At 71.4% G+C, this 57,245-nt stretch carries 52 protein-coding genes (1 of these 52 running past the window's edge); 25 read left to right on the top strand and 27 right to left on the bottom strand.

The genetic code is table 11. The features are described 5' to 3' along the window. Positions 1-62: 62 nt before the first annotated feature. Positions 63-3,173 (top strand): S8 family serine peptidase, encoded by a 3,111-nt coding sequence (locus ACFWW9_RS10945; protein WP_390374495.1) that lies wholly within the window; start codon positions 63-65, stop codon positions 3,171-3,173. Here ACFWW9_RS10945 and ACFWW9_RS10950 read toward each other — a convergent pair. Continuing rightward, the gene (locus ACFWW9_RS10950; RefSeq protein ID WP_390374497.1) at positions 3,148-4,317 is read right to left on the bottom strand and encodes an FAD-dependent monooxygenase; all 1,170 of its coding nucleotides are present in this window, start codon (positions 4,315-4,317) and stop codon (positions 3,148-3,150) included. The genes ACFWW9_RS10945 and ACFWW9_RS10950 overlap by 26 nt on opposite strands. An 86-nt stretch (positions 4,318-4,403) precedes the next feature. Here ACFWW9_RS10950 and dop point away from each other — a divergent pair, with 86 nt between their 5' ends. The 4 genes from dop to prcA all read left to right on the top strand — a co-directional run bounded on the left by dop (position 4,404) and on the right by prcA (position 7,934). Next, positions 4,404-5,909: a depupylase/deamidase Dop gene (gene dop / locus ACFWW9_RS10955; protein WP_390374499.1), complete on the top strand. Its 1,506-nt coding sequence runs from the start codon at positions 4,404-4,406 to the stop codon at positions 5,907-5,909. A 92-nt stretch (positions 5,910-6,001) separates the two neighbouring features. Then, on the top strand, positions 6,002-6,196 hold the full coding sequence (locus ACFWW9_RS10960; RefSeq protein WP_106191430.1) for a ubiquitin-like protein Pup: 195 nt from the start codon (positions 6,002-6,004) through the stop codon (positions 6,194-6,196). A gap of 51 nt (positions 6,197-6,247) precedes the next feature. Further along, entirely contained in the window at positions 6,248-7,087 is an 840-nt protein-coding gene (gene prcB / locus ACFWW9_RS10965) for a proteasome subunit beta (RefSeq protein WP_390374502.1), read from the top strand. Positions 7,088-7,127: 40 nt separating this feature from the next. Continuing rightward, positions 7,128-7,934: a proteasome subunit alpha gene (prcA, locus tag ACFWW9_RS10970; protein ID WP_390374504.1), complete on the top strand. Its 807-nt coding sequence runs from the start codon at positions 7,128-7,130 to the stop codon at positions 7,932-7,934. Between the two features lie 59 nt (positions 7,935-7,993). Here the strand turns inward: prcA and ACFWW9_RS10975 are convergent, their stop codons facing one another. Further along, positions 7,994-11,059, bottom strand: a complete 3,066-nt coding sequence (locus tag ACFWW9_RS10975) for an NACHT domain-containing protein (protein ID WP_390374687.1) — start codon at positions 11,057-11,059, stop codon at positions 7,994-7,996. 36 nt (positions 11,060-11,095) lie between these two features. After that, the gene (locus tag ACFWW9_RS10980) at positions 11,096-11,686 is read right to left on the bottom strand and encodes a hypothetical protein (RefSeq protein WP_390374506.1); all 591 of its coding nucleotides are present in this window, start codon (positions 11,684-11,686) and stop codon (positions 11,096-11,098) included. A 148-nt stretch (positions 11,687-11,834) separates the two neighbouring features. Between ACFWW9_RS10980 and ACFWW9_RS10985 the strand changes: the two genes are divergently transcribed. Continuing rightward, the gene (locus ACFWW9_RS10985; RefSeq protein WP_390374508.1) at positions 11,835-12,254 is read left to right on the top strand and encodes a hypothetical protein; all 420 of its coding nucleotides are present in this window, start codon (positions 11,835-11,837) and stop codon (positions 12,252-12,254) included. After that, entirely contained in the window at positions 12,254-12,907 is a 654-nt protein-coding gene (locus ACFWW9_RS10990; protein ID WP_390374510.1) for a DUF4386 domain-containing protein, read from the top strand. Before ACFWW9_RS10985 ends, ACFWW9_RS10990 begins: the two co-directional genes overlap by 1 nt. On the opposite strand, the gene ACFWW9_RS10995 is transcribed toward ACFWW9_RS10990, so the two are convergent. Beyond that, positions 12,895-14,304, bottom strand: coding sequence for an FAD-dependent oxidoreductase (locus tag ACFWW9_RS10995; protein WP_390374512.1), 1,410 nt, complete (start codon positions 14,302-14,304; stop codon positions 12,895-12,897). The genes ACFWW9_RS10990 and ACFWW9_RS10995 overlap by 13 nt on opposite strands. A gap of 74 nt (positions 14,305-14,378) precedes the next feature. Between ACFWW9_RS10995 and ACFWW9_RS11000 the strand changes: the two genes are divergently transcribed. Then, on the top strand, positions 14,379-15,023 hold the full coding sequence (locus tag ACFWW9_RS11000) for a TetR/AcrR family transcriptional regulator (RefSeq protein WP_390374514.1): 645 nt from the start codon (positions 14,379-14,381) through the stop codon (positions 15,021-15,023). Here the strand turns inward: ACFWW9_RS11000 and ACFWW9_RS11005 are convergent. From ACFWW9_RS11005 to ACFWW9_RS11055, 11 genes are read right to left on the bottom strand one after another with little or no spacing between them, the layout of a single operon-like run. Further along, the gene (locus tag ACFWW9_RS11005; RefSeq protein WP_390374516.1) at positions 14,994-15,731 is read right to left on the bottom strand and encodes an ABC transporter permease; all 738 of its coding nucleotides are present in this window, start codon (positions 15,729-15,731) and stop codon (positions 14,994-14,996) included. The two genes, ACFWW9_RS11000 and ACFWW9_RS11005, sit on opposite strands and share 30 nt — an antisense overlap. 10 nt (positions 15,732-15,741) lie before the next feature. Next, on the bottom strand, positions 15,742-16,680 hold the full coding sequence (locus ACFWW9_RS11010) for an ATP-binding cassette domain-containing protein (RefSeq protein WP_390374689.1): 939 nt from the start codon (positions 16,678-16,680) through the stop codon (positions 15,742-15,744). Further along, positions 16,680-17,048, bottom strand: coding sequence for a holo-ACP synthase (locus ACFWW9_RS11015; protein ID WP_390374518.1), 369 nt, complete (start codon positions 17,046-17,048; stop codon positions 16,680-16,682). The genes ACFWW9_RS11010 and ACFWW9_RS11015 overlap by 1 nt, the downstream gene beginning before the upstream one ends. Further along, on the bottom strand, positions 17,032-18,234 hold the full coding sequence (locus tag ACFWW9_RS11020; RefSeq protein WP_390374520.1) for an acyl-CoA dehydrogenase family protein: 1,203 nt from the start codon (positions 18,232-18,234) through the stop codon (positions 17,032-17,034). The genes ACFWW9_RS11015 and ACFWW9_RS11020 overlap by 17 nt, the downstream gene beginning before the upstream one ends. Next, the gene (locus tag ACFWW9_RS11025) at positions 18,231-18,758 is read right to left on the bottom strand and encodes an acyl-CoA dehydrogenase family protein (protein ID WP_390374522.1); all 528 of its coding nucleotides are present in this window, start codon (positions 18,756-18,758) and stop codon (positions 18,231-18,233) included. The genes ACFWW9_RS11020 and ACFWW9_RS11025 overlap by 4 nt, the downstream gene beginning before the upstream one ends. Continuing rightward, positions 18,755-19,567 (bottom strand): hypothetical protein, encoded by an 813-nt coding sequence (locus ACFWW9_RS11030; protein ID WP_390374524.1) that lies wholly within the window; start codon positions 19,565-19,567, stop codon positions 18,755-18,757. The genes ACFWW9_RS11025 and ACFWW9_RS11030 overlap by 4 nt, the downstream gene beginning before the upstream one ends. A 1-nt stretch (position 19,568) precedes the next feature. Continuing rightward, positions 19,569-19,826, bottom strand: a complete 258-nt coding sequence (locus ACFWW9_RS11035) for an acyl carrier protein (RefSeq protein WP_390374526.1) — start codon at positions 19,824-19,826, stop codon at positions 19,569-19,571. Between the two features lie 15 nt (positions 19,827-19,841). Further along, positions 19,842-21,101 carry a diaminopimelate decarboxylase gene (locus tag ACFWW9_RS11040; protein WP_390374528.1) on the bottom strand — a complete coding sequence of 420 codons (1,260 nt, stop codon included), beginning with the start codon at positions 21,099-21,101 and terminating at the stop codon, positions 19,842-19,844. Continuing rightward, a complete protein-coding gene (locus tag ACFWW9_RS11045; RefSeq protein WP_390374530.1) occupies positions 21,098-22,447 on the bottom strand; it encodes a hypothetical protein in 1,350 nt (449 codons plus the stop codon). The genes ACFWW9_RS11040 and ACFWW9_RS11045 overlap by 4 nt, the downstream gene beginning before the upstream one ends. Further along, a complete protein-coding gene (locus tag ACFWW9_RS11050) occupies positions 22,444-23,409 on the bottom strand; it encodes a 3-oxoacyl-[acyl-carrier-protein] synthase III C-terminal domain-containing protein (RefSeq protein WP_390374532.1) in 966 nt (321 codons plus the stop codon). Before ACFWW9_RS11050 ends, ACFWW9_RS11045 begins: the two co-directional genes overlap by 4 nt. Positions 23,410-23,457: 48 nt before the next feature. After that, entirely contained in the window at positions 23,458-24,015 is a 558-nt protein-coding gene (locus ACFWW9_RS11055; protein ID WP_390374534.1) for a GNAT family N-acetyltransferase, read from the bottom strand. Between the two features lie 139 nt (positions 24,016-24,154). On the opposite strand from ACFWW9_RS11055, the gene ACFWW9_RS11060 reads away from it, so the two are divergent. Then, entirely contained in the window at positions 24,155-25,801 is a 1,647-nt protein-coding gene (locus tag ACFWW9_RS11060) for a hypothetical protein (protein WP_390374536.1), read from the top strand. 248 nt (positions 25,802-26,049) lie between these two features. Beyond that, on the top strand, positions 26,050-27,432 hold the full coding sequence (locus ACFWW9_RS11065) for an MFS transporter (RefSeq protein WP_390374538.1): 1,383 nt from the start codon (positions 26,050-26,052) through the stop codon (positions 27,430-27,432). Here ACFWW9_RS11065 and ACFWW9_RS11070 read toward each other — a convergent pair. The 4 genes from ACFWW9_RS11070 to ACFWW9_RS11085 all read right to left on the bottom strand — a co-directional run bounded on the left by ACFWW9_RS11070 (position 27,429) and on the right by ACFWW9_RS11085 (position 33,664). Next, entirely contained in the window at positions 27,429-30,251 is a 2,823-nt protein-coding gene (locus ACFWW9_RS11070; RefSeq protein WP_390374540.1) for an ATP-binding protein, read from the bottom strand. The two genes, ACFWW9_RS11065 and ACFWW9_RS11070, sit on opposite strands and share 4 nt — an antisense overlap. Before the next feature lie 103 nt (positions 30,252-30,354). Then, positions 30,355-31,266, bottom strand: coding sequence for a GNAT family N-acetyltransferase (locus tag ACFWW9_RS11075; RefSeq protein ID WP_390374542.1), 912 nt, complete (start codon positions 31,264-31,266; stop codon positions 30,355-30,357). A 136-nt stretch (positions 31,267-31,402) separates the two neighbouring features. Next, positions 31,403-32,173: a MerR family transcriptional regulator gene (locus tag ACFWW9_RS11080; protein WP_390374544.1), complete on the bottom strand. Its 771-nt coding sequence runs from the start codon at positions 32,171-32,173 to the stop codon at positions 31,403-31,405. A gap of 42 nt (positions 32,174-32,215) precedes the next feature. Further along, entirely contained in the window at positions 32,216-33,664 is a 1,449-nt protein-coding gene (locus tag ACFWW9_RS11085) for a bifunctional phosphatase PAP2/diacylglycerol kinase family protein (protein WP_390374546.1), read from the bottom strand. Between the two features lie 79 nt (positions 33,665-33,743). Here ACFWW9_RS11085 and pafA point away from each other — a divergent pair, with 79 nt between their 5' ends. The 11 genes from pafA (at position 33,744) to ACFWW9_RS11140 (ending at position 43,816) form a co-directional block, all read left to right on the top strand. Then, positions 33,744-35,102 (top strand): Pup--protein ligase, encoded by a 1,359-nt coding sequence (pafA, locus tag ACFWW9_RS11090; RefSeq protein ID WP_390374548.1) that lies wholly within the window; start codon positions 33,744-33,746, stop codon positions 35,100-35,102. Positions 35,103-35,170: 68 nt separating this feature from the next. Continuing rightward, positions 35,171-36,229, top strand: coding sequence for a WD40/YVTN/BNR-like repeat-containing protein (locus ACFWW9_RS11095; protein WP_390374550.1), 1,059 nt, complete (start codon positions 35,171-35,173; stop codon positions 36,227-36,229). Positions 36,230-36,249: 20 nt separating this feature from the next. Continuing rightward, a complete protein-coding gene (locus ACFWW9_RS11100) occupies positions 36,250-36,702 on the top strand; it encodes a VOC family protein (protein WP_390374552.1) in 453 nt (150 codons plus the stop codon). A 487-nt stretch (positions 36,703-37,189) separates the two neighbouring features. Then, complete coding sequence (locus tag ACFWW9_RS11105) at positions 37,190-38,182, top strand: helix-turn-helix transcriptional regulator (protein ID WP_390374554.1); 993 nt, start codon at positions 37,190-37,192, stop codon at positions 38,180-38,182. Then, a complete protein-coding gene (locus ACFWW9_RS11110; protein ID WP_390374556.1) occupies positions 38,179-39,150 on the top strand; it encodes a helix-turn-helix transcriptional regulator in 972 nt (323 codons plus the stop codon). Before ACFWW9_RS11105 ends, ACFWW9_RS11110 begins: the two co-directional genes overlap by 4 nt. A gap of 18 nt (positions 39,151-39,168) precedes the next feature. Further along, positions 39,169-39,420 (top strand): bacteriophage holin, encoded by a 252-nt coding sequence (locus ACFWW9_RS11115; RefSeq protein WP_390374558.1) that lies wholly within the window; start codon positions 39,169-39,171, stop codon positions 39,418-39,420. Next, positions 39,413-39,730 (top strand): Sec-independent protein translocase subunit TatA, encoded by a 318-nt coding sequence (gene tatA, locus ACFWW9_RS11120; protein WP_390374560.1) that lies wholly within the window; start codon positions 39,413-39,415, stop codon positions 39,728-39,730. Before ACFWW9_RS11115 ends, tatA begins: the two co-directional genes overlap by 8 nt. A 104-nt stretch (positions 39,731-39,834) precedes the next feature. Beyond that, entirely contained in the window at positions 39,835-40,728 is an 894-nt protein-coding gene (gene tatC, locus ACFWW9_RS11125) for a twin-arginine translocase subunit TatC (protein ID WP_390374562.1), read from the top strand. Positions 40,729-40,857: 129 nt separating this feature from the next. After that, positions 40,858-41,730 (top strand): diacylglycerol/lipid kinase family protein, encoded by an 873-nt coding sequence (locus tag ACFWW9_RS11130; protein ID WP_390374564.1) that lies wholly within the window; start codon positions 40,858-40,860, stop codon positions 41,728-41,730. A gap of 82 nt (positions 41,731-41,812) precedes the next feature. Beyond that, complete coding sequence (locus ACFWW9_RS11135; protein WP_390374566.1) at positions 41,813-42,958, top strand: cellulose-binding domain-containing protein; 1,146 nt, start codon at positions 41,813-41,815, stop codon at positions 42,956-42,958. Positions 42,959-43,009: 51 nt separating this feature from the next. Continuing rightward, positions 43,010-43,816 (top strand): hypothetical protein, encoded by an 807-nt coding sequence (locus ACFWW9_RS11140; protein WP_390374568.1) that lies wholly within the window; start codon positions 43,010-43,012, stop codon positions 43,814-43,816. Here ACFWW9_RS11140 and ACFWW9_RS11145 read toward each other — a convergent pair. Further along, positions 43,794-44,357: a TetR/AcrR family transcriptional regulator gene (locus ACFWW9_RS11145; RefSeq protein WP_390374570.1), complete on the bottom strand. Its 564-nt coding sequence runs from the start codon at positions 44,355-44,357 to the stop codon at positions 43,794-43,796. The genes ACFWW9_RS11140 and ACFWW9_RS11145 overlap by 23 nt on opposite strands. A 77-nt stretch (positions 44,358-44,434) precedes the next feature. Between ACFWW9_RS11145 and ACFWW9_RS11150 the strand changes: the two genes are divergently transcribed. Then, positions 44,435-45,136 (top strand): alpha/beta fold hydrolase, encoded by a 702-nt coding sequence (locus tag ACFWW9_RS11150; RefSeq protein WP_390374572.1) that lies wholly within the window; start codon positions 44,435-44,437, stop codon positions 45,134-45,136. Positions 45,137-45,264: 128 nt separating this feature from the next. On the opposite strand, the gene ACFWW9_RS11155 is transcribed toward ACFWW9_RS11150, so the two are convergent. From ACFWW9_RS11155 to ACFWW9_RS11175, 5 genes are all read right to left on the bottom strand, one after another. After that, complete coding sequence (locus ACFWW9_RS11155; protein WP_390374574.1) at positions 45,265-46,716, bottom strand: glutamate synthase subunit beta; 1,452 nt, start codon at positions 46,714-46,716, stop codon at positions 45,265-45,267. After that, a complete protein-coding gene (gene gltB, locus ACFWW9_RS11160) occupies positions 46,709-51,247 on the bottom strand; it encodes a glutamate synthase large subunit (protein WP_390374576.1) in 4,539 nt (1,512 codons plus the stop codon). Before gltB ends, ACFWW9_RS11155 begins: the two co-directional genes overlap by 8 nt. A gap of 405 nt (positions 51,248-51,652) precedes the next feature. Continuing rightward, positions 51,653-52,405, bottom strand: a complete 753-nt coding sequence (gene cobF / locus ACFWW9_RS11165) for a precorrin-6A synthase (deacetylating) (RefSeq protein WP_390374578.1) — start codon at positions 52,403-52,405, stop codon at positions 51,653-51,655. 32 nt (positions 52,406-52,437) lie between these two features. Then, entirely contained in the window at positions 52,438-52,575 is a 138-nt protein-coding gene (locus tag ACFWW9_RS11170) for a hypothetical protein (protein ID WP_390374580.1), read from the bottom strand. A gap of 182 nt (positions 52,576-52,757) precedes the next feature. After that, positions 52,758-53,933: an AI-2E family transporter gene (locus tag ACFWW9_RS11175; RefSeq protein ID WP_390374582.1), complete on the bottom strand. Its 1,176-nt coding sequence runs from the start codon at positions 53,931-53,933 to the stop codon at positions 52,758-52,760. An 86-nt stretch (positions 53,934-54,019) separates the two neighbouring features. Between ACFWW9_RS11175 and ACFWW9_RS11180 the strand changes: the two genes are divergently transcribed. The 3 genes from ACFWW9_RS11180 to ACFWW9_RS11190 are packed head-to-tail and all read left to right on the top strand — an operon-like array spanning position 54,020 to position 56,016. After that, positions 54,020-54,805 carry an intradiol ring-cleavage dioxygenase gene (locus ACFWW9_RS11180; RefSeq protein WP_390374584.1) on the top strand — a complete coding sequence of 262 codons (786 nt, stop codon included), beginning with the start codon at positions 54,020-54,022 and terminating at the stop codon, positions 54,803-54,805. Between the two features lie 37 nt (positions 54,806-54,842). Continuing rightward, entirely contained in the window at positions 54,843-55,547 is a 705-nt protein-coding gene (locus ACFWW9_RS11185; RefSeq protein WP_390374586.1) for a VIT family protein, read from the top strand. 13 nt (positions 55,548-55,560) lie between these two features. Next, positions 55,561-56,016 carry an SRPBCC family protein gene (locus ACFWW9_RS11190; protein ID WP_390374588.1) on the top strand — a complete coding sequence of 152 codons (456 nt, stop codon included), beginning with the start codon at positions 55,561-55,563 and terminating at the stop codon, positions 56,014-56,016. Here the strand turns inward: ACFWW9_RS11190 and ACFWW9_RS11195 are convergent. Together ACFWW9_RS11195 and ACFWW9_RS11200 are read right to left on the bottom strand one after the other, a co-directional pair. Continuing rightward, complete coding sequence (locus tag ACFWW9_RS11195) at positions 56,013-56,717, bottom strand: class I SAM-dependent methyltransferase (protein ID WP_390374590.1); 705 nt, start codon at positions 56,715-56,717, stop codon at positions 56,013-56,015. The two genes, ACFWW9_RS11190 and ACFWW9_RS11195, sit on opposite strands and share 4 nt — an antisense overlap. A 23-nt stretch (positions 56,718-56,740) precedes the next feature. Next, on the bottom strand, positions 56,741-57,245 hold the 3' portion of the coding sequence (locus ACFWW9_RS11200; RefSeq protein ID WP_390374592.1) for a hypothetical protein. It continues 47 nt past the right edge of the window; only the last 505 of its 552 coding nucleotides appear in the window; its start codon lies beyond the right edge, outside the window; the stop codon is at positions 56,741-56,743.

Genomic DNA, 57,245 nt, shown 5'->3' on the forward strand with positions numbered 1-57,245 from the left:
GTTGGCCTCATTGACGGTGGCCGCCCCCCCTTGTCCTCACCTTTCTGGAGCAGGTGTCGCGTGTGCGGACGGTGGGGGGACGGGTAGTTGCCGTCGTGGTGGCGCTGGCGGTGGTGCTGGTCGCCGGGGCGCGCGCGGACCCGTTGGGGGACAAGGGGCTCACGCTGCTCACGGGCGACCGCGTGGTCGTCGGCGACGCGGGCGCGGTGAGCGCGGTGGAGCCGGGGGCTGGGCGGGAGGCGCTGGTGTTCTCCACCTACCAGCGCGGCGGGCACCGGTACGTGGTGCCGGAGGACGCGCTCGCGCCGATCCGGGAGGGGCGGGTGGACGAGCGGATCTTCGACGTCACCGCCCTGCGGGAGGCGGGGTACGGGACGGACGGGCGGCCGGTGCCGCTGATCGTGGGCTATCCGCCGGGGTCGGTGCGGGCGACGGAGTTCGCGGGCATCGGCGCGAGCGCGCTCACGGCGGCGGCGGACGGGTCGACGTGGCGGTCGCTGCTCGCCGGGGACGCGCGGAAGGTGTGGCTGGACGGGCAGGTGAAGGCGTCGCTGGACCGGAGCACGCGGCAGATCGGCGCGCCCGCGGCGTGGGAGGCGGGGCTCACCGGCGAGGGCGTGACGGTCGCGGTGCTGGACACCGGCGTCGACCAGACGCACCCGGACCTGGTGGGGCAGGAGGTGGCCGAGCGGAACTTCAGCACGGCCGCCGACAACGTTGACAGGTACGGCCACGGTACCCACGTGGCCTCGACCATCGCGAGCAAGGGGACCAAGTACCGGGGTGTCGCGCCGGGCGCGCGGCTGCTCGACGGCAAGGTGCTCAACGACGCGGGCGGCGGGTCGGAGTCCGATGTCCTGCGGGGCATGCAGTGGGCCGCGGAGCAGGGCGCGCGGGTGATCAACATGAGCCTGGGCACCGCCGACTCGTCCACGACGGACCCGGTCGAGGAAGCCGTGAACACGTTGTCCGCCCGGTACGGGACGCTGTTCGTCGTCGCGGCGGGCAACGAAGGGCCGCGCTCCACGACGGTCGGCTCGCCCGGCAGCGCGGACGCGGCGCTCACCGTCGGCGCGGTGGACCGCGACGACGCGTTGGCCCCGTTCTCCAGCCGTGGACCGCGGGTCGGCGACGGGGAGATCAAGCCCGACATCACCGCGCCGGGCGTGGGGATCGTCGCGGCCAAGGCGGCGTTCGGCCGGATCGGCACGCCGGTCGAACCCGGTTACGTGTCCGCGTCCGGCACCTCGATGGCCACCCCGCACGTCGCCGGGGCGGCGGCGATCCTGGCCGGGCAGCACCCGGACTGGACCGGCGCGCAGCTCAAGTCGGCGCTCACCGCGTCCGCGAGGCCGACGCCGGGGCTGACGCCGTTCGAGCAGGGCTCGGGCCGGGTCGACGTGGCCCACGTGATCACCCAGTCGGTCGGGTCGGTGCCGTCGTCGGTGTCGCTCGGCACGCACGTCTACCCGCACGACGACGACCAGCCGGTCACGAAGTCCTTCTCCTACCGCAACTCCGGGACGTCGGAGGTCGTGCTCGACCTCGCCGTGGACGCCACCGCGCCCGCGGGCATGTTCACCCTCACGCCCGCGAGGCTCACCGTGCCCGCCGGGGGTGAGGCGACCGCGTCGATCACCGGGTTCACCGGAATGGACACCGCCGACGGGACCTACCACGGCGCGGTCGTCGCGACCGGCGGCGGCACGACCGTGCGCACGCCGATCGCGATCGTCCGCGAGGCCGAGAGCTACGACCTGACCCTCAACCACGTCCAACGGCCCGGCGCGCCGTCGGCCAACTACAGCACCACCGTGACCAGCTACGCGACCGGCGAGGCGATCCAGCCGTACGAGCCGGACGGCAGCGTCACGGTCCGGCTGCCGAAGGGCCGGTACCTGATCGACAGCACGGCGGGCGGGATCACGTTCGACTGGCTCGTCCAGCCGTCTCTGGTGCTGGAGAAGGACACCGTCGTCGACCTGGACTTCCGCACCGCCCAGCCGATCAAGATCACCGCGCCCGACCCGACGGCGTTCGTGCGCGGGGCGGCCGTCTTCTACGACCACCGGCTCGGCGACGGCCGCGTGGTCGGCAAGGGCTCGATGTCCGGCGGCGACGCCAGCCTGAACCGGATGCGGGTGGCGAGCGTCGGCCCGCCCGCGCCCGCCGAGGAGGCGTTCCGGTCGTTGATCAGCACGCAGTGGGCCGGGGAGAGCGGGTCCTTCTACGGGCTCGCGTGGCACGGGACCGGGTCGTGGCCGACCGGGTTCACCCGCGCGCCCGCCAAGGCGGAGCTGGCGCACGTGCGGGCCGAGGTGTCGTCGGGCAGGCGGCTGGTGAAGCCGTACCCGAGGACCGGGGGCCCGGTGGCCGACCACGGGCTGCCCCTGCCGGTCGACGGGCCACGCGACGAGTACCTGAGCGTCGAGGGCACGTCGTGGCGGATCGACGGCCGCGAGATCGCCGAGGACGGCTTCACCACGACGTTCGAGCAGCGCGGGCAGGTCAAGGACTACCGCGCGGGGCGGACGTACGTGGAGCGGCCCGGTCGCGGGGTGCTCGGTCCGGCGTTCCCGCCCGCCCGTGACCCGTGGGTCGCCCGGACCGGGGACGCGCTGCGGGTGGACGTGCCGCTGTTCGGCGACGAGGAGGGCAACGCGGGCTTCTCCGCCGTGGACCCGAGGACCACGGCGGTCTACCGGGACGGCCAGAAGATCGGCGAGGTGTCGAGCACCGGCCCGGCCGACTTCACCCTGCCCGCGACGCCGGGGACCTACCGGCTCACGTCGTCCGCGACCCGGACGGGCGCGACCACCAGCACGTCCGTGTCGGCGGCGTGGACGTTCCGGTCGCGGCACGCCGAGAAGGCGACCCCGCTGCCGTTGTCTGCGGTCCGGTTCAGCCCGAACCCGGCCGACGCCAAGGCCGGGCGGACGGTCGTGGTGCCGGTGTCGGTGACGTCCCAGACCGGGGTCGCGCCGACGTCGTTGACCGTCGCGGTGTCCTACGACAGCGGCAAGACCTGGTCGCCCACGCTGGTGCTGGGGCGGTCCCTGGTCGTGCTGCACCACCCCCGGAACGCCACCTCGGTGTCGTTCAAGGCAAAGTCGACCGACCGCGCGGGCGACACCGTCGAGCAGACCGTCATCGACGCCTACCGCCTGGGCTGACCCCGTACAGCCAGTCCAGCTCCGAGTAGTCGTCGTCGGCCCGCAAGGCGAACATCCGGTCGCGCACGGCCACGGTCAGCGGGTCGGCCGTGTGCCACAGGTCGCCCCACGGCCGCGCCGACGTCTGGCAGCGGACCGCCTTCGGGTGGCGGGCGCGCTGGAAGGCCTCCAGCGCGCCCGCCTCGTCGTCGGCGAGCCGGCCGCCCAGTTCCACCGCGTCCTCCAACGCCTGGCAGGCGCCCTGGCCGAGGTACTGGAGCATCGGGTGCGCCGCGTCGCCGACGAGCACGAGCCTGCCGCGCACCCACGTGTCGAGCGGCTCGCGGTCGTGTATCGCCCAGTGCCGGTCGCGACCCACCAGCGCCACGGCGTCCCGCACCGGCCCGCACGTCCCGGCGAACGCCGCGTCCAGCTCGTCCACCCCGCCCCACTCGGCCTCGCCCGCGTGGAAGCGCGGGCTGCGGAACACCGCGACCTGGTTGACCAGCGCGCCCGCCCGCACCGGGTAGCGGACCAGGTGCAGGCCGGGGCCGATCCACAGCACCACGTCGTCGGAGGCGTCGTCGGCGCGCGGCGCGGTGCCGCGGTAGGCGGCGTACCCGCTGCACACGGGCTCGTCGTCGCTCAGGTGCCGTCGCAGCCCGGACCGCAGGCCGTCGGCGGCGACCAGGGTCCGCGTCCGGTAGGTCGTGCCGTCGGTGCACCGGACGTCCGCGCGGTCGTCGCCCACCTCGGACGACACGACGTCGCGGCCCGCTTCGAGCGTGATCAGGTCGTTGGCCTCGCAGTGCTTCAGCAGCACGTCGAGCAGGTCGCTCCGGTGCATGACCAGGTACGGGTAGCCGAACCGCCCGCGGAACGCCGGACCGAGGTCGAGCCGGGTCAGCCGACGTCCGCTCAGCGCGTCCCGGAGGACGGCCGCACCCGGTCGGACGGCCAGCGGGAGGACGTCGTCGAGCACGCCCAACGCGTCCAGCGCTCGGCTCGCGTTCGGCCCCATCTGGAGGCCCGCGCCGATCTCGCCGAACTCGGGCGACCGCTCCAGCACGTGGACGGGGAGGCCGTGGCGGGCGGCGGACAGGGCGGTGGCGAGCCCGCCGATCCCGCCTCCGACGACGAGCAGCGGCACCTCGACAGGGCTCAACGCGGGTCCTTTCGTCCGTGGCGAAACGCAGAGTATTGGCAACGCCATATAGCCCCGAGCAGGGGCGGACGCCGTAGGCTGCTCGTATGAGGCGGATCATGGGAACCGAAGTCGAGTACGGCATCTCGGTGCCGGGGGATGCGACGGCGAACCCGGTGCTGACCTCGACACAAGTGGTGCTGGCCTACGCGGCGGCGGCCGACATCCCGCGTGCGCGGCGGGCCCGGTGGGACTACGAGGTGGAATCGCCGCTGCGCGACGCGCGCGGGTTCGACCTCGGCGTGCCGGGCAACCACCCGATCGACACCGACGTCGAGGACCTCGGCGCGGCCAACGTCATCCTCACCAACGGCGCCCGGCTCTACGTCGACCACGCGCACCCCGAGTACTCCGCGCCCGAGGTCACCAACGCGCGCGACGCGGTGATCTGGGACAAGGCGGGCGAGCGGATCATGGAGCAGGCGGCGATCAAGGCCGCCAGCGTGCCCGGCCAGCCGCGGTTGCAGCTGTACAAGAACAACGTCGACGGCAAGGGCGCCAGCTACGGCACCCACGAGAACTACCTGATGGCCCGCAGCACGCCGTTCACCGCCGTGATCGCGGGCCTCACGCCGTTCTTCGCGTCGCGCCAGGTCGTGACCGGGTCCGGCCGGGTCGGCATCGGCCCCACCGGCGACGAGGAGGGCTTCCAGCTCTCGCAGCGGTCGGACTACATCGAGGTCGAGGTCGGCCTGGAGACGACGCTCAAGCGCGGCATCATCAACACCCGCGACGAGCCGCACGCCGACGCGGACAAGTACCGCAGGCTGCACTGCATCATCGGCGACGCGAACCTCGCCGAGTACTCCACGTTCCTCAAGGTCGGCACCACGTCCGTCGTGCTGGACATGATCGAGGCCGGTCGCCGGTTCGACGACCTGCGGCTGCTCGACCCGGTCCGCGCGGTGCACCAGATCAGCCACGACCCGACGCTCAAGGTGAAGGTCGAGCTGTCCGGCGGGCGCAAGCTGACCGGCCTGGAGATCCAGTACGCCTACCACGAGCGCGCGGTGAGGTTCGTCGAGGAGGACACCGCGGGCGACCACGCCGCCGACCGCGACGTGCTGCGCATCTGGGGCGAGGTGCTGGACGCGCTGTCCCGCGACCCGCAGGAGTGCGCGGACCGCCTGGACTGGGTCGCCAAGCTGCGGCTGCTGGAGGGCTACCGGTCCCGCGACAACCTGGCCTGGGGCGCGCCCCGGCTCAAGCTCGTCGACCTCCAGTACTCCGACGTGCGGCTGGACAAGGGCCTCTACAACCGGCTGGTCGCGCGCGGCTCGATGAAGCGCCTGGTCAGCGAGGACGAGGTGCTCGCGGCCATCAAGTCGCCGCCGGAGGACACCCGCGCTTACTTCCGCGGCCGGTGCCTGGAGCGGTACCCGCAGTCCGTCGCCGCCGCGTCGTGGGACTCGGTGATCTTCGACCTCGGTCGGGAATCGCTCGTCCGGATCCCCACCCTCGAGCCACTGCGGGGGACGAAAGCCCACGTCGGAGCCCTCCTGGAGGCCGCGGAGACGGCCGAGCAACTGGTGGACGCCCTGACGCGGGGCTGATCATCAACCCGTGTGGCAGGCGCTAATTGTCGGTGCCGCTGGGTAATGTTGGTGGTAGACCCCTTCTACTCGGGTCGACGCGGGAGGCTGAGATGGCACAGGAACAGGTTCAGCGCCAAGGCGGCGGTGACGGCGACGGCGATGGCGGCGACGCCGCGGCCGCCGGTCAGGAACGACGCGAGAAGCTCGGCGAGGACGTCGACGCGATCCTGGACGAGATCGACGACGTTCTCGAGGAGAACGCCGAAGACTTCGTGCGGGCCTACGTGCAAAAGGGCGGCGAGTAGGCGGTAACCACCGCCCACCAGCCGACTCGGGGACAGGAGACGAAGCCACACATGGAAAACAGCTCGTCCGGGCGGTACCCGTCCGCGTCGTTGCCCCCGGCGTACATGACGCCGGGGTCATCGTCGTTCACCGACTTCCTCCGCGCCCAGGCGCCCGAGTTGCTGCCGTCCGGGCGCAGGCTGCCCGAGGGCAGTCACGTCCAGGCCCCGCACGGGACCACGATCGTCGCCGTCACCTTCAAGGGCGGCGTGCTGATCGCGGGCGACCGGCGGGCGACGATGGGCAACGTGATCGCCCAGCGCGACATGAAGAAGGTGTTCGTCACCGACGACTACTCCGCCGTCGGCATCGCGGGCACCGCGGGCATCGCGATCGAGATCGTGCGCCTCTTCGCGGTCGAGCTCCGCCACTACGAGAAGATCGAGGGCGTCTCGCTCTCGATCGACGGCAAGGCCAACCGCCTGGCCGCCATGATCAGGGGCAACCTCGACGCCGCCATGGCCGGTCTCGCCGTGGTGCCGCTGTTCGCGGGCTTCGACACCGAGGCCCCGGACCCCGACCGCGCCGGTCGGATCGTCTCCTACGACGTCACCGGCGGCCGGTACGAGGAGAACCAGGGCTACCAGGCCGTCGGTTCCGGCTCGCTGTTCGCGAAGTCGGCGCTGAAGAAGCTCCACGACCCCGACGCGGACGCCGAGGGCGCCGCCCGCGCCGCCGTCGAGTCGCTCTACGACGCGGCCGACGACGACACGGCCACCGGCGGTCCGGACACCGTGCGGCGCATCTACCCGGTGATCGTCACGATCACCGCGGCCGAGGGCGCCGTGACGCTGTCCGACGAGCGGACGGCCGCCATCGCCGAGGCCGTCGTCGAAGGCCGGCGGGTCTAACCGTGTCCACCACCATCCGCCGAGGTCAGGAGCCGCGCCAGTGACGATGCCGTTGTACGCCTCCCCCGAGCAGATCCTGCGCGACCGCTCGGAGTACGCCAGGAAGGGCATCGCCCGCGGCCGCAGCGTCGTCGTGCTCAGGTACGCCGACGGGATCCTGTTCGTCGCCGAGAACCCGTCGAGCACGCTGCACAAGGTCTCGGAGATCTACGACCGCATCGGCTTCGCGGCCGTCGGCCGGTACAGCGAGTTCGAGAACCTGCGCCAGGCGGGGATCCGCTTCGCCGACATCCGCGGGTACCAGAACGATCCTCGGGACGTGACCGGGCGGTCGTTGGCGAACGTGTACGCGCAGACGTTGGGGTCGATCTTCACGGAGCAGATCAAGCCCCTCGAGGTGGAGATCTGCGTGGCCGAGGTCGGGCACCTGCCCGAGCAGGACACGATGTACCGGTTGACCTACGACGGGTCGATCGTGGACGAGCCGCAGTACGTGGTGATGGGTGGTCAGGCCGAGGCCACGACCACCGCCCTGAAGGACCTGTTCAGCGACGGGCTGTCGCTGGCGGACGCCGTCGGGGTGGCGGTGCGGGGGCTGAGCGCGGGCTCCACCTCCACGGGCAACGGCAAGCCGGACCTGCTGGACCGCGCGAAGCTGGAAGTCGCCGTCCTCGAACGGGACCGCCCGCGCCGGGCGTTCCGGCGGATCGTCGGGGCGGCGCTGGACGCGATGCTGCCAGGGGAGGCTTCTGAGGAAGTGGTCTCCGAGGCTCCTACGTCGGAGAAGGGTGGGCCTGCCACGCCTGCTCGGGACGTGAACCTGCCGCCCAACGACGACAAGGCCTAGGGTTCGGGCTCGTGTGGGGCATCTTCTGGTGGAAGGTGCCCCACACGGCTGTCCGGGGTCTAGCAGAACCGGACCTCGCCCTTCAGGTCCTCGACGCCTAGGTAGGTCTGTTCGGCGTCCAGTTCGACGTACCTGAGGTTCAGGTCCGACAACGGCCTGAGGTCGTAGTCGAACCGCACGTTGTTCGAAATCTTTAACTCCCGCAGGCCGGTCATCCGCGTGAGTGGGGTGATGTCATCGAATTCCGTGTCGGTAAGCCACAGTTGCTCCACCGTGCCCATGAGCGCTAGCGACGCCAGGTCTATTTTGCTAAAGCCGGTCAGGACTAGATACTTTGCGGCCGAGAACGCTCTAACAGCGCATTTCAGGCTGACGTCTTCGGCCGGGTTGAAGAGGTGTACGTGTGGAACCTGGGGTAAGGTTGAGAGAGTAGTCAGTGCGCTATCTCGATAATCCCCCAGAAATAGGCCTATAAGCGCCGGGAGATCTGCGAGCGGTGACAGGTCAACTGGGGTCTGAAGTCCGTTTAGTATCAGAAGCCTTAAGTTTTTGTGCTCGCCAAGTGGGCGGAGGTCTTGCGGAGTGGCTTCGTCAAGTCGTGTGTCGAGAATTTCGAGGCCAGGTAATCCCGCAAATAACTCAAGCCCTTCGACGATCTCGTGCCTTGGCAAATTTATGTTTAGGTTCGTTACATTGGGTATGTGTCGAATGTGGGGTATGTGCTCGCGTGAGCTGATGGTGAGTGCGCCGTTATCTAGCGGCGAGTTCGAGAGAACGACTTTCGCGTAGCGTTCCGGGTCGAAATAGCGCCAGGATGATTGCAGCTCCTGGTGAACGGCCGAGCGCGGATCCTGGGCGTAGGACGCCAGCAGCGGCAACGCATCGGTGGTGCCTGCCTGCGCGGCGGATCTGACCGTGGCCACCGCTTGAGCCTCGGACAGATCTTCCAGGCTATCCGGCAGATACCGCAGCACGCGTTGGCCCAAGGCTGCCAACGAGCCTGTCTCGCTGATGGATCTCGGCGGGGTCAGTTTGTCCCGCACCACGGTGTCGACGCGAACTCTCACCTGGGGCGCAATGTCGCGCAGCGTGTCCAGGCACGCTGCTGCGAGCAGCCGGAGATGGCGGGCCTTGGCCGGGGTTTCTTCCGCGCGATCCAGGATTCCGGTCAGCAACTGACTGGCCTGGGTGGTCGTCGCGTGGCCGCAGGCCATGACGATCGTCTCCCGCCAGGTGTCCAGGTGGGCCTGTGCGATCAACGTGTCGACGTGGTGCTGCTGGATCGCCTCGTCGGCCGCCAGGTATTCCAGGAACGTTCTGTGCACGAAGTCGATCCGGCCCGGCACCGGCTCGCGGAGGACGCCGCTGCGTTCGAGCAGGTGCTCGAAGATCGCCTTGGGGTCGCCTTCAGCGTTTGGCATCCCGGTGAGCTTGCGGGTGATGTGGTCGAGAGCGTCGGGAGTCGGGAACTCGACCTTGTTGGCCAACGTCAGCCGCCACGCCAGGTCGCGGAGCAGGACGCGCTTGTCGGTGTCGCCCAGCAAACCGGTGATGCCGCGCTCGGCGTCGCGCAGGTGGAGGAGCATCGCGAGCGCCTTCGCGTACAGGTCCATCCGGTTGCGGGGCAGTTCCGAGCGTTGGGCCAGGTTCAACGCGCAGAGCATCGCGCACAGCAGCGGGCTCGCGGCCAGTTGGCGCAGGTGGGGGCGTTCGAGTTGGGTGCGCAGCCGGTATTCCGCGTTGGCGATGTCCGCGCCGGACAACTCGGCGGCGTGGTGCCAGCGTTCGACGAAGTCCAGGATGTTGCCAGGGCTCATCGGCTCCAGCGTGACGGCGCGGAACTCGTCTTCCGCGAGCCACCGGCTGTCGGCGGCGGCGGTGCGGGCGGTGACCACGACCTTGGTGTCGGGGAAGGTGACCAGCAGTTCGCGCAGCCACGTCTTCACCGTGCGCCGCCGGGCCGAGGGCACCTCGTCCACGCCGTCCACCAACAGCATCGCGTGGCCTGCCTTGAGCAGGCGGTGCACCCAGCCGTCCGGCATGATCTCGGCGATCATCGGCGTGCACTGGGCGACGAACCGCTCGGGCGTGGGCAGGTCGCCCTCGGCGAAGGTGCGCAGTCGGATGACGAACGGCACGCAGTCGTTCCACCCCGCCAGGTCGCCGCTCAGTTTCCTCTGGGCCGCTCGGACGGCCAGCCAGTTGAGCAACGTGGTCTTGCCCGATCCCGCGTCACCCCGCAGCAGCACCCGCGATTCACCGCCGATCGCGGCCTCGACCGGGACCCCTTCGGTGGCGCGGGCCTCGTTCCGGACCCGCATGTCGATCCAGTTCTCAGGCTGGAACCGACCTTTGCGCCTGCTCTGACCTGACACGTTCAAACTCAGGTAGGCCACGGTCAACGCCAGCGTCGGCTGCTCGTCACCGGGCAGGCCGACCAGTTCCAGCCGATCGAGGGTCCTGACCAGCTTCGCCAGATACTCCAGTCGGAAGGCCTCGTCGCGGTCGACGCCCTGCGGCGCGTAGAGGCTGGTGGCGGGCACGCGGGACAGCAGCAGGTCGAGCTGTTCGGACTGCGTGGTCAACCGCCCGAGCACCTCGGCCAGCGCGGCGGACTGGAACGACGGCAGGTACCTCACGACCTGGACGAGGTGGCGACATGCCTGGTCCAACGCGAGTTCGTGCAGTTGCTCGGCCCTCGGCGTGAGCGACGCCGCGCGTTTCGGGAACTGCCCGCGCACGCGTTTGGCCAGCACCTCGGCGTCCGCGTCGGCAGCCAGCAGCGCTTTGTCCGACAGGTCGACGTCGTCCAGCACGTCGACCACCCCGAGGACGGCCGCTTCGGCCTCGTTGTCCGGCAGGTCGCCGAAACGCTGCTCCAGCACGGGGGCGAGCTGTTCGGCCACCTGGTGGCCGATGCGGTCGACCAGGTTCTCCAGCTTCCGCTGCTGCAACGGGCCTTTCAGCTCGGCCTGGGCCAGTTCCGCCAACGACGCGCCGCGCTCGAACCGCGTCGTCCGGCGCCGCATCCAGGACTTCGCGGCGTGGGTCGCGATGGTGGCGCCCAGTTTGAGCGCGAGACTCTCCAGCCCGACGATGGCCGCCTCCTCCGGTCGACTGGAGATATACCCGACGAGGCGCTGATCATGACCGCAAAAATGTCAGGAGACCGAGGCGAGGACCTTGTCGAAGACCTCGGTGAGGGCCGCCGCGGTCTCGGTGGTGGCGTTGACGAAGTAGACCTCGACCGTGCGGTCGGTCCGGTTGATGCTGCCCTCGATGACGTTGCCGCCGCGGGCGCACGTCCTGGTGTTCGTGACGGTCGACTCGCCGAGCGTGCCGCCGTTGTCGGTGCAGCTCCGCTCGAAGTTGGCCTTCACCGTGCCCGCGTTCGCGCCGGTGACGGTGTCCACCCGCAGCACGAGCGGGTCGCCCGCGTCCTGGGGCTTGGTGGACGAGGTGTAGACGCAGACGTTCGCCTTCACGCCGGGCAGGGTCTCGAGTTCGTGGTCCTGGCGGGTGTCGCCGAGCTCGAACGTCAGGCCGGTCGCGGTAGACAGGTCGGAGACGCCCAAGGGGCAGCCCGTGTCGGGGACGTTCGCCGCTTCCGCGGGGGACGAGCCCGCGGTGGCGGGCGCCTTGGTGGCGGGGGCCGGGGAGCCGGTCGTGGCCGACGGGCCGCAGGCGGTGACGGCCAGCAGGCAGAGGGCGGCCGTGGTCAGCAGGGTCGCTGTGCGTCTCGGTGTGCTCATGTCCGTAGTGGACGCGAAGTCCTGCCCCGTGGATCCGTCCACCTGGCACCGTGATGCGATCGTGTTGAGCCCGAGTCAAAGATGATTGACACCCTGTCAACGTTGCTTTACCTTCTGGGTGTCAAGTTTTCTTTACAGGGGGTGGGCCATGTCGTTCGAGGAGAAGCGCGCGTGGATCTACGCGGTGGTAGCGCTGCTGGTGCCCGCCGGGTACTTCGTCGTGGTGCTCGGGCGGTTGCGGGAGTCGTCGGCCGCCGAGGTGGCCTACGTGTGGCCGCTGCTGATCGCCACCGGGGTGGCGATGGTGCTGAACATGGTGGCGACGATCGCCGCCGGGGCCGCGTCGCCGAAGGACGTCGGGCCTCGCGACGAGCGGGACGTGTCGTTCGAGCGGCAGGGGGAGCGCGTCGGCTTCTACGTGATCAGCCTGGTGGTCCTGGTGCCGCTGGGGTTGGCGATGGCGGGGGTCGAGCAGTTCTGGATCGCGAACGGGATCTACCTGGCGTTCGTGCTGTCCGCCCTCGCGTCCGCCGTCGTGCGGATCGTCGGGTACCGGAGGGGGTTCTGATGGTCGTCAAAGCACGGCTCGCCGGGGTGTTCTACCTGGTCCTCGCGGTGTGCGGAGGGTTCAGCGAGTTGGTTGTCCGGGCCGGGGTAGTGGTGCCCGGTGACGCCGCGGCGACCGCCGCCAACGTGCGGGCGTCGGCCGGGTTGTTCCGGGTCGCGTTCGCCACGGACGTGGTGAACATCGTGTGCTTCCTGGTGGTCGCGGTGCTCCTGCACTCCGTGCTGGGGGAGGTGGACCGGATGGTCGCGATGGCGATGGTGCTGTGCAACGCGGTGGCGGTGGCGATCATGGCCGTCAACATGGTCAACCACCTCGGGGCGCTGCGGGCCGCGACCTCGGACGACGGGCTGGTGCTGCGGCTGTTGGAGGCGCACGCGGACGGCTACCTGGTGGCGCAGGTGTTCTTCGGGCTGTGGCTGCTCCCGCTGGGGTACCTCGTGTTCCGGTCGGGGTGGTTCCCGAGGGCGCTCGGGGTGGTGGTGATGGCCGGGTCCGCCGGGTACCTGGGGGACCTCGTCGTGCGGTTCGCCGCGGCGGACCTCCGGGCGGCGCTGTCCCCGGTGCTGCTGGGGGTGGCGTCGCTCGCGGAGGTGTCGCTGCTGCTGTGGTTGCTGGTGCGGAGCGTTCGGGTGCCGGTTCCTCAGGCGGCCTGACCGAAGGTGCTGGTGAGGGCGTCGGTGAGGGAACCGTCGCCGGACCAGCAGAGGATGGCGTCCGGGCGGAGCAGCATCGGGGCGAGGTCGTCGGCGGACTTCACCCGGACCACGTCGACGCGGTCGGACCAGCCGCGGGGCACCTCCAGCGTGCCGGTCGGGTCGAGGAGCAGGCCGCGGCCAGTGCGCAGGAGTTCGGCCAGGCGCGTGGGGCCGTCGTCGGTCACGAGGTCCAGGTCCGGCACGCGGCCTTCCACGTCCAGGCCGGACATCATCCCCGACAGGTAGTGGTTCGCCTCCGGCACGCGCATGAGGTCGGCGAAGATGTCGCGCAGCGCGGCCACGTCCTCGCTGGTGTCGGGGTTGGCCAGCACCCGCTGCGCCGCGGTGTGGTGCAGGACGCGGGCGGCCTTCGGGTGGCGTTCGTGCTGGTAGGTGTCCAGGAGGTCGGCGGGGGCGTGGCCCGCGGTGGTCGCGGCGAGCTTCCAGCCCAGGTTCACGGCGTCCTGCACGCCGAGGTTGAGGCCCTGTGCGCCCCACGGCGGGTGGATGTGGGCCGCGTCGCCCGCGAACAGGATCCGGCCGTGCCGGTAGTGCTCCAGTTGGCGGGTGGCGTCGCCGAACCGCGACCGCGTGAGCACCTCGCCGAGCACGGTGCCCTCGCCGTAGACGGCGGTCAACGCGCGCCGCACGCCGTCGTCGGTCTCGGAGGCCTCCTCCTCGGTGGTGGAGCCGAAGGTGAAGCGGTACTCGTCGTCGCCGACCGGCACGAGCATCCCGAAGTAGCCGTTGTCCCGCCTGGTCATCGTGCTCATGTGCCCGGCGGTGGTGGGGACCAGGTCGGACACCGCGGTCAGCCGGATGTCCGCGAGCACCGCCCGGAACGTGCCCGGCCTGCCGGGGAACGGCAGGTCCAGCAGGTGGCGCACGGTGCTGTGCGCGCCGTCGCAGGCCACGGCGTACGCGGCGCGGAACTCCCTGCCGCCCGCGGTCACGGTCACGCCGGTGTCGTCCTGCTCGATCGCGGTGACCGGGTGGTCGCGCAGGACCTCCACGCCGAGCGCGACCGCGGCGTCGGCCAGGACGTCCTCGATCTTCCACTGCGGGACGGCGATCGGGTACGGGTGGCGGGTGTTCCAGGTGGTGCAGTCCAGCGGCACGGGCAGCGCGGCGAAGTGGCCGCCCACGGCCGAGCGTTCCAACGCCTGCTCCTCGATGGCGTCGAGCAGGCCGCGCGCGTCGAGCAGTTCGGCCGTGCGCGGCTGGAGGCAGCCGCCCTTGACCTGGCGGATCCGTTCGGTCAACCGGTCCACGACCACGGCGCGCGCGCCGCCGAGCGCCAGTTCCCGCGCGAGTACCAGGCCGGTCGGTCCGGCCCCGATCACGACGACGTCCATTTGTCCCCCTCAGTGCATAAGTAGACTGAGTGCAAGTTATACCCGAGTGCGGGACCGGCCGCTAGCCTGGGCTCGTGACGGAGTCGAACGGCCTGCGCGAGCGGAAGAAGAAGCGCACCCACGAAACGATCTTGAACGCGGCGCTGGCGCTGTTCGTGGAGCACGGGTTCGACCAGGTGTCGATCACCCAGGTCGCCGACGCGGCCGAGGTGTCGCGGCGGACCCTGTTCAGCTACTTCCCGACGAAGGAAGACCTGGTCACGTTCCGGATGTCCGACCACGAGACGGAGAGCGCCCGCGTCGTGCGGGCCCGGCCGCCGGGGCAGGCGCCGCTGGAGGCCTTGCGCGAGCACCACCTGGACGCGCTGGCGCGGCGCGACCCCATCACCGGGCTCACCGACCTCGAACCGGCGCTCCAGCTGTTCCGGCTGATCATGACCACGCCGTCGCTGCTCGAGTCGATGCTCACGTTCAAGGCCAACGGCGAGCGCGCGCTGGCCGAGGCGCTGCGCGACACGGCGGGGCTCGCCGACCTGCCGTCCCGGCTCGCGGCGGCGCAGGTCGTGGCGGTGGTGTGGACGCTCGCGCTGGAGAACCAGCGGCGGATCGTCGGAGGGGAGGTCGCGGACGACGTCTACCCCGACGCCGTGGCCGCGGCCGAGCTGGGCTTCGGCCAGTTGGCCGGAGGACTAGGCGTTGTCGCGGCGGAACACCCGTGAGCCCCAAGCGATCGCGACCGCCGCGAGGCCGACGGCGACCAGCAGCCCGGTGAGGGTCGTCGTCGTGGCGTAGTGGCCGAGGAACGCGTCGCGGATCGCGTCCACGACGTAGCGCAACGGCGTGAACCGGGAGAGGACGTCCAGCCAGCCGGGCGCGAGCGACATCGGCAGCAGGATCCCGGACAGCAGGAGCAGCGGCACGGTGACGGTGTTCAGCAAGGGCGCCAACGACTCCTCGCTCTTCGTGGCCATGCCGAAGGTGTACGACAGGGCGGCCAGGCTCGTGGTGAGCAGCGCGATCAGCACCAGGCTGAGCAGCACGCCGCCGAGCGGCGCGCGCAGCCCGAACCCGACCGCCACCACGAGCAGCACCACGGTCTGCGCGACCAGCAGCACCACGTCCCGCAGCACCCGGCCGAGCAGCAGCGCGACCCGGCTGACGGGCGTGACGCGCATCCGCTCGATCACGCCGGAGCGGACGTCGGCGATCACCGAGAAGCCGACGAACGCCGCCCCGAACAGGGCCAGCTGCACCAGCAGGCCGGGGATGTAGACCTGCCAGGAGTTCGCGCCCAGGTTCAGGCCCGCCAGCAGCGGGCCGAAGAACACCAGGTACACCACCGGCTGCACCAGGCCGACGACCATCCACAGCGGACTGCGCAGGGACATCGAGAGCTGCCTGCGGAAGATGAGCGCGGTGTCGCGCATGGTGGTCTCCTCAGCCGATCGCCGTGCGGGCGGGGACGTCGTCGGTCAGCGGCTTGCCCGTGACGGCGCGGAACACGTCGTCCAGGGTCGGCCGGTGCAGCTGGATCGACCTCGGCGCGAGGCCCGCGCCGTCGAGCAGCCGCAGGAGGTCGGCGAGCACCCGGTCGCCGTCGCCCACGGTCAGCCGCAGGACGTGGCCGTCGTCGGTGACCGTGCGGACGGCCGGGTGGGCGGCGAGGATCGGCACGGCGGCGCGGTCGACGTCGACCGTCACCACGTCGCCCTCCAGGCTCCGCTTCAGCTCGTCCGACGTGCCCCGCGCGACCACGACCCCGTGGTCGACCACCAGCAGTCGATCGCACAGCGCGTCGGCCTCGTCGAGGTAGTGGGTGGTCAGCACGACGGTCGTGCCGCGCAACGCCCGCAGGTGGTCCCACAGGTCGTCGCGGCTGCTCGGGTCGAGGCCGAGGCTCGGCTCGTCCAGGAACAGCAGCGCGGGGGAGTGGACCATGCCGAGCGCGATGTCGAGCTTGCGGCGCTGCCCGCCGGACAGCGTGCCGACGGTCCGGTCCTCCAGACCGCCCAGCCCGAGGAGTTCGCACAGCTCCGCCGCGCGACGGCGGGCCGTCGTCCGGTCGAGCCGGTACAGCTCGGCCTGGAGCACCAGCTCCTCGCCGACCTTGCAGCGGGCCTCGGTGCCGCCGCTCTGGGCGACGTACCCGATCCGCTGCCGCACCAGCGCCTGCTGGGTGAGCAGGTCCGCTCCGGCGACCGTGGCCGTGCCGGAGGTGGGGCGCAGCAACGTGGTCAGCATCCGCAGCGTCGTGGTCTTGCCCGCCCCGTTGGGGCCGAGGAGGCCGACGGTCTCGCCCGCCTCCACCCCCAGGTCCACGCCGCGCACGGCCTCCACGTCGCCGAACGACCGCCGCAGCCCGCGCGCGTCGATGATCACCAGCCCACCGCCACGGCCGCCACCAGGTCCCGCTTGTGCGTGATCGACACGGTCACGTGCGAGATCCCCGCCGCGTCCGCCGCCGTGGAAGCGCTGTCGCGCAACGACACCGACGGCGCTCCCGAGGTGTCGCGGGTGACCGAGATGTGGCTGGGCACCACGCCCTGGAACAGCCCGGTGCCCAGCACCTTCAGCACGGCCTCCTTCGCGGCGAACCGGCCCGCGAGGAACTCGCCGCCCCGGTCCGCCGCCAACGTCTCCGCGTGCGCCAGCTCGGCGTCCGCGAAGGCGAAGCGGCGGAACCACGTCCGGCTCAGCAACCCGTCCAGCTCGTGGCGGGTCAGCAGGTCAATACCGAGGCGCATCGACGTCCACCGGGAAGTAGTCGCTCTTCAACAGGCCCTGGAACACCGACAGCCGGTGCAGGTTGCTGGTGCCCTCCATGAACTCGAACGCCCGCAGGTCGCGGTAGGCCTTCTCCAGCCACGGGTGCTCGACCAGCGACGCCGGGCCGAGCAGTTCGGCGGCCAGGATCGTCGCCTGCTCGCCGAGTTGCGCGGCGCGCATCTTCACCGTGCCGATCCGGTGCGCGTTCACCACGTTCCGGTCCACGTCCGCGGCGACCTCGTACATGAGCCTGCGGACGGCGGCGATCCGGTCGTTCAGCGCGTCCACGCGGAGCTGGTCGGCCTTCGGCAGCACCGGGCGGTGCTCGGCGAGGTAGTCGACGGCCGCCTGCGTGAGACCCAGCGTCATCGCGCCCAGGCCCGGCCGGAACCGCAGCAGGGCGTGGAGGGCGCCGTAGATGCCCCGACGGCTCGGCGGGCGGTGCTTGCCGAGCACCCGTTCGGCCGGGATGCGCACGCCGTCGAACTTCAGGTGGCTGATCCGCGCACCGCGCAGGCCGATCATCGGCAGCAGCTCGCCCGTGAAGCCCTCGGCGGACGGGTCGACCACGACGGCCTCGATGCCCCACGGTCCGGGCGCGCGGCGGCAGAACACCACGCCGAGCTGCGCGCGGGCCCCGTTGCCGATGTACTTCTTCTCGCCGTACAGCAGCCAGTCGTCGCCGTCCGGGACGAGTCGGGTCTCCAGCTCCAGCGCCGCCGATCCCTTGCCGGGCTCGGTCAGGCCGAAGAACGTCCACTTCGGACCGTCGTTCACCTGGCCGAAGAACGACTCCTTCTGCCCCTCGTCACCCAGTTCCCGCACCACGTCCCGGCACAGGCCCGCGCCGGGACCGGCCAGGATCGCGCCGGGGTCGCCGTGCGACAGGGCTTCCAGCACGACGCACAGCGCGGTGCAGGTCGGGTCGAACGGGTCCACGACCGGGTCGCCGGTCTGGAACTCCGGCGGCGTGAAGATCTGGCTCAGCACGCCGAACGCGGGCAGGTGCAGGAAGTCGCGGATCGAGTCCGGGTCGCGGTCCAGCGCGATCCCGACCTCGCGGAACATCGGCGACACCTCGCGGCACTGGGAGTGCAGGCGCCGCAACGGTTCCGCGAGCGCCTCACCGCCGCGCTCGACGTCGTGACCCATCAGGCTCGTCATCGGTTCTCCTCGCCGGGGTGCAGGTAGACGTTGCCGGTGACCTCGGCCAGGTGCAGGTCGCCGCCGGGGCCGGACACCAGGAAGCTGCTCGCCCCCAGCAGGGTCAGCAGCAGCCGACCGGCCTTGACCAAGCCCTGGTGGGCGCGCCAGCGGGTCGCCGCGTCGTGCGGGCGCAGTGCCTCGCTCTCGCGGATCTCGATGGCCACGTCGGCCAACGACGCCTGCACGAGCTGCCGGTCCAGCAGGGTCGTGTCGCCGGACGTGCGGCTGTTCAGGTGCTCCACGGCGTGGTCGATGCCCTGCCGCAGCAGGTCGCGGTGCAGGTCGAGCAGCCCGTCGGCGAACCGGTCGAGCACGTCGGAGGGGTCCGGCTCCGAGCGGTCCACCCCCAGCCCGAACCTGGTCAGCGGGTTCTCGCCCGCGACGGTGTCGCGGGAGGCGACGACGACGCCCGCCGCCGAGGCGACGAGGTGGTCGCCCGCCGTGCGGTCGTGCAGCGCGTCCAGCAGCGCCGGGTAGCTCACGTGGTGCCCTCCGTGTCTCGGCGGCGCAGCAGCGCCGCGTGGCTGCGTCCGGTGCGCGGATCGGTGTCGCACAGGACGATCGAGTCGTGCCGCCCGGCCCACTCCTCGTGGTGCCGGGCCAGGTCCAGCCACAGGCTCGTGCAGTACGAGCCGGGCGCGACGCGGTGCACCGGCAGTCCGACCGCCACGACCTGCTCGGCGTCGGTCCACGGCCCGGCCACCACGAGCGGGCGTTCGCCCACGGCGGCGGCGCGGAGCAGCGCGCCCAGGTGTCCCGACGGCGGCACGGACGCCACCTCCCACGGCCCGGACCCCCGTCCCAGCAGCAGGACCGCCGCCGAGTCCGCGAGCTTCCCGTCCCGCGCCAGCGGTTCGTCCTGGCCGAACGTCGACTGCTCCACCACGACCACCGCGACCAGGTCGCAGCGGCCGGACCGCGCGTAGGCGTCGCCGATGCGCAGCGCGGTGAACGGCGCCCGCAACCCCTGGTCGGAGATCGCGAAGTTCTCCGAGCCGCCGCCGACCAGCTTGTCCACGTGCCCGCCGATGGAGCGGAACGGGTAGTGGTCCGGCAGGCCGTGGGCGATCACCACGAGGTCCGGCCGCGGCCGTTCCCCGAGCCCGTCCAACGCGCGCTCGGCCAACTCCTGGAACCCGATGTTCGCGCCCTGCTTGAGGAACTTCTCGTCGAAGGGCACGTCGAACGGGGCCAGCAGGTCCTGCTGGTAGGACACCAGCCAGTCGTCGCGCTGGTAGGGGTTGCGGTGGTCGGCGACGTACGCGCTCGCCGCCTGGAGCGTCAGCGCCATGTCATACCGACACGTCGAGGTTGCCCTCGATGTAGTCGGCCAGCGTGCCGATGGTCTGGAAGTTCTCCATCTGCAACGACTCCGGGTCGACCTCGATGCCGGTCTGGTCCTCCAGTGCCATCAGCAGCGTCAGCACGGACGTGGAGTCCAGGTGCAGGTCCTCGAACAGCCGGGTCTCCTCGGTCACGTCGGAGTACTCGCGCTGCATGATCTCCGACAGGGCGCCGGTGATGGTCTTGACCACGCTCGAACGATCCATTGTGGACTCCTATTCTCAGAGGGAGATCAGTTCCTGCTTGCCGAGCAGGTCGTCGACGGTGTCGCGGCGGCGCACCAGGTGCGGCGTGCCGTCGAGCACCAGCACCTCGGCCGGGAAGCCGTGGCTGAGGAACAGGCCGGGCGAGGCGGTGGGGCCGTACGCACCCGACCGCTCGACGCCGAGCAGGTCGCCCGGCCGCACCTCGGGGAGCGCGACCTGCTTGGCCACCACGTCGTTCGGCGTGCACAGCGGGCCGGTGATGTTGTACGGGCGCAGCGCGGGCTCGGTGTAGCGGGTCAGCGACCGCACCGGGAAGTTGCGCTTCACGAAGCTGCCGATGCCCACCGCGGCCATGTGGTGGTTGGTGCCGCCGTCGGCGACGACGAACCACTCGCCCATGGACTCCTTGACGTACCGGGCGCGCACGACGTACGTGCCGCACCAGCCGACCAGGTACCGGCCCAGTTCGGTGATGACCCGGCAGCCCGGCCGCCGGTCCAGGAAGTCGGCCACGGCCGCGTTCACGCCGGTGGCCAGCAGGTCGACGTCCAGGTCCTTCTCGTTGTCGAAGTACGGCACGCCCAGCCCACCGCCGACGTCGACGGTCCGCAGCTCGAAGCCGAGTTCGGCGGACAGCTCCTCGGCGGCGGCGAGGATGCCGCGGGTGTTGTGCACGACCCCCTCGGCCTCCAGGATCCGCGTGCCCATGTAGCCGTGCACGCCGATGACCTCGACGTGCCGCAGCGACCGCAGGAACGACCGGGAGCGCAGCAGCACGTCCTGGTCGATGCCGAACTGCCGGGGCTTGCCGCCCATGGCGAGCCGCGCGCCCTTGGACTCGAACGACGGGTTGACCCGCAGCATCACCTTCACCCCGCCGGGCACGCGCAGGTCGTTGAGCAGCTCCAGCTCGTCCAGCGACTCGGCGACGATCGCGTGCACGCCGAGGTCGACGCACGCCCGCAGTTCCTCCACGGACTTGCCGGGCCCGAGGAAGATCACGTCCTCCGGCGCGGCACCGGCCCGTTGCGCGGTCAGCAGTTCCACCAGCGACGACACCTCGATGCCCGCGCCGAGCGACCGGAGCACCGCGCACACGCTGACGTTCGGGTTCGCCTTGGCGGAGTACAGGATGTCCACGCGCGGGTCGAGCCGCTCGCGCAGCGAGAGGTACACGTCGCGCAGCACGTCGCCGTCGTAGACGTACAGCGGTGTGCCGAACCGCTCGGCCAGCGCGCTGATCGGGTGGCCCTGCACGGTGTACTCGCTCGTCATCGGGTCTCCAACGTCAAGAGTGCGGTGTGGGCGGCGGAGTCCAGGTCGGCCAGGCGCGCCCGGTCCGGGGCGACGAGGATCGCGTAGAGGCGGCCCTCGAACGGCGCCTCGTCGGCCGCGTTCGCGTTGACCGTGCCCGCGCAGGTGATCACCACGCGCTCGCCGTCGCGCTCGTCCAGCAGCGGCCCGAGAGCGGCGCGGACGGCGTCGAACGGGGTGCGGGCGGCCAGCCGCAGGGTGTAGTGCTTCGCGAGGCACGCGCTGCCGTCGGGCAGCAGGCGCTCGGTGACCCCGCCCTGGTAGGTCGACATGTTGAGCCGCGCGTTGATCTCCAGCAACGGGTACAGCACGTCGTCCTGGCCGAGGATCGCGTCCACGCCCGCGACGCCGCTGAACCCGTCGGCGCGCAGCCGCGCGCCGATGACCTCGGCGGCGTGCCGCAGCTCGTCGTGGTGGTGCGGCTGGAGTTCGGCCGGGACCAGGTGTCCCTTGTGGACGCCGTCCTCGGTGAGGGCCTGCTTGACGAAGTCGAACGTGACGCCGCCGTCGCGGCCCACGGTGAACTGGTAGTTGAGGTCGAACTCCTTGGGCAGCCAGCGTTCCACGACGACGTGCAGCCGGTCGTCCCCGGTGCGCGCGGCCCGCCGGGTCACGAGCTTGCGCACGCCGGAGGCCTTGATCGTGGAGTCCAGCACCACGAGTCCCTTGCCGGACACGCCGTAGGCGTCCTTCACCACGACCCGCTCGCCCTGCGCGACCAGCGGCTCGACCTCGTCGAGCACGGCCAGGAACTCCGCGACGGTCTCGCACTCGAAGCCCGGCACCGGCCGCAGGCCGCCGGCCACGGCGACGCGGCGGCCGTAGACCTTGCTGTTCACCCGCTCGAACACGTCGGCGTTCGGCACCGCGAGCGGTAGCCCCGTCACCTCCGAGAGCTTCTGCTCCAGGGCCGTCGTGCCCATCGGCAGCAGCGCGCCGGAGGTCGCCCGCAACGCCGCCAGCAGCACGGGGGAGTCGAGCACGTCCTCCGTGGTGGGACGGCCGGGTTCGACGTTCTCCGGGACCAGCACGGTCGGCAGCGCGAAGCCGAGGTCCTCGGCGTAGCGGCGGAAACCGGGGTCCAGGTCCTCCGAGAGCACCAGGAAGTCGTCCGGGCCCGCCAGCAGCACGCCCAGCTCCTCCATCCGCTGCACGAGCCGAGTGGAACCGGAGAACGGCACGTTCGGCAGCCCCAGGTACCCCTTGGCCCAGAACGCCTCCGCCTCGAAGTTGCACACCAGCACGAGGGGCGTGTCCTCGCCGCCGGTGAGGGCCTTCTTGATGCCGCGCAAGTAGTCCGTGGTCATGCCGTCGCTCCTCCGCCGCGGTGCTCGATCACCATCGCCGCGTAGGTGGCGCCCAGGCCCACCGACGTCAGCAGGTACAGGCCGCCCTCCACCAGCCGACCCTCGTCGCGGAGGGTGGCGTAGTTGAGGAACGGGTCGGCGCAGCAGCAATGGCTGTAGCGGCCGATGTTGTCGAAGAACGCCCGCGAGCGGTCGATGCCCAGCTCGTCGAGCGTGCGCCACCAGAGCAGCTTGCTCACGTTGTGCGGCACCAGCATGGTGATGTCGTCCAACGTCAGCCCGGACTGGCCCAGCGCCTTGTGGATCGCCTCCGAGAGGAAGGCCGTGTAGTTGTCGTTGAACTCGGTGACCAGGTCCTCGGCCAGGTACACGCCGTCGGACAGCAGCACCTGCGTCTTGGTGGCGTACGCCCGCACCACGTCGCCCGTGCCGCCCGCGCCCACCAGGCACGCCGTGGAGGCCTCGCCGAGGATGGTGGTGTTGTTGACGACCCGGAACCGCGCCGTCACCGGCTTCTCCCCGGTGAGCACCAGCGCGCGGGCCGTCGGGTCGTCGTCGGCCCGCAGCAGCTCGCCCGCGATGTCGATCGCCGCGAGCCCGCTCGCGCAGTGCTGCTGGGTGACCGCGAACGCGTCGGCGTCGACGAGCCCGAGCGCCTCGCGGATCACGTCGGCCGCGTCGATCGTCGACGGCGTCACGTCGAGCACGGTGTGGGCGAACAGCAGGTACTTGATCGCGCTCGGGTCCGGCGTCGCCTTGACCACCAGCTCCGCGGCGGCCGTGACGAGCCCGAACAGGTCGAGCTGGGCGTCCTCGTGCAGGCGGTCGAACCCGTGGATGTTGCGGAACATCCGCACGACGTACCTGTTCAGCCCCAACGACTCCCCGGCGTCCTCGATGGGGATCGAGTGGCGCGGGGTGAAGGCGGCGATCCGCTCCAAGGTGGTGACCCGACTGGACATGGGCCAGACGTTAGGGAGGTTGTCCAGACCACAGCATGAGGGGAATCCCTACACCCGCACCCTACGGAGCGGCTTGAGGAGGCAGTCGAACGCCGGGCCCGCCGCCGCGAACGTCGTCGTCGCCACCGGCGTCCACCCCCACCGCAGGTACGCCGACCGCGCGGGCTCGTTGCCCGGCTCCACGCACATCAGCCCCCGCTCCTCGCCGCGGGTGCTCAGGAACTCGTCGTGCAGGGTGCGGGCGATCCCCCTGCCGCGCCAGCGCTTGCGGACCATGATCTCCTGGATGAACACCGTGCGGGCCCCGGTCTCCGCCGTGGTCTCGGCGGGCAGCAGGTCCTTCAACGGCGACCACCAGCGGGTGTAGGAGGCGAGCGCGAACCCGTAGAGGTACCCGGCGGTCTCGCCGTCGTCCTCGGCCGCCAGCAGGCCGAACCCCGGCTGCCGCACCGCGATGGCGAGCCGGTCGCGGAACCGCTCGTCGGAGTAGTAGTCGACCCCGCGGAACGGCGGCTCGGCGTGGACCTCGCCGTGCACGCGCACGGCGTCGTCCAGCACGGCCCGCGTCTCCTCCGCGTCCCGACGGCGCAGCGTCACTGATCTCATGACGCCCGATCCTGTCCGCGCGACCGCTCCCGGTCCATGCCGCGAGCGGCGATTACGTGGTGGAACAAGGGTTTTCCCCCATGCTGCGCCCGGTGCTCCGCTCTACCGTCGGCACGGCTGCGACCTTGGGAGGCAAGCGATGGGACCACTGCGCGTCGACTTCACCGGAGCCCGCGGCGGCGAGGGGCCGGTCACCCTGGGGCAGGGCAACGTCCTGGAGTGGATCGGCGCGCAGCGCCAGGAGCGCTCGGACATCCTGTGCCGCTTCGTCTCCGTGCCGGACGGCGTCACCCCGGCCGACATCGCCGACGTCCTGGCCGTCCTGATCGCCCGCCACGAGGCGCTGCGCACCACGATCGTCCCCGGCGACCGGGCCAAGCAGGTCGTCGCCACCGAGGGTGTCCTGACCGTCGAGCTGGCCGAGTTGGACGGCCCCGACGTGGAGCCGGTCCTCCGCGAGCGGTTGGCGGCCCAGCCGTTCGACTACGGCGTCGACCTCCCGCTGCGGGTCGCCGTCGCCACCCGCGACGGCGTGCCCCACCTGGTCGCGCTGGCCCTGTCCCACCTGGCCACCGACTTCGCCAGCATCTCCCTGGTGGCCGCCCAGCTCGCCGCGATGCTCGCCGACCCCGCCCTGCGCGTCGTCGGCCCGACCGCGCACCAGCCCCTCGACCAGGCCGCGCTGGAGGCCACCGAACCCGCTCGCCGCCGGGCCGAGGGGGCGTTGAGGTTCTGGGAGACGCAGCTGCGCCGGATGCCGCAGTGCATGTTCTCCGTGCCGGTCGTGGGACCGACGGGGTGCCGTGAGGGGTACCTGAAGTCCCGTGCCGCGGGGCTGGCGCTGCCCGCGATCGTGGCCAGGACCGGCGTGAGCCACTCCACGGTCCTGCTCGCGCTGGCGGCCACCCTGCTCGCAGTCCGCACCGGCAACCCGCGTGGCGCGCTGGTCTCCATCTGCGGCAACCGCTTCCGCCCCGGCATGGCCGACTACGTCGGCACCATCGCCCAGGACGCCCTGGTGCCGTTCGAACTCGGCGAGTCCACAGTGGACGACGTGGTCCGGGGCGTCCGGCTCGCGACCATGAACGCCTACCGCTACAGCCAGTTCGAGGCCAAGCGCCTGTGGCCCAGGATGGACGGCGTCGCGCTGGAGCGCGGCACCCGCTTCCAGCGCGACTGCGTGTTCAACGACGTGGGCGCGCACGGCGAGGAGCGCCCGGTCGACGCCGCCCCGCCCGCCGCGGGCGACGTGCCGGACTCGGTGTTCACCTGGCTGCCCGCGACCTCGTACCCGGTGGCGTTCTACTTCACCGTGATCAGCGCGGGCCACGACGTGGAACTCGCCCTGTACGCCGACACCCGCTACCTGCCGCCCGCCGACATCGAGGGCTTCCTGCGCGGCGTGGAGGCGCTGCTGGTCGCGTCCGGCTCCCGTGAGGTGCCGGTGGGGGAGGTGGCCGCCATCACCGGGATCGCGCCGGTCGAACGAGGTGAGGGCTGGGCGCTCGTCGACTCCTGCTGGGTCGAGCTGGCCGAGGTGCGCAAGGTCCTGGAGGAGGCCACCGGCGGCCCGGCGGCCGTGTTCGGCTCGACGGATCTGGTCGGCTACGTCGTCGCGGACGAGAAGCCGCAGGCCGTCCACGAGAAGTGCGTGGCCCTCCTGCCGGGCCGCTACACGGCGATGACCCCCGGCCGGTACGTCGTGTGCGCGGCGGCCCCGGACGACCTGACCGACCACGACGCGTGGCGGGCCATGCCCGTGGTGGAGGAGGGCACGGGCCGGTAAACGCGTTGCGGCCGCGCGACCGGCCGGCCAGAGCGGTCTCTACTCCGCGTATGCACTCACGACCTGTCACCGTCCGTGGACGGCAAGCCCGCGGGCATGGTCAGCGGGCCGCGGCACGGCCACGGCGTGGAGCTGATCTCGACGTGGGTGGAGCGTCGACGAGCGCCACATGACCCGCGACACGTCCAACTACTTCGCGTAGCCAAGTAATCTGCGGGTGCCCCACCGCCCACACGCGAAGGCCGCCCATGACCTCCCTCGGCACCGCACGGGTGGCCGCCACCCCCAGGGCCCTCACCCCGACCCTGGTCTACATCGGCCTCCTCATCGCCGTCGTGAGCAGTCTGGGCGCGCCGCTGATCCCCACGGTCGCGGCCGACTACCACGTCAGCCTCGGCAGCGCGCAGTGGTCGGTGACCCTCACGCTGCTGGTGGGAGCCCTCACCACCCCGGTGATCGGCAAGCTCGGCGACGGCCCGAACCGCCGCCCGGTGCTGCTGACCGCGCTGGCCGTCCTGCTGGTCGGCAGCGTCCTGGCGGCGTTCCCCCTGCCGTTCGCGCTGATGCTCGCGGGCCGGGCCATGCAGGGCGTGGGCCTGGCGCTGCTCCCGCTCCTGATGAGCACCGCGCGCGACAACCTCCCGCAGGAGCGGGCGCGGGCCGCCGTGGCGACCCTCTCCGTCACGGCCGTGGTGGGCATCGGCCTCGGCTACCCGCTGATGGGCCTGATCGCCGGGAACCTCGGCTTCCACGCGGGCTTCTGGCTGGCGGCGGCGCTCGGCGTGGTGGCCATCGCGCTGGCGTACCTGGTCATCCCCAAGAGCGTCCCGCGCGCCACGGCCCCGTTCGACACGGCCGGGGCGGCGCTCCTCGCGCCGGGCATCGCCGCCCTCCTGGTCGCGCTCAGCGAAGGCCCGAGCTGGCACTGGACCTCACCCCAGGAACTCGTGGCCTTCGCCACGGCCGCGGTCTTCCTGGCCGTCTGGTGCCGCCACGAGCTGCGCACCGAGCACCCGCTGGTCAACCTCCGCCTGATGCGGTCCCCGCTGGTGCTGGCCGCCAACGCCACCGGACTGGTGGCGGGCATCGGCATGTACATGCTCATGTCGATGGTCATCCGCTACGTCCAGACCCCGACCTCGGTCTCCTACGGCCTCGGCGCGCCTGTTGTGGTGGCGGGCCTGGTGCTGGTCCCGATGTCCGTGCTCAGCTTCACCGCCAGCACCGTCGCCGCCCGGTTCGGCGCGAGCCCCCGCGTGCTGCTCCCCGCCGGGGTGGCGGCGTTCGGCGCGGCGCTCCTGCTGTTCGCCACCGCGCGCACCCACCTGTGGGAGATGTTCGTCGTCATGGGCATCGCGGGCGTCGGCACGGGGGTCGTGTTCGCGGTCCTGCCGCGCATGGTCGTCTCCGGCGTGCCGGTCGAGGAGACCAGCAGCGGCCTGGCGCTGCACCAGGTGCTCCGCACGATCGGCTACTCCGTCGGCAGCGCGCTGAGCGCCACGATCCTCACCGCGCGGACGATCGCCCCGTCCCCGTTCCCGGAGAACTCCGGCTACACGGTCGGGGCGTTCGTCGCGCTGGCACTCTGCGCGGTGGCCGCGCTCGGGGGCCGACTCCTGCAACCCCGCTAGCCCGACTCCGCCCCCGACAACCGCTGCGCCACCCCGACCCGCGACTTCACCCCCAGCTTGGTGAACATCCGGGCCAGGTGCGCCTCCACGGTCTTCGCGCTCAGGAACAGCCGCGCGGCGATCTCCCGGTTGGTCAACCCGTCCGCCACCAGCCGGGCGATCTCCCGCTCCCGCACCGACAGCGCGTCCACGGTGCCCACGGCGTCCGGCCGCCGCGGCCGTGGAGCCCGCGCCCCCAACCGGCTCTCGCTGTTGCGCACGCGGGTCAGCAACCACCCCGCCTCGCACGCGGCGTACCCGTTCTTGGCCTTCCCGAACTCGACGCGCGCCCGTTGCAGATCGCCCGCGGCGGACAGGGCGACCGCGGCGAAGTCGTGCGCCATGGCCCGGTACAGCGGCGCGCGCGCCTCGGTGAACCACCGCACGGCCACGGACGCCTCGTCCACCGACAACGGCAGCTGCCCGCACTCGGCCAGCACCCGCGACCGGGTCAGGTGCGCGATCCCGTGCTGGAAGGGCAGGTCCATCGCGGCGGCGAGCAGCAGCGCGTGCTCGGAGAGGTCCAGCGCCTCGTCCAACGACCCCAGGTGCGCCTTGGCGATGGCCAGCGACCCCACCCACCGCACCGCGTGCAGGCCGACGACGTCCTTCGGGTCGTCCCCGACGTGCGGCGCGATGTGCTCGACGGCCTGGGCGGGCCGGTCGGCGAACAGGTGCACGGACGTGACGAACAGGTCGGACTCCTCGGCCCACCACCGCGACTTCGCGCGGGTCGAGCCCAGCGGCAGCGCCGCCTCCGGACCCCGCTGCCACAGCGCCGAGCGCAGCTCGATGGCGTTCGCCATCGCCGTCGTCTCGGGGCTGCCGATGAGCGCGGACGTCTCGCGCGCGTCCTCGGCCCGCCGCCGGGCCTGCGTCAACCGCCCGGTCCGGGCCTGGACCGCCGAGTCGACGATCAGCAGGTACGGCAGCACGTGCGTCTGCCCGTTGGCCCGCGCGATGGCCAGTCCCCGCCCCAGGTGCCTCGCGCTGTCGGCGTACCGCTCCAGGTGCAGTTCCAGCCACGCCAACGGCGGCAGCACGTGCAGGTGGTCGCGGAGTTCGCTGTCCGACAGGCCGTCCACCAGCCGCACGGCGTCGACCAGGTGCTCGCGCGCCGCCGCGACCTCCGCGCCGTGCAATGCCGCCAGCCCGAGCAGGGTCGTGCCCGCCGCCAGCCGGCCGCGGTCCTCCGGCCCGGCGTCCACGGCCCGGCGCGCGTTCGCGGCGCAGCCCACAAGGTCGCCGCGCAGCAGGTCCGTCGCGGCCAGCTCCACCAGCATCCGGCCGCGCTCGTCCTGGTCCGCGCCGGACTCCGCCTCCAGCAGCGCCCGTGCCTCGTCCAGCCTGCCCAGCAGCCGGTCCACGACCGCGCAGAACCGTACCGCCACCCCGCGCGGCGGACCGGACATCTCCAGCACCTCGTGCAGGATCTCCCGGCTCTCCTCCAACCGGCCGGTCAGCCCGAGCGCCCGCGCCAGGAGCAGCAGCACCTCCACCCGCCGCTCCGCGCGTTCCGGTAGCAGCCGCAACGCGGTCCGCGCCCACTCGACGGCGTGCGCCGGGGCGTTGTCCAGCGCGGCGGTGGCGGCCTCCGCGAGCGTGGTGATCACGTCGTCGTCGCCGTGCCGGGCCGCGCGGCTCAGGTGGTGCGCCCGCAGCGGCAGTGGGCCGCCGCGGGCCCGCAGGTACTCCTCGGCCCGGCGGTGGCCGCCGATCCGCCACGCCGGACCGGCCGACTGGTACGCGGCGGCCCGCACCAGCGGGTGGCGGAACCGGAACCGCGACCCGGCGGTGTGCACGACGCCCAGCGCCACCAGGTCGTCGAGGGCTTTGAAGACCTCGTCCTCCGGGGCGTCCGCGATGCTCGTGACGAGGTCGAGGTCGGCGGGGTCGCCCGCGATGGCGGCGGCCTGCGCGACCAGCCGCCGCGACGCGTCCAGCGACCGGAGCTCGGTCATCAGCAGGGCTTGCAGCCGTCGGGGCATCTCGTCCGGGTCGGCGTGGTCGGGGTCGGCGAGCGCGGCCACGGTCCGGTCGTCCACGCGGGCCAGCGCGTCCAGGTACAGCGGGTTGCCGCCGCTGGCCGCGAGCAGCAGCCGCCTGCGGCGCGCGGTCGCGTCCGGCAGGAGTTCGGCCACGTCGTCGGCGTCGAACGGGCCGGGCGCGAGGCGGGTGACGTCGGCACGGGTCCTGGCGAGCGCGCCGGGCAGGCCCGGCGGCACGTGGTGGCCGCGGTAGGCGACGGCGACCAGCAGCGGCACCCGCGGCATGTCCTGGAGCAGGTGCTCCACCAGCTCCAGCGACGCCGTGTCGGCCCAGTGCAGGTCGTCCAGCAGCACCACCAGCCCCGGCGGCTTGGCGAACCTGGTCGCCATCCGGTGCACCGCCCGGTACAGCCGGTACCGCTCGGCGCCACCGGCCAGACCCGCCGCGAGGTCGGGGGAGAGGGCGTCGAGCACCAGCCGCGTCTCGTCGTCGACCTCCCGGCCCGCGAGCCGGTCCAACGCCTGCGTGACCATCCCGAAAGGGACATCGCGCTCGTATTCGCCCGCCCGACCTGATACCAATTCCATTCCGTGGTCTGCGGCCATTCGGGCGAGTTCGTCCAGTAATCGAGTCTTGCCGATTCCGGTCTCGCCGTGGATCTCCACCACCTGGGGAGCGCTATCCGACAATCGGCCCAATACTTCGGCCAGCTTGCCTATCTCGATCCGCCTACCTGCGGTGATGTTGAAACTAGGGGTAGTCGAGGTGTCTGGATCGACGGCATTGACCACTCGCGAGCTCCTCGTTCCCGATTTTTACGGAAGTCGGAAAGCGCGATCGTAAGTGACCGATCAAGGCCTGTCGATCAGCCTAAATGCGAAATACCTATGGGCGCTATTCGCCCTGGAAGCCGTACTCCCAGTTCTGGCCGATCACGTCCCGGCCGAACAGCCGCTGGGGCCGTTCGTCCACGAGGGCGAACCCCGCCCGCTGGTAGATCCGGCGCGCCGGGTCGAGGCCCGCCACGGTCCACAGCACCACCCGCCGGTAGCCCGCCCGCCGGGCGAAGCGCACGCACTCGTCGACCAGCCGCGCGCCGATGCCCAGGCCGCGCGCGGACGGCTCCACCAGCAGCAGGCGCAGCCTCGCCGTCTCGTCGTCGTCCCGCACGCACAGGATCGACCCGGCGGCCTCGCCGTCGACCTCCGCGATCCAGGCCGCCTCGCGGGCCGGGTCGTGGCTCCGGCCGAAGTCCGCCACGACCCGCGCCACCAGCGCCTCGAACGTCGTGTCGAAGCCGGACTCCTCGGCGTAGCGGACGCCGTGCCGCTGCACGATCCACCCGAGGTCGCCGGGCAGCGGCGGGCGCAGCACGTAGGCGGCCGGGGGAGCGCCGCCGAGCGTGCGCCGGATCGTGGCCATCGCGGCGACCAGTCGATGCCGGTCGGCCTCGGGCACGTCGGCCAGCATCGCGGTGATCTCGTCGGACGACTTCCGGTCCAGCGCGGCGAACACGTCGAGGCCACGGTCGGTGGGCCGGACGAGCTGGCGGCGGCCGTCGGTGGGCGACGGCTCGCGCTCGGCGAGGCCGTCGGTCTCGAACCGGGTGAGGATGCGGCTCAGGTAGCCCGCGTCCATCCCGAGGTCGGAGCGCAGGTCGGCGACCTCGCAGCGGTCGCGGCAGGCCAGCTCGAACAGCACCCGGACCTCGGTCGCCGAGTACGGCGAGTCCAGGTAGCCGCGGTCGAGCAGGCCGATCACGCGAGTGTAGAAGCGGGTGAACGCGCGCACCTCGGGGACCGTCACCGTTGACCACCTCAACCGAATCGTTGACCGGGTCAACGACATTACCGGACGGGACGGCCGCGTCGAGGTCGGACAGGCCGAAGGGTGGGCCGGTCGCCTGACCCGGACCACCCCTCCCGGCACGGCTAGCCGTCCGTCACGCCCGGACCTCGCGCGCCCGCTTCACGTAGTCCACGAGGTCGGGGCCCTCGCCGGGGGCGGGCCAGCCGAGCTGCCGGTTCACGGTCTCCTTCAGGCCGTCGTACGCGGTGTCCGTGGCCGCGACGATCGCCGTGTCGCCGCCGTGGAACGCCGTGCCGATCTCGTCCCAGCGCGCCGACAACTCCTGCACGCGCGAGTCGTCGACCGGCACGTCCTCCTGCTGGAGCTGCCGCAGCCGTTGCGCGAGGCCGAACCACTCGACCTTCAACGCCTCGATCCGGTCCCGGCCGAGCGCGTCGCGGCGCGCGGCCAGCTGGTCCTGCTGCTCGGGGGTGTAGTGGTCGTCCAGCATCGAGATCATCTCCAGAGTCGTCGTCAGCTGCTCCGGATCGGGCATCCCCGAGGTGTCGAGCCTGGTCAGCAGGTGGCCGATCCGCGTGCGCAACCGCGTCACCCGGATCGCCTGCTCGTCCAGGTGGGCCAGTTGGCCCACCAGCACGGCCCGCAGCGCCGACACGTCGTCGGCGGGGCGGGCGAGCACCGACCCGATCTCCTCCAGCGACAGCCCGAGCCCGCGCAACGCGCACACCCGGTACAGCCGATGGAGGTCGCCCTCGGTGTAGCGGCGGTGGCCCGCCCCGGTCCGCTCGCTCGCCCGCACCAACCCGATCTCGTCGTAGTGGTGCAGCGCGCGCACGGTCAGGCCGGTGGAACGCGCCAGCTCACCGACGCTCCACCGCCGCTCGACACCGTCGTTTCCGGTCATGACGACGACGCTATGACCTCCCGTTGCGTGAGGATCAAGCCCTCACGGGCGGTAGATCGCGAGGGCCGCCGGGTGCGAGCGGAACCGGAAGCGGTCGCCGGTCGGACCGACCTCGCCGTCGGTCGCGATGGCCACGTCGGAGCCGAAGACGCGCACGTCCATCGTGCGGGTCTCCATGTGCCGGTAGGTCCGGCTGCGGTGCAGCGAGCCCAGCAGCGCGCCGAGGAAGAAGCGCGTCCGCGAGGCCTTGGTGTCCGCCCGGATGAAGCGCACGTCCATCAGGCCCGAGTCGAGCTTCGGCCGGGTGGTGGGGGCGAAGCCCTTCGGCAGGTACGGGCCGTTGCCGACGAACAGCATCCACACCAGGTGCGGCTCGCCGTTGAGCTCCATCCGCAGCGGCTGCGAGGTGCGCAGCACCCGGAACATGGCGATGCCCGCCGCGGGCCACTTGCCCCAGCGCTTCTCCAGCTTCTCGCGCAGCCGCACCATGTCCGGGTAGCCGCCGAGGCTCGCGGTGTTGACGAACCAGATCCGGTCGCCGCCGTCGACCTCCACGGTGGACAGGTCGACCCGCACGCCGTCCCCGGCCGCGACCGCCGTCTCGGCGTCCGCCAGTCCCTCGACGCCGACGTCGCGGGCGAAGTGGTTGAGCGTGCCCGCGGGCACCAGCACCATCGGCAGCTTGTGCTCGGCGGCCACCGCGGCGACCGCCGCCACAGACCCGTCGCCGCCCGCGACGCCGAGCGCGCGCGGGTGGTGGTCCTCCATCACGGTGTCGAGGTGGTCGATCGCGATGACGGTGGCCTTGGGCCACGCCTGCTGGATCTGCTCGGACGGGTCGGCGGCGCTCGGGCCCGAACCGGGGTTGACGACCACCACCAGGCCCTCGCCGTCGACCAGCTCGTCCAGCGTCGTGTGCTCGTACGCCGACGCGGGCTCCTCCCGGCCCAGCGGCCACCACCGGCGGGTCAGCAGGCCCGCGCCGACGCCGATCGCCGCGCCCGCGGCCACGTCCGACGGCCAGTGCACGCCGGTGTGCACCCGCGAGTACGCCACGGCGGCGGCGATCGGGGCGATCACGGCTGCGGTCTTCGGCGAGTCCATCGCGATGGCGGTGGTGAACGCCGCCGCGGACGCCGCGTGACCCGACGGGAACGACGACGACGTCGGCCGCTTGGTCAGCCGCCGCGCCATCGGCACCAGGTCGGCCGCGGGCCTGCGGCGCGGGAACAGCGTCTTGCCGATGGCGTTCGCGCTGAAGCTGGCCCCCGCGATCGCCACCACGCCGCGCAGCGCGGCCTTCCGGGTTATCCCCTTCCGCGTGGCCAGCAGAGCCGCTATGGCGAACCACAGCACACCGTGGTTCGCCGTCTTCGTGAGCCGCTTCAACCCGGCATCAGCCGAGGTCAACGGCAGGTTCGCGCTCTTGCGCACCAGCTTCTGGTCGAGCAGGCCGACCCTGGCCCCCGACTTGCGCACTCGTCTCAACACACGACGACGTTAGCCCGAATCGGGCACGCCGCCCGTTTGGATCACTGATGGCGGAGCGATTTGCGCCTACTGTTGAGGGATGCAGCGGCGGATCTTCGGGATTGAGACTGAGTACGGGGTGACCTGCACCTTCCACGGGCAGCGCAGGTTGTCCCCGGATGAGGTCGCGCGGTATCTGTTCCGCCGGGTCGTGTCGTGGGGGCGTTCCTCGAACGTGTTCCTGCGCAACGGCTCCCGGCTGTACCTCGACGTGGGCTCCCACCCGGAGTACGCGACGGCCGAGTGCGACGACCTGGCCCAGCTCGTCACCCACGACAAGGCGGGGGAGCGGATCCTCGAAGACCTGCTCGTCGACGCCGAACGCAGGCTCGCCGACGAGGGCATCGGCGGGGACATCTTCCTGTTCAAGAACAACACGGACTCCGCGGGCAACTCCTACGGCTGCCACGAGAACTACCTGGTCGCCCGCGCGGGGGAGTTCTCCCGCATCGCGGACGTCCTGCTGCCGTTCCTGGTGACCCGCCAGCTGATCTGCGGCGCGGGGAAGGTCCTCCAGACCCCCCGCGGCGCGGTGTTCTGCCTCTCGCAGCGCGCCGAGCACATCTGGGAGGGCGTCTCCAGCGCCACGACCCGGTCCCGCCCCATCATCAACACCCGCGACGAGCCGCACGCCGACGCCGAGCGCTACCGCAGGCTCCACGTCATCGTGGGCGACTCGAACATGTCCGAGGTGACGACGCTGCTCAAGGTGGGCAGCGCGAACCTCGTGCTCGAGATGATCGAGCAGGGGGTGCAGTTCCGGGACTTCTCCCTGGACAACCCGATAAGGGCCATCCGCGAGATCAGCCACGACCTCACCGGTCGGCGCACCGTCCGGCTCGCGGGCGGCAAGGAGGCCTCGGCGCTGGACATCCAGCGCGAGTACTACGAGCGGGCCGTCGAGCACGTCGCCAAGCGCTCCCCGGACCCGATGGCCGAGCGCGTGCTCGAGCTGTGGGGCCGGACGCTGGACGCGATCGAGGCCGAGGACCTGTCCAAGATCGATCGCGAGATCGACTGGGCCATCAAGCACCGCCTGATGCAGCGCTACCAGGTCAAGCACGACATGGACCTGTCCAACCCGCGCATCGCGCAGATCGACCTCGCCTACCACGACATCCGTCGCGGCCGGGGCATCTTCGACCTGCTGCAGCGCAAGGGCCAGGTCGAACGGGTCACCGACGACGGCGAGATCGAGGCCGCCAAGGACACCCCGCCGCAGACCACGCGGGCGAAGCTGCGCGGCGACTTCATCGCCGCCGCCCAGGCCGCCGGTCGCGACTTCACCGTCGACTGGGTGCACCTGAAGCTGAACGACCAGGCGCAGCGCACCGTGCTGTGCAAGGACCCGTTCCGCGCCGTGGACGAACGCGTCGAACGGCTGATCGCCTCGTTGTGAGTTCTTCTCCTGCCGCGAGGGGACCCCTACTTCGGTAGGGGTCCCCTCGCGGCGTGTTGTGCGGCAGCATGACCTTGTCGTCGAGAGGGGCGGACGTGCGGGTCCTGGGCGTTGTGGTCGCGGTGTTGCTGTCGTTGCTGGTCCCGGCGGTGTCGTCGGCCGCGGCGGGACCGACGTGGGTGCTCAAGTCGACCGGGACGACCGCCCAGTTCCGCGGCCTGTCCGCCATCGACGGCCGGGTCGCGTGGGTCAGCGGCAGCAAGGGCACCGTGCTGCGGACCGTCGACGGCGGCACCACGTGGGCCTCGGTCGGGCCGCCCGACGCCGCCGGGCTGGAGTTCCGCGACGTCCAGGCGTTCGACGCCTTCAACGCCGTGGTCCTGTCCATCGGCAACGGCGACGCGTCCCGGATCTACCGCACGTCCGACGGCGGCAAGTCGTGGACGTTGGCCTTCCGCAACACCGAGGAGAAGGCCTTCTACGACTGCGTGGCGTTCTTCGACCGCTCCCGCGGCCTCGCCATGGGCGACCCGGTGGACGGCCAGTTCCGCGTCCTGTCGACCTCCGACGGCGGCCGCTCGTGGAAGCTCGTGCCCCCGTCGAACTTCCCGCCCGCGCTGGAGGGCGAGGCGGGCTTCGCGGCCAGCGGCCAGTGCGTCGCGACCTCCGGACCGTTGGACGCGTGGTTCGCCACCGGCGGCGGCGCGACCGCGCGGGTGCTGCACTCCGGCGACGGCGGACGGCACTGGAAGGCCTCCGACACGCCGCTGCTGAGCCTGCCGTCGGCGGGGGTGTTCGCGGTGGCGTTCCGGACGCCGTGGCAGGGCATCGCCGTGGGCGGCGACTACGCGCGACCGACTGAGCCCGTGGTGGGTATGGCGCTGACGGCGAACCGCGGCACGACGTGGAAGGTGCCCCCGCAAGCCCCGGTCGGGTACCGGTCCGGGGTGGCGTGGCGGGGTGGCTCGGCCATCGCCGTCGGGCCGACCGGCAGCGACGTGAGCGTGGACGGCGGACGGCACTGGCGGTCGTTCGACACGGGGTCGTTCGACACCGTGGACTGCACGTGGATGCGGGTGTGCTGGGCGTCCGGTGCCCAAGGGCGCGTCGCCGTGCTGCGGGGGTAGCGGGTTTGTAGCGTGGGCGCATGGCTGTGAGTTGGAAACTCGTCATCGACACCACGAACGCGCCCGCACTGGCGGACTTCTGGGCCGCCGCCCTGGAGTACGAGGTGGAGGATCCGGGCACGCTGATCGACCAGCTGCTGGCCGCGGGCCACCTCCCGGAGGCCGCGGTCGTGACGCACGGAGGCCGCAAGACGTTCCGCGGCTACGCCGCCATCCGCCACCCCGAAGACCCGTACGACGAGGTCAGCGGGGTGGGAAGGGGACGGCGCCTGCTGTTCCAGGACGTGCCGGAGGCGAAGACGATCAAGAACCGCCTGCACATCGACGTGCACAGCGAACCGGGCGGCTTGGACGCCTTGGTTACGCGCTTGGAGGCCTTGGGCGCGACGCGTGTGCAGGAGGTGGACCAGGGACCGGCGGGCCACTGGTGGGTCATGCGCGACCCGGAGGGCAACGAGTTCTGCGCGTCCTAGGGCTGGCGGCACCGGCGAGTCTGGGGCGGATGAACGGTCCGGTCATGTCCTGGCCGCCGGTGCCGGGGCGAGCTGACTGCCGGTGAACGGTCCGTTGACGTGCGGCTGGCGGCGGACGTGGATGGCGGGCCGGTTGCTGTTTGGTCGACGGTCCAGGCCCGAGCGGGCTGCCGGTGAACGGTCCGTTGATGTGCGGTCGGTGCGGACGTGGATGGCGGATCGGCTGCGGTCTGGTCGACGGCTCAAACCCGAGCTGTCGCGGTGAAGCGCCCGTTGATGTGCAGTCGGTGCGGATGTGGATGGCGGGCTGGCCGCGGTTCTGGTCGGCGGTCCATCCCCGAACCGTCGCCGTGAACGGTCCGTTCATCCGCTCCCGCGCCCCCCGTTCGCCCACCGAAAACCTTCCCACCTCGTGAACGGGCCGTTCATCGGTGCTCGTGGTGGGGAGTGGGGGCGTCGTGTGTGGCTTCGGGGTTAGGGTTGCGGCGTGTCCACCACCCGTGCTGAACGGCTCGTCAACCTGGTGCTGTGCCTGCTGTCCACCCGTCAGTTCCTGAGCGCCGAGCGGATCCGGGGCATCGTGCCCGGTTACGCCGACGCGCTCAGCGACGAGGCGTTCTACCGGATGTTCGAGCGGGACAAGACGGAGCTCCGGGATCTCGGGGTGCCGCTCGAGGTGGGGCGGACGGGGTCGTTCGACACCACGGACGGGTACCGGATCGCGCGGCGGGACTACGAGCTCGGGGACATCGACCTGGAGCCCGACGAGGCCGCCGCCGTGGCGTTGGCCGCGCGGCTGTGGGACTCGCCGCAGTTCACCGGGGCCGCGCACGGGGCGTTGATCAAGCTGCGGGCGGCAGGCGTGGACGTGGACCAGGACGTGCGGGCGGCGGTGGAGCCGAAGGTGCGCACGAGCGAGCCCGCGTTCCCGTCGCTCCTCGCCGCCGTGCAGGCCGGGCAGGTCGTGGAGTTCGACTACCGGCGGCTGCCCGCGACGGACGTGTCGACGCGGACCATCGAGCCCTGGGGTGTCGTGGCGCGGCGGGGCCGCTGGTACCTGGTCGGGCACGACCGGGACCGGGACGCGGCGCGGTGCTTCCGGCTGTCGCGGGTGGTCGGCGAGGTCCGAACGGTCGGCAAGCCCGGTGTGGTCGAGCGGCCGGTGGACGTGGACCTGCTGAGCTTCGTGGCGACCACGCAGAACGACCCGGCGCCCAGCGAGCCGACCCGGATGTGGGTGGCCAAGGGTCGGGCGCAAGGACTCAGACGCCGGGCGAAGGTGGTCGGCGAGCAGGTCGTCGACGGCGAGCCGGGCGACCTGGTGGAGATCGACCTGCGCTTCCCCGACTCGGCCGCGCGGTGGATCGCGGGGTTCGGGCCGGACGTGCTGGTGCTGGAGCCCGAGGTGTTGGCGAAGTCGGTGCGGGAACGGCTGCTGGGCGCGCTGCGCTCGCAGCGGGGCGCGGAGGTGGGGTCGTGAGCGCGTCGTCGGAACGGGTGCCGCGGCTGCTCGCGCTGGTGCCGTACCTGCTGGCCCGGCCGGGGATCCCGCTGCGCGAGGTCGCCGAGGACTTCGAGGTGCCGGAGAAGCAGCTCCGCAAGGACCTCGAACTGCTGTGGATGTGCGGGCTGCCCGGTTACGGGCCGGGCGACCTGATCGACCTGTCGTTCGAGGGCGACACGGTGACGGTCGGCTTCGACGCGGGCATGAGCCGCCCGCTGCGGCTGACCGCGGCGGAGGCGACGTCGCTGCTGGTGGCGCTGCGGGCGTTGAGCGACACGCCGGGGCTGCTGGACGCAGAGGCCGTCCAACGGGCCGTGGCGAAGATCGAGGCCGCCGTCGGGCAGGCCCAGCCCGCGGGCGTCACGGTCGGGCTCGCGATCCGCGAGGCCCCGGAGACCGCGCAGGTCAGGGACTCCCTCCAGGACGCCGTGCGGCAGGAGAGGGCGCTGCGGCTGCGGTACTACACGCCGTCGCGCGACGAGATCACCGACCGGGTCGTCGACCCGCTGCGGATGCTGCTCGTCGAGGGCTACAGCTACCTCGAGGCGTGGTGCCGGGCCGCGGACGGGGTGCGGTTGTTCCGGCTCGACCGGATCGACGAGGTCGAGGTGCTGGACGAGCGCTCGGCCCCGCCGCCGCACGTTCGGCTGACCGACACCTCGGAGGGGTTGTACCAGCCGGACCCGTCGCAGCGGATGGCCGTGCTCGTGCTGGAACCCGACGCGCGGTGGGTCAGCGAGTACTACCCGGTGGACGACGTGATCGAACTCGGCCGGGGTCGGGCGCGGGTGATGATGCGGTACACGGACCTGTCGTGGATGGCCCGGCTGACCCTCGGGCTCGGCGGGGACGTGCACGTGGAACACCCCGCGGAACTCGCGGACGAGGTGATCCGCCAAGCCACCGAGGCGCTTCGCAGGGCAGAGCACCTGCCGGCCACCTGAGACCAGTACGGTAAGGGTGTGCCGTATTTGCCGAGCATCGCGCTCGTGGTCGTAGGAGTGGTCGCGCTGGTCGTGATCGCGATCCGAGTGGTCGGTTCTCTTCGTCACTTCACGAAGGTCAGCTCCCGAGTGGGTGACAATGTGGGCAACGGTGTGGGGTTGCTGAAGGCGCGGTCGGCCGCGCTGGGAGTGGCCTTCGCCGAACGGCGCAAGGAACAGCCCCGCGTACGATCGACGGACCGGGGGAGACAGGAGGACCACCGTGGGTAACCTCGGAGCTACAGAGCTGATCATCATCGCTGTGGTGATCATCCTGCTGTTCGGCGCGAAGAAGCTGCCCGACATGGCGCGCTCGCTCGGCAAGTCGGCGAAGATCCTCAAGGCGGAGACCAAGGGTCTGCGCGAGGACGACGACCAGACGCAGCAGCAGGCGCCCCCGCAGCAGTACGCCCAGCAGCCGCAGCAGTACCCGGTCCAGCAGGCGCCGCAGCAGCTGCCGCCCGCCGCGCCCCAGGTCGCGCCCCAGCCGCAGCCGGTCGTGCAACAGCAGCCCGTTGACCAGAAGAACACCAACAACTGAGCTGAAGGACGGTCCAGACGGTGGGCGCAAGTCCCGTCCGGTGGCTCGCGCAGCTCCGGGACCGCAGGAAGAATTCCGGCCGTCGGGGTAATCCCGACGGCACCATGTCCCTCAAGGACCACCTGTACGACCTGCGCAGCAGATTGGCCTGGGGTCTGCTCTTCATCGCGGTAGGCGCCGTCTTCGGCTACTTCTGGTGGAGCTGGCACCTGTTCAACCTGCCGAGCCTCGGCGACGTCGTCATCGCCCCGTACTGCGGCATCCCGGTCGACTACCGGCTGCACCAGGGCAACGTCGACTGCCAGCTGCTCCAGACCGAGCCGTTCGAGGCCTTCATGATCCGGCTGAAGGTCGGCGCGGCGGCGGGCATGGCCCTGACCGCTCCGCTGTGGCTGAACCAGGTGTGGCGGTTCATCGCTCCCGGCCTGTACTCGAAGGAGCGCAAGTTCGCGCTCGTCTTCGTGTTCGCCGCGTCCGTGCTGTTCGTGTGCGGCGCGGTGCTCGCGTTCTACGTCGTCCCGCAGGGCTTGAACGTCCTGATCGGGTTCGGCGACGAGAAGTTCCTGACCGCGCTGTCCGGTGGCGCGTACATCAACTTCGTGCTGGCCCTGCTGCTCATCTTCGGCGTCAGCTTCGAGCTGCCGCTGATCGTGGTGATGCTCAACCAGGTCGGCATCGTGAGCTACGAGAAGCTGCACAAGTGGCGTCGCGGCATCATCTTCGCCCTGTTCGTGTTCGCGGCGTTCGCGACTCCGGGCACCGACCCGATCTCGATGGTGTTCCTGGCGGTCGCGTTGACGCTGCTGTTCGAGGTGGCGATCCAGATAGCCCGCGTGCACGACCGGCGCAAGGCCAAGAGGCTCGCCGCCGAGGGCCTCGCGGAACTCGACGACAACGAGGCCGCGCCGTTCGACTACACGCCCTCGTCGGTCGAGGACGACCCGGTCCCCCCTCCCAAGGTGGAGGCGAAGCGCGTCGACTACGACGACGCGACCTGAGGACGGGCCCTGCCACCGGTGGCGGGGCCCTCTCCTTTTCCGGGATATACAGCCGAATTCCTTGGTGTGGACGTCCGTGACGGTATGCTCCGTCGATCGTCCCGGCCGACCTGATGGGGATCACGCCACATGACGCACGCGGCCCTCCTGGTGTGCCCGACCTCCGGCAAGGGCAGGGCCGCGCGGATGGCGGGCACGGTGGCCGCGAGCCTGCGCGCCGCCGTCGACCGGCTCGACCTGCACGTCGGCTACAGCGCCGCGGACACCGCCCGGTTGGCCCGCAAGTCCGTGGCGGACGGCGTGGACGTCCTGGTGGTCCTCGGCGGTGACGGTGGCGCCCACCTCGGCGTCCAGGCGTGCGCCGGGAGTTCCACGGCGCTGGCCGTCGTCCCCGCGGGCACCGGCAACGACCTCGCGGCGGTCCTCGGCACGGCCACGGTCGACGACGTGGTGTCGGCGTTGGGGTCCGGCGCGCGCAAGCGGCTCGACCTCGGACGGGTCTCCACCGGCACGTGGTTCGCGACCGTGCTGTGCGCCGGGTTCGACTCCGCCGTCAACGAGCGCGCGAACGCCATGCGCTGGCCCGCCGGTCCCCGCCGCTACGACCTGGCGATCCTGGCCGAACTGGCGGCGCTGCGGGCGTTGCCGCTGGTCGTGGAGACCGAGCACGGCGTGGAGGAACTGGACGCCACGCTCGTCGCGGTCGGCAACACCCGCTGCTACGGCGGCGGCATCCCGATCTGCCCCGACGCCGACCCGGCGGACGGCCTGTTCGACGTCACCGTGGTCACGGCCGTGAGCCGCACGGCGCTCGTGCGGATGCTGCCCACCCTGCGGACCGGTGGTCACGTCGAGCACCTGGCCGTGCGGACGCTGCGCGCCAAGTCCGTGCGCCTCGCGGGCGACAACGGCTGGGTCGGCTACGCCGACGGCGAGCGGATCGAGGAGCTCCCGCTGTCCGTCGAGTGCCACCCCGGCGTCCTGTCGGTCGTCTCCGCCTAGGGCCGCTCGGTCGATTCCCTTCTCGCGCGGACTCCGTTACGGTCTGTGTCTGGGAGCGTTCCCAGAACTCTGAGGAGTCACCGTGCCAAGGTTGTCGCGAGTGCTCGCAGCCCTGCTCGCCGGGGTGTCCGTCGGTGCGCTGGTGCTGGTGGGCGGCCAAGCCGCCTCCGCGGCGCCCGCGTGCGTCGTCACGTACCAGCCGAACCAGTGGTCGGGCGGGTTCACCGCCAACGTCGGCGTCACCAACAACGGCGCGCCGGTCACCGCGTGGACGGTGACCTGGACCTACACCGGCAGCCAGCAGATCACCTCGGGGTGGAACGCGGACGTGCGCCAGTCCGGGAAGCAGGTCACCGCGAAGAACGCCGCCCACAACGGCGCCCTCGCCACGGGCGGCAGCACGCAGTTCGGGTTCCAGGCCACGTTCTCCGGCACCAACGACACCCCGGTCGACTTCGCGCTCAACGGCGTCGCCTGCAACGGCCAGTCGACGACGACCACGACGACCACCACCACGACCACGACAACCACCACCCCGCCCCAGCCCGGCACCTGCCCGTCCGGCGCGGTCTGCGACGACTTCGAGCAGCAGACCGGGTCGACGCCCGGCGGCCGCTGGACCGTGGGCGCGGCCAACTGCACCGGCGCGGGCACGGTCTCGGTGGACACCGCCGTCGCGCACGGCGGCTCGCGCTCGGTCCGCGTGGACGGCAAGGCGGGCTACTGCAACCACGTCTTCTTCGGCACCGCGGTCACGTCGACCGGCGTCCTGCGGGTCCGGTACTACCTGCGGCACACCACGCTCCTCCCCGCGAGCCACGTGACCACGGCCGCGCTGAAGGACTCCGCCGACAACGGCCGCGACCTGCGGTTCGGCGGCCAGAACCAGGCGTTGCAGTGGAACCGCGAGTCCGACGACGCCACGCTGCCCGCGCAGAGCCCGGCTGGCGTGGCGCTGAGCGTGCCGCTGCCGGTCAACCAGTGGAACTGCGTGGAGTTCGAGGTCGACCGCGCGGGAGGGCTGCGGACGTGGCTCGACTCCCGCGAGATCACCGGCCTGAAGGTGGACGGTGTGGCGACGCCCGACGTCGACCAGCAGTGGCTCGCCCGGTCCGGGTGGCGGCCCGCACCGGTCGACCTGCGCCTGGGCTGGGAGAGCTACGGCGAGGGTTCCGACACGCTCTGGTACGACGACGTGGTGATCAGCGGCTCCGCGATCGGGTGCTGATGGCGACAACGCGCCACCCCACCGTCACTCGAACGGCCTAGTATCGGTGGGGTGTCGATCTCCGTGGGTGCCGCTGTCGAACGTGTCGAGGCCGAGTCGAACTTCGCGCTGGAGTCGGGTGCGCCCGCCGAAGTCGTGGAGTCGCTCGGCATCGCCACCCTGCGGATCGGCGGCGGCGTGGCCCTGTCGATGCGCAACGACCCGACCCGGTACTGGAGCAAGGCGCTCGGGTTCACCGAGCCGCTGACCGCCGACGTGGTCGCCGAGGTCTGCGACTTCTACCGCGAGCAGGGCAACCAGCGCGCGGTGCTCCAGCTCGCCCCGTCCGTGCTGCCCGCCGACTGGGACGAGATCCGCGCGAAGCAGGGCATCACCGCTGGGTCGACGTGGGTCAAGCTCGCGCACAACGGCTCCGCGGTGCCCCCGGTGGAGACCTCGCTGCGGATCGACGTCGTCGGCCCCGAGCACGCCGACGAGTGGGCCGCGGTGCTGCTCGCCGGGTTCGGGATGCCCCTGGACGGCTACCAGGCGATGTTCGCCGCGTCCCTCGGCCACCCCGGCATCACCGCCTACGGCGCGTGGGACGGCGACCGGCTGGTGGCGGGCGCGACGCTGTTCGTCGACGGCGACGCCGCCGAGTTCGCCGGCGCGGCGACCCTGCCCAGCCACCGAGGCCGGGGCGCGCAGTCGGCGTTCCTGGCCCGGCGGATCGCCGACGCCACCGCCGCGGGCCGCACCGCGCTCAGCGCGGAGACCGGCAAGCCCGCCGAGGGCACGCGCAACCCGTCACTGGAGAACATGACCAGGGTCGGTTTCGAGGTCCTGTACGAGCGGGTCAACTGGGTCTGGACGGCCTGAGCCCCGCCACGAGGGTCGCGACCATCCGCCGGGCGTCGTAGCGGGAGCTCTTGCCCGACCCCGCGCACAGCCCGCCGATCCCGAGCATCAGCTCGTGAGCGTCCTGCCCGGCCCGGATCTCGCCCGACCCGGCCGCCGCCTCCAGCAGCCGACCGCACACCGGCACGAGCCGGTCCAGGAAGTACGAGTGGAGCGGGTCGAAGCAGGGGTCGTCGGACTGGAGCACGACGGCGAGCCCCTGCTTGGTCACCACGAAGTCGACGAACAGGTCCACCCACCGCTCCAGCGCGGCGTACGGGCTCGGACCGGCGGCCAGCAGCGCGGACTCCGCGTCGGCCAGTGACTCCACCTGGTGCCGGTAGACCGCCACGATCAGGTCCGCCCGCGTGGGGAAGTGGCGGTAGATCGTCGCCGTGCCCACGCCCGCCTCCGCCGCGATGGCCCGGATCGGCGCCTCCACGCCCGCCTGCACGAAGACCGCCGCGGCCGCCGCGAGCAGGGTCTCCTCGTTGCGCCGCGCGTCCGCCCGCTTGCTCGTCACACCGTCCTCCTTGCCAACCGGGACAGTGTCCCATATCGTCAAACGGGACAGTGTCCCGTTTATGGGGAGTGAGCACCTTGACGACATTCGTGCTGGTACACGGCGCTTGGCACAGCGGACGGGCGTGGGACCGGGTGGTTCCGCTGCTGGAATCGGCGGGCCACAGCGTGCACGCGCCCACGTTGACCGGCTACGGCGACCAAGCGCACCTGCTCGGCCCGGACGTGGGCCTGGACACCCACGTCGACGACGTCGTGCGGCTGGTCGAGGACGAGGACCTGACCGACGTGGTGCTCGTGGGCCACAGCTACGCCGGGCTGGTGATCTCGTCGGTCGCCAACCGGGTGCCGGAGCGGATCGGGCGGCTGGTCTTCCTCGACGCGATGGTCCCGGAGGACGGCGAGACCGCGGCCGACGTGATCCCGTTCAGCCAGGCGCTGATCGACCAGGCCTTGGCGTCGGAGAGCGGGTGGCGGGTCCCGCCGCTGCCCGAGACGCCCGCGGGCCTGTTCGGGGTGACCGACCCGGACGACGTGGCCTGGTTGCGCGGGATGCTGTCGGACCAGCCGGTCCTCTGCCTCCAGCAGCCCGCCCACCTGGACAACCCGGCCGTGAGGACGATCCCGCGGACGCACGTCCACTGCACCGTCGGCAAACCCGAGGGGATCGAGCGCCGCGCCGTGCCCGCGTCGGACGAGGTGTTCGAGCTGGCCACCGGCCACGACTGCATGATCACCATGCCGCGTGAGCTGACCGACCTGCTGCTGAAGCTGGCATAGGAAAACCCTCGGAGACGACGTTGGCTCCCGAAGGCGAAGCCTTCGGAAAGCCGCCGAAGGCGACTGGTCCTTCCCGAAAACCGAAGAGCCCCCGAAGACGACATTGGCTTCGAGGGCTCTTCGCCTGATCAGGCGATCGGGCGGTCGGTCGGCTCGATGGGGCGGGGGAGCAGGTCGCGGCCGGTGAGGTACGCGTCGACGCCCGCGGCGGCCGAGCGGCCCTCCGCGATGGCCCACACGATCAGCGACTGGCCGCGGCCCATGTCGCCCGCGACGAACACGCCGTCGACGGTCGTGGCGAACGAGCGGTCGCGCACGACGTTGCCGCGCGCGTCCAGCTCGACGCCCAGCTCCTCGACCAGCCCGGACTTCTCCGGTCCGAGGAAGCCCATGGCCAGGGTCACCAGCTGGGCCGGGATGACCCGTTCGGTGCCCTCGACGGGCGCGAACCTCCCGGCCTCGAAGGCGACCTCGACGAGCTTGAGCGACTGGACGGCCCCGTCCTCGTCGCCCTGGAACTCCACCGTGGACACGGCGTAGACGCGCTCGCCGCCCTCCTGGTGCGCGGAGGAGACCCGGTAGATCATCGAGTACGTCGGCCACGGGTTGGTCGCGGCCCGCGTCTCCGGCGGCTTCGGCATGATCTCCAGCTGGGTCACGGACGCCGCGCCCTGCCGGTGGGCCGTGCCGACGCAGTCCGCGCCGGTGTCGCCGCCGCCGATGACGACGACGTGCTTGCCCTCCGCGTGGATCGGCGACCGCTCCAGGTCGCCGCGCGCCACCTTGTTCGCGGGCGGCAGGTACTCCATCGCCTGGTGCACGCCGGACAGCTCGCGGCCGGGGATCGGCAGGTCGCGCCACGCCGTGGCCCCGCCCGCCAGCACGACGGCGTCGTACTCGGAGCGCAGCTCCTCGACGGTGACGTCCACCCCGACGTTGACCGACACTCGGAACTCGGTGCCCTCGGCCCGCATCTGGTCGAGCCGCCGGTCCAGCCGCCACTTCTCCATCTTGAACTCGGGGATGCCGTACCGCAGCAGCCCGCCGATGGCGTCGGCCCGCTCCAGCACCACGACGTCGTGGCCCGCGCGGGTCAGCTGCTGCGCCGCGGCCAGCCCAGCCGGTCCGGAGCCCACGACGGCGACCTTCTTGCCGGTGCGGACCTCCGGCACCTGCGGGGTCACCCAGCCCTCGTCCCACGCCCGGTCGACGATCGAGATCTCGACGCGCTTGATGGTCACCGGGTCGTCGTTGATGCCGAGGACGCACGCGGTCTCGCAGGGAGCGGGGCAGAGCGTCCCGGTGAACTCCGGGAAGTTGTTCGTGGCGTGCAGGCGCTCGCTGGCGTTCTGCCAGTCCTGCCGCCACACCAGCGTGTTCCACTCCGGGATGAGGTTGCCCAGCGGGCAACCCTGGTGGCAGAACGGGATGCCGCAGTCCATGCAGCGCCCGGCCTGCTTCTCCAGCCGACCGCCCTCGAACTCGTCGTAGACCTCGCGCCAGTCCTTGAGGCGCAGGAACACCGGCCGGGTGGTCGGCACCTCGCGCTCGGTGGTGAGAAAACCCCTCGGGTCAGCCATGAGCGGCCTCCATGATCGCCTCGTTGACGTCGCGGCCCTCGCGCTCGGCCTGCTCCCGCGCCGCCAGCACCCGCTTGAAGTCCTTCGGCATGACCTTCGTGAACCGCGCCGCGGCCACGTCCCAGTCCGCCAGCAATCCCCGCGCCACGGCGGAATCCGTCTCCGCGTGGTGGCGCGCCACGACCTCGCGCAGGAACTCGCGCTCGTCGTCGGTGAGCCGGTCGAGGTCGACCATCTCACGATTGACCCGCTGCGGCAGCAGGTCCAGCACGTAGGCGATGCCGCCGGACATGCCCGCCGCGAAGTTGCGGCCGGTCTGCCCGAGCACCACGACCCGGCCGCCGGTCATGTACTCGCAGCCGTGGTCGCCGACGCCCTCGACGACGGCCAGCGCGCCGGAGTTGCGGACGCAGAAGCGCTCGCCGACCCGGCCGCGGAGGAATACCTCGCCGCTGGTCGCGCCGTAGCCGATCACGTTGCCCGCGATGATGTTCTGCTCCGCCGCGAACTGCGCGTCGGCCACCGGCCGGACCACGACCCGCCCGCCGGACAGGCCCTTGGCGACGTAGTCGTTGGCGTCGCCGACCAGCCGGAGCGTGATGCCCTTGGGCAGGAACGCGCCGAACGACTGGCCCGCCGTGCCGGTGAAGGTGATGTCGATCGTGTCGTCCGGCAGCCCCTCACCGCCCCAGCGCTTGGTCAGCTCCGAGCCCAGCATGGTGCCGACCGTGCGGTTCACGTTGCGCACGGGCAGTTCCAGCCGGACGCGGTCGCCGGAGGACAGCGCGCCCTCGGCGAGCTGGATCAGCGTGTTGTCCAACGCCTTCTCCAGGCCGTGCTCCTGCTTGGTGGTGTGGCTGCGCGACGCGCGCGGCGGCAGCTCCGGCACGTGGAAGATCGGCGACAGGTCGAGCCCGGCGGCCTTCCAGTGGTCGATCGCCTTGCGCTTGTCCAGCACCTCGGCGTGCCCGACGGCCTCCACGAGCGAGCGGAAACCGAGCTGCGCCAGCAGTTCCCGGACCTCCTGCGCGATGAACTCGAAGAAGTTCACCACGTGCTCGGCCTGGCCGGTGAACTTGGCGCGCAGCACCGGGTTCTGCGTCGCGACGCCGACCGGGCAGGTGTCCAGGTGGCACACGCGCATCATGACGCAGCCCGACACCACGAGCGGCGCGGTCGCGAAGCCGAACTCCTCCGCGCCGAGCAGCGCGGCGATGACGACGTCGCGGCCGGTCTTGAGCTGGCCGTCGGTCTGCACCACGATCCGGTCGCGCAACCTGTTGGCCAGCAACGTCTGCTGCGTCTCGGCCAGCCCCAGCTCCCACGGTCCGCCCGCGTGCTTGAGGGAGGACAGGGGAGAGGCGCCGGTGCCGCCGTCGTGCCCGGAGATGAGCACCACGTCGGCGTGCGCCTTGGACACGCCCGCCGCGACCGTGCCGACGCCGACCTCGGACACCAGCTTCACGTGGATCCGCGCGGCCGGGTTGGCGTTCTTCAGGTCGTGGATGAGCTGGGCGAGGTCCTCGATGGAGTAGATGTCGTGGTGCGGCGGCGGGGAGATGAGCCCGACGCCCGGCGTGGAGTGCCGGGTCTTCGCGATCCACGGGTACACCTTGGTGCCGGGCAGCTGCCCGCCCTCGCCGGGCTTCGCGCCCTGCGCCATCTTGATCTGGATGTCGTCCGCGTTCACCAGGTACTCGCTGGTGACGCCGAACCTGCCCGACGCGACCTGCTTGATGGCCGACCGGCGCAGGTCGCCGTTGGCGTCACGGGTGTAGCGGTCGTTGTCCTCGCCGCCCTCGCCGGTGTTGGACTTCGCGCCCAGCCGGTTCATCGCGATCGCGAGGACCTCGTGCATCTCCTTGGAGATCGAGCCGTAGGAGATGGCGCCGGTGGCGAACCGCTTGACGATCTCGGAGACCGGTTCGACCTCCTCGATCGGCACGGCGGGCCGCAGGCCCTCCTTGAACGCGAACAGCCCGCGCAGGGTCAGCAGCCGCTCGGACTGCTCGTCGACCGCCCGCGTGTACTCCTTGAAGACGTCGTAGCGCCCGGAGCGGGTGGAGTGCTGGAGCTTGAAGATGGTGGTGGGGTTGAACAGGTGCGCCTCGCCCTCGCGCCGCCACTGGTACTCCCCGCCGACCTCCAGCTCGCGGTGGCTCGCGTGCATCCCGTCGGCCGGGAACGCCTTGCGGTGCCGCTTCGCCACCTCCTCGGCGAGCACGTCGAAGTCGACGCCGCCGAGCCGGGACGTGGTGCCGGTGAAGCAGTCGTCGACGACCGCCGAGCCGATGCCGATCGCCTCGAAGATCTGCGCGCCGGTGTAGGACGCGACCGTCGAGACGCCCATCTTGGACATGGTCTTGCGGACGCCCTTGCCGAGCGCCTTGATCAGGTTGCGGGCGGCGTGGTGCGGGTCGGTGTCGCCGAGCAGGCCGCGCCGGGCCAGGTCCTCCACGGTGCTCATCGCCAGGTACGGGTTCACGGCCTTCGCGCCGTACCCGACCAGCAGGGCCACGTGGTGCACCTCGCGGGCGTCGCCGGACTCGACGATCAGCCCCACCTGCGTCCGGGTCTTCTCGCGCACCAGGTGGTGGTGCACCGCGCCGGTCAGCAGCAGCGACGGGATCGGGGCCTTCGTCGCGGTCACGCCGCGGTCGGACAGCACGATCACGCGCGCGCCGTCCTCGATGGCCTCGGACACCTCGGAGCGGATCTGGTCCAGCCGGGCCACCAGCGCCGCGCCGCCGCCGCGCACGTCGTACGTGCCGCGGACCGTGACGGCCTGGAACTCCGGGAACTCGCCGTCGTCGTTGACGTGCGTGATCTTCGCCAGCTCGTCGTTGTCCAGCACCGGGAACGGCAGCGTGATGCGCCTGCACGAGTCCGCGTCGGAGTGCAGCAGGTTCGGCTCGGAGCCAACCGTGGTCTGCAACGACGTGATCAGCTCTTCGCGGATCGAGTCCAGGGGCGGGTTCGTCACCTGGGCGAACAGCTGGGTGAAGTAGTCGAACAGCTGCCGCGGCTTGTTCGACAGCGGCGCGAACGGGGCGTCGTTGCCCATCGAGCCGATCGGCTCCGCGCCGGAGGCCGCCATCGGCCGCAGCAGGACGTTCAGCTCCTCCTCGGTGTACCCGAAGGCCTGCTGCCGCACCACGAGCGACGCGTGCGACGGCACCTCGCGCTCCCGCACCGGCAGGTCGTCGAGCGCCACGAGGCCCTCGGCGATCCAGTCGGCGTACGGGTGCGCGGCGGCCAGCTCGCCCTTGATCTCGTCGTCGTCGATGATCCGACCGGCCGCGGTGTCCACGAGGAACATGCGGCCCGGTTCCAACCGTCCCTTGCGGACGATGGTCGCCGGGTCGAACTCCAGCACACCGGCCTCGCTGCCGAGCACCACGAGCCCGTCCTCGGTGACCCAGTAGCGGGCCGGGCGCAGGCCGTTGCGGTCCAGCACCGCGCCGATGACCGTGCCGTCGGTGAACGACACCAGCGCGGGCCCGTCCCACGGCTCCATGAGGGTCGCGTGGAACTCGTAGAACGCGCGCCGCGCGGCGTCCATCTCGGTGTGGTTCTCCCACGCCTCCGGGATCATCATCAGCACGGCGTGCGGCAGCGACCGGCCGCCGAGGTGCAGCATCTCCAGCACCTCGTCGAACGAGGCGGAGTCGCTGGCGCCGCGGGTGATCACCGGGAAGATCCGGGACAGGTCGCCGTCGATGACGTCCGAGGCGAGCGTCGACTCGCGGGCGTCCATCCAGTTCCGGTTGCCGCGCAGGGTGTTGATCTCGCCGTTGTGCGCCACGTACCGGTACGGGTGCGCGAGCGGCCACGACGGGAACGTGTTGGTGGAGAACCGGGAGTGCACCAGGCCGATGGAGCTGGTGACCCTCTCGTCGACGAGGTCCGGGAAGAACCTCTCGACCTGCGGCTCGGTCAACATGCCCTTGTAGACGATCGTCCGCGAGGACAGGGAAGGGAAGTACACGTCCGCCGCGTGCTCGGCGCGCTTGCGCACGACGAACGCCAACCGCTCCAACGCCAGCCCCTCGACGGCCGGGTTGCGCGGTGCGACGAACACCTGGGAGAAGTGCGGCATCGTCGTGGCCGCGGTGGGCCCGACGTGCTCGGTGTCGACCGGGAGGTCGCGCCACCCGAGGACGTCCGCGTCCTCCTCGGCGGCGATCCGGCCGATCGCGGCGACGACCTCGGCGCGCTCACCGGGGTCCACGGGCAGGAACGCCGTCCCCACGGCGTATCCACCCGCCTCCGGCAGCGCGAAGTCGACGACCTCGCGGTAGAAGTCGTGCGGGACCTGGATCAGGATCCCCGCGCCGTCACCGGTCTCCGGCTCCGCGCCCCGAGCACCCCGGTGCTCGAGGTTCCGCAGCGCGACGAGCGCCTTGGACACGATGTCGTGGTTGCGGCGTCCGGCCAGATCGGCGACGAACGCGACACCGCACGCGTCGTGCTCGAACTGCGGGTCGTACAGACCGGGTGTCGAGCTCGGTTGCTGCTTGTGGTGGGTCACAGCCTGCGGCCCTCCCATGGCTAGTCGCTGATAGGGGCACACGTCGTTCGGGCACACTGAGGTGGCCGGAGCCCAGCACGACGAGGTGTCGTGGGCACGGCCTGTGCGGGTACAGCGAAACGTCGGCTAACTACAGGTGGTGACCGCACGCCGTTGTGCGGGAGGCACTGCGTGGTGCTTGCGCACGCGGCCGGATGGCGGATCGTGGTGCGCCCTGGTGCTGCGCCGGGGGTGACCCGGTCTTGTGACGATAGTGTGAATTCGTCGTTATGGCTCTAGTCCGTCCAGGGCTCGTGGGAAATCCCACCCCCTGTTGACATTCTCCCGGTGTATGGAACGACGCCCACGGTACGCCGAACGGCTCACGTCGGCGGGTTCGAGCAGGTGAACCGCCGAAAACAGGGGTCAGGTCCGGCGGCGCAGCAGGTAGGTGTCCATGATCCAGCCCTTGCGCTCGCGCGCCTCGGCGCGGGTCGCGACGATCCGCTCGCCCACCTCGTGGACCGGGCCCGAGACGAGCAGCTCGTCCGGGGTCCCGACGTACGCGCCCCAGTAGATGTCCACGTCGTCCTCGACACCGGTGAAGGAGTTGTGCGCGTCCAGCATCACCACGACGTCGTCCACGTCGTCCGGGAAGCCCTCGGCGAGCCGTCGACCGGTGGTGATCTGCACGGGCCGCCCGACCCGGTTCAGGCTGGTGCGGTGCTTGGCGACCAGGGCTTGGACACTGGTGATGCCGGGGACGACCTCGTAGTCGAACTCCACGTCGCCGCGCGCGAGGATGTCCTCGACGATGGCGAGCGTGCTGTCGTAGAGGGACGGGTCGCCCCACACCAGGAACGCGCCGGTCTCGCCGTCGGCCAGCTCGGTGCGGATCAGCTCCTCGCACACGTCCGCGCGGCGGCGGCGCCAGTCGTGCACGGCCTCGGCGTACGCGGGCGTGCTCCGGTCGCGCTCCGGGTCGCGCGCCTCGACGACCCGGTAGGACCTCTCGACGTGCCGGTCCAGGATCTCCTGTCGCACGTCCACCAGGTCCTGCTTGACCTCGCCCTTGTCGAGGACGAAGAACACGTCGACCCGGTTGAGCGCCTTGACCGCCTGGATCGTGACGTAGTCCGGGTCGCCCGCGCCGATGCCGATGAGGAGGATCTGCTTCACGGCCCGGAGTCTGCCGGCTCCGGACCCCTCGGCTACCCCTGGTCGCCGATGGCGCCGCGCACACACCCGGCGGCGGCGATCAGCAGCGTGGCGGCGAGCACGGCGGGCCACACGGTCGCCGACGCGATCGCGATGCCGATGTTCGTCACGCCCGTCAGGGCGAACAGCACAGCGGGCACCAACCACGCGCGGTGGTAACCCTGGGTAACCTGGTATCTCGCGGAATGGTCGATCACGGTGCACCTCCAAGCCCTTGTGACGCCCATATCGGCGGCACGCCGAGGCGGGTTACCCACTTCCGCGCCGATTCACTCCTCCGTCCGACGAACGGTTGGTTTGGTGAGACGGGCGGTCATGCGCGGTCCAATCTGGGGAACAAAACCTCTCTGAGTAGCAGCAGCACGGCCGCTGCCAGGGGAATCGCAACAATGGCTCCAATTACCCCGAGGAGCGTTCCTCCAATGAGGACGGCCGCGACGGTGACGACGTCGGGAACCTGGACCACCCGTCCCATGACCTTCGGTGCGAGGAGGTAGTTCTCGAACGCCTGGTAAACGATGAAGAACACGGCGGTCGCGATGCCTACGGGGAGTGACACCGTGAGTGCGATCAGGCTGACGACGACCGCCGCGATCGTCGCCCCGACGGCCGGGATGAGGTCCAGGATCATCACCGCGAGGGCGAGCAGCAGGGCGTAGGGGACGCCGAACACGAGCAGCCAGACGAACGTGACCGCGCCCGCGACGAGCGAGATCAGCACGTTGCCGAGGACGTAGCCGCCGATCCGGGCGAACATCTGGTCGCCGATCAGGATCGCGCGCGGGCGGCGCGAACTCGGGACGAACCGGTACATCGTGCGGCGGATCGCGGGCAGGTAGCCCAGGAAGTACGCGGTCAGGATCAGCACGATGATCGTGTTGGTCAGCACCCCGAACACCATCTTGCCCGCGCCCAGCACCCCGTTGACCAGCGTCTCCTGGTTGGTGCTGAGCAGCTTCTGCACCCGGTCCTGGATGCCGAAGCGGGTGTTCAGCTCGGCGGTCCACGAGCCCTTGGACGTGAGGTCGCGCAGGTAGTCCGGCGCGCGGTCGGCGAACTGCGTGGCCTGGTCGACCAGCGGGGTGATCGCCATGACCAGGAAGCCGACGAACACCGCGACCAGCGTGAGCAGCACCGTCGACACGGCGGCGGCACGGGGGAAGCGGCGCTGCGCCAGCCACGACACCGCCGGCTCGAGTCCGACCGCGAGGAAGAACGCCAACCCGATCAGCACCAGCACGTCCCGCGTGCCGAGGACGAGCTGGGTGAGCGCGTAGGTGACCGCCACCCCCGCCGCGCCGACCATGCCGACGAAGAAGGGGGAACGGAGGTTGAGGGGGCGGCCGGGACGGCCCAGCGGGCGCTCCTCGCTGCGCATCGCCTCGGCCTTCGCCTCCGCGTCGGCGATGGGCCCCTCGTCCTCTTGATCGTGGGGCTGCGCCACCAGGTCGTGGTGGGCTTTCGCCGCGTCGGCGGCAGAATCGGGCATGTCGCCCGGATGCCCCGGCGACGTGCACAGAAAACCTACAGCGACCTCACAGGAACGAGCGGGTTTCGTCGGCGAGGCTGAGTGCCATGAGCGGACACACACCGGACCACGACCGAGGCCTCGCGTTCGACCTGGCGACCCTGAACCGCCGCCGCGTCCTGGCGCTGTTCGGCGGCGCGGGCCTCGCCACCCTCGTCGGCTGCGCGGCCCCCTCGACTTCTTCCCCTTCCTCTGCTTCCGCCACGGCTGCCGCTGGCGCTGTCGCCGAGATCCCGGACGAGACCGCGGGGCCGTTCCCCGGCGACGGCTCGAACGGGCCGAACATCCTGACCGAGAGCGGCATCGTGCGGAGCGACATCCGCTCCAGCTTCGGCAGCGCCTCCGGCACCGCCCAGGGCGTGCCGCTGACCGTAAGCCTGTCCGTCCAGGACGGCGGGAAGGCGTTGGCGGGCGCGGCGGTCTACCTGTGGCACTGCGACCGCGACGGCAACTACTCGATGTACTCCAGGGGCGTCACCGACCAGAACTACCTGCGCGGCGTCCAGGAGACCGACTCGGCGGGCAAGGTCACCTTCACCAGCGTCTTCCCGGCCGCCTACGACGGCAGGTGGCCCCACATCCACTTCGAGGTCTACCCGGACGTCGCCGAGGCGACCAAGGCGGGCGACCCGGTGAAGACCACCCAGCTCGCGTTCCCGAAGGACGTGTGCGAGGAGGTCTACGCCACCGACGGCTACAGCGCGAGCGTCGGCAACCTCGCCAAGACCTCCCTCGACACGGACATGGTCTTCCGCGACGGCCACGACACCCAGCTCGCCACCGTGACCGGCGACGTCTCCGGCTACACCGCGTCGCTCGTGGTGGGGCTGTAGCTCGGCGGACCGATCGGTCGCGTGCTTTGATCACCGCGTGGCGCATCCTGGCGAACCCCATCACGACGACCTCGCGGGCCGGTTGAACTGGTTGCGGGCCGGGGTGCTGGGGGCGAACGACGGCATCGTGTCGACGGCCGGTCTGGTCGTCGGCGTGGCGGGCGCGACGACGGACCGGACGACGATCCTCGCCGCCGGTGTCGCCGGGCTGGTGGCGGGCGCGTTGTCGATGGCCGGTGGGGAGTACGTGTCGGTCAGCACGCAGCGGGACACCGAGCGCGCGGCCCTGGCGTTGGAGCGGCGCGAGCTGCGGGAGATGCCGGTCGAGGAGGAGCGGGAGCTCGCCGAGATCTACCAGGACAAGGGCCTGTCGGCGGAGTTGGCCGCGCGGGTCGCGCGGGAGTTGACGAGCAAGGACGCGTTCCGCGCGCACGCCGAGGCCGAGCTCCAGATCGACCCGGACAACCTGACGAGCCCGTGGCAGGCGGCGTGGGCGTCGCTGGTGTCGTTCGCCCTGGGGGCGCTGGTGCCGGTCGTCGCGATCACGGCTCCGCCGACGGCGTGGCGGGTGTGGACCTGCGTGGTGGCGGTGCTGACCGGCCTGGTGGTGACGGGGCTCGTCAGCGCGCGGCTCGGTGGAGGTGAACCGCGGCGGGCGGTTCTGCGGAACGTCGTGGTGGGGGCCTTGACGATGGTGGTCACCTACTACACGGGCGTCCTGTTCGGCGTCACGGTCGGTTAGGCGGAGGAGCGGCGTGGACGAGGTTCGCAAGGTCGACACGGGTGCGCGCACGGTGACCCGGCAGGTCGTGGTCGACGCCCCGGCGGCGGAGCTGTTCGCGATGCTCGCGAACCCGCACCGGCACAGCGAGGTCGACGGGTCCGGCACCGTTCAACGGGGTGTGCGCGGGCCGGAGCGGCTCAGCCAGGGCGCGGAGTTCTCGGTCGCCATGAAGATGTACGGCCTCCCGTACCGGATCAAGAGCCACGTCACGCGGTTCGAGGACGGCAGGCTGATCGAGTGGCGGCACCCGGCGGGCCACCACTGGCGGTGGACGTTCGACGAGGCCGATGGGCGCACGACCGTGACGGAGACGTTCGACTACAACGGCTCCCGCTCGCCGAAGGTCCTGGAGCTGCTGAAGATGCCCGCCCTGAACGCGAAGGGCATCAGCGCCACCCTCGCGGGCCTGCGCGACCGGTACGCCTAGGCCTCCAGCACGAAGAACAGGAACCCGAGGAAGCTCGTGTTCCCGTGGAACTCCTCCGGGAACAGTTCGCGGGCCTCGAGCGCGGGCGGCGGCTCGCTGATGACGCCGATCCGGAACCCGGCCGCGCTGAACGCGTCGGTCATCGCGTGCAACGGCCGGTTCCAGAAGCTCATCCGGGTGGTCCGCCCGCCCAGCGTCCACTCCTCGGTCCAGTTGTACGTCGAGAAGTAGTCGAAGTCGGCCCCGGTCGCGCGGTGCAGGAGCGTGACCGCGAACGGGTGGTCTACCGAGGCGATGAGCCGCCCGCCGGGCTTCAGCACGCGCCGCACCTCGGCGAGCGTCGGCCCCCAGTCCCGCAGGTAGTGCAGCACGAGCGACGCGACGACGTCGTCGAACGCCCCGTCCGCGTAGGGCAGCGGCTCGGCCAGGTCGGCGACCCGCAGGTCGACCCCGTCCCCGAGCCGCCGCCGCGCCTGCTCCACCATGCCCGCACTGCTGTCGAACCCGGACACGACAGCACCCCGCTCACGCAACGCGGCGGCCAACGGCCCTGCCCCACAACCCGCGTCGAGGATCCGCCGCCCGGCCACGTCCCCGGCGAGCCCCAGCATCGCCGGGCGCTCGTAGTAGGCGTTCATGAGGCTGTTCTCGTTCTCGGCCGTGTACGCCTCGGCCATCCCGTCGTAGACGTTCGCGCTCATGCGACCGACCCTGGCACAGCCGCTCAGCCGGACTCGGTGATCTTCCAGCGGGGGCCGTCCTGCCAGTTGGCCTCGAGCTTCGACTTCTCCGTGGGGCTCTGGAACTCGACGACGAGGGTCGTGGCCGTCGGTTGTTGGACGGAGACGGCGAATCCCTGCCGTGGTGTGGCGGAGATGGTCTGCACGGCGTCCGCGCCGAAGCGGACCGCCACCTCGCCGCCGTCGAGCTGGAAGCTGCGGATGTAGACCTGCTTGCCGTTCTCCTCCGTCCAGCTGCCCTCGGTCGACGCCAGGCGCGCCGGTGGGGAGGCCGAGGTGGACGACGAGGTCGTCGTGGTGGTGACCGAGGAACTGCTTCCCGGTGTCGAGGACGCCGGGGGAGGGGTGGACTTCGAGAGCGACGTCGTGGTGGTGGTCGTGGTGACGCTGCTGGTCACGAGGGTTTGGCCGGTGACGACCTGGGGGCGTTGCTGGACTCCCGCTTCGAGCACGGAGCGGACGCCGAGCCAGGACAGCGCCACGGCTACC

Source organism: Umezawaea sp. NPDC059074 (genome assembly GCF_042738955.1).
In the GTDB taxonomy this organism is placed as follows: Bacteria; Actinomycetota; Actinomycetes; order Mycobacteriales; family Pseudonocardiaceae; genus Umezawaea.

Coding starts and splice junctions, on each gene's coding strand:
- dop (WP_390374499.1), top strand. CDS start 4,404: ATGAGGCGGATCATGGGAACCGAAGTCGAGTACGGCATCTCGGTGCCG.
- ACFWW9_RS10960 (WP_106191430.1), top strand. CDS start 6,002: ATGGCACAGGAACAGGTTCAGCGCCAAGGCGGCGGTGACGGCGACGGC.
- prcB (WP_390374502.1), top strand. CDS start 6,248: ATGGAAAACAGCTCGTCCGGGCGGTACCCGTCCGCGTCGTTGCCCCCG.
- ACFWW9_RS10980 (WP_390374506.1), bottom strand. CDS start 11,686: ATGAGCACACCGAGACGCACAGCGACCCTGCTGACCACGGCCGCCCTC.
- ACFWW9_RS10985 (WP_390374508.1), top strand. CDS start 11,835: ATGTCGTTCGAGGAGAAGCGCGCGTGGATCTACGCGGTGGTAGCGCTG.
- ACFWW9_RS10990 (WP_390374510.1), top strand. CDS start 12,254: ATGGTCGTCAAAGCACGGCTCGCCGGGGTGTTCTACCTGGTCCTCGCG.
- ACFWW9_RS10995 (WP_390374512.1), bottom strand. CDS start 14,304: ATGGACGTCGTCGTGATCGGGGCCGGACCGACCGGCCTGGTACTCGCG.
- ACFWW9_RS11005 (WP_390374516.1), bottom strand. CDS start 15,731: ATGCGCGACACCGCGCTCATCTTCCGCAGGCAGCTCTCGATGTCCCTG.
- ACFWW9_RS11015 (WP_390374518.1), bottom strand. CDS start 17,048: ATGCGCCTCGGTATTGACCTGCTGACCCGCCACGAGCTGGACGGGTTG.
- ACFWW9_RS11020 (WP_390374520.1), bottom strand. CDS start 18,234: ATGACGAGCCTGATGGGTCACGACGTCGAGCGCGGCGGTGAGGCGCTC.
- ACFWW9_RS11030 (WP_390374524.1), bottom strand. CDS start 19,567: ATGGCGCTGACGCTCCAGGCGGCGAGCGCGTACGTCGCCGACCACCGC.
- ACFWW9_RS11035 (WP_390374526.1), bottom strand. CDS start 19,826: ATGGATCGTTCGAGCGTGGTCAAGACCATCACCGGCGCCCTGTCGGAG.
- ACFWW9_RS11040 (WP_390374528.1), bottom strand. CDS start 21,101: ATGACGAGCGAGTACACCGTGCAGGGCCACCCGATCAGCGCGCTGGCC.
- ACFWW9_RS11045 (WP_390374530.1), bottom strand. CDS start 22,447: ATGACCACGGACTACTTGCGCGGCATCAAGAAGGCCCTCACCGGCGGC.
- ACFWW9_RS11050 (WP_390374532.1), bottom strand. CDS start 23,409: ATGTCCAGTCGGGTCACCACCTTGGAGCGGATCGCCGCCTTCACCCCG.
- ACFWW9_RS11055 (WP_390374534.1), bottom strand. CDS start 24,015: ATGAGATCAGTGACGCTGCGCCGTCGGGACGCGGAGGAGACGCGGGCC.
- ACFWW9_RS11060 (WP_390374536.1), top strand. CDS start 24,155: ATGGGACCACTGCGCGTCGACTTCACCGGAGCCCGCGGCGGCGAGGGG.
- ACFWW9_RS11065 (WP_390374538.1), top strand. CDS start 26,050: ATGACCTCCCTCGGCACCGCACGGGTGGCCGCCACCCCCAGGGCCCTC.
- ACFWW9_RS11080 (WP_390374544.1), bottom strand. CDS start 32,173: ATGACCGGAAACGACGGTGTCGAGCGGCGGTGGAGCGTCGGTGAGCTG.
- pafA (WP_390374548.1), top strand. CDS start 33,744: ATGCAGCGGCGGATCTTCGGGATTGAGACTGAGTACGGGGTGACCTGC.
- ACFWW9_RS11095 (WP_390374550.1), top strand. CDS start 35,171: ATGACCTTGTCGTCGAGAGGGGCGGACGTGCGGGTCCTGGGCGTTGTG.
- ACFWW9_RS11100 (WP_390374552.1), top strand. CDS start 36,250: ATGGCTGTGAGTTGGAAACTCGTCATCGACACCACGAACGCGCCCGCA.
- tatC (WP_390374562.1), top strand. CDS start 39,835: ATGTCCCTCAAGGACCACCTGTACGACCTGCGCAGCAGATTGGCCTGG.
- ACFWW9_RS11130 (WP_390374564.1), top strand. CDS start 40,858: ATGACGCACGCGGCCCTCCTGGTGTGCCCGACCTCCGGCAAGGGCAGG.
- ACFWW9_RS11155 (WP_390374574.1), bottom strand. CDS start 46,716: ATGGCTGACCCGAGGGGTTTTCTCACCACCGAGCGCGAGGTGCCGACC.
- ACFWW9_RS11175 (WP_390374582.1), bottom strand. CDS start 53,933: ATGCCCGATTCTGCCGCCGACGCGGCGAAAGCCCACCACGACCTGGTG.
- ACFWW9_RS11180 (WP_390374584.1), top strand. CDS start 54,020: ATGAGCGGACACACACCGGACCACGACCGAGGCCTCGCGTTCGACCTG.
- ACFWW9_RS11195 (WP_390374590.1), bottom strand. CDS start 56,717: ATGAGCGCGAACGTCTACGACGGGATGGCCGAGGCGTACACGGCCGAG.